Annotated in this window: 48 protein-coding genes and 1 pseudogene (1 of these 49 running past the window's edge); 7 read left to right on the top strand and 42 right to left on the bottom strand. The window is 41.7% G+C overall.

Translation table 11 applies throughout. The features are described from left to right. The 4 genes and pseudogenes from HCJ66_RS06940 to HCJ66_RS16420 form a co-directional block, all read right to left on the bottom strand. Window positions 1-187: hypothetical protein (locus tag HCJ66_RS06940; protein ID WP_222717430.1), on the bottom strand; the 187-nt coding region annotated here is incomplete at its 3' end. 67 nt (window positions 188-254) lie between these two features. Further along, window positions 255-347: pseudogene (locus HCJ66_RS16475) on the bottom strand (hypothetical protein); the annotation flags it as partial. Window positions 348-562: 215 nt separating this feature from the next. After that, the gene (locus HCJ66_RS06945; RefSeq protein ID WP_187132471.1) at window positions 563-916 is read right to left on the bottom strand and encodes an Imm3 family immunity protein; all 354 of its coding nucleotides are present in this window, start codon (window positions 914-916) and stop codon (window positions 563-565) included. A gap of 18 nt (window positions 917-934) precedes the next feature. Continuing rightward, complete coding sequence (locus HCJ66_RS16420; protein WP_343068970.1) at window positions 935-2,668, bottom strand: deaminase domain-containing protein; 1,734 nt, start codon at window positions 2,666-2,668, stop codon at window positions 935-937. Between the two features lie 339 nt (window positions 2,669-3,007). On the opposite strand from HCJ66_RS16420, the gene HCJ66_RS06955 reads away from it, so the two are divergent. Beyond that, window positions 3,008-4,063 carry a beta family protein gene (locus HCJ66_RS06955; RefSeq protein WP_187132472.1) on the top strand — a complete coding sequence of 352 codons (1,056 nt, stop codon included), beginning with the start codon at window positions 3,008-3,010 and terminating at the stop codon, window positions 4,061-4,063. Here HCJ66_RS06955 and HCJ66_RS06960 read toward each other — a convergent pair. The 4 genes from HCJ66_RS06960 to HCJ66_RS06975 all read right to left on the bottom strand — a co-directional run bounded on the left by HCJ66_RS06960 (window position 4,054) and on the right by HCJ66_RS06975 (window position 8,641). Beyond that, window positions 4,054-4,605, bottom strand: coding sequence for a sce7726 family protein (locus tag HCJ66_RS06960; protein WP_222717431.1), 552 nt, complete (start codon window positions 4,603-4,605; stop codon window positions 4,054-4,056). The genes HCJ66_RS06955 and HCJ66_RS06960 overlap by 10 nt on opposite strands. Window positions 4,606-4,822: 217 nt before the next feature. After that, window positions 4,823-5,707, bottom strand: coding sequence for a translation elongation factor Ts (gene tsf, locus HCJ66_RS06965; protein ID WP_036131086.1), 885 nt, complete (start codon window positions 5,705-5,707; stop codon window positions 4,823-4,825). A gap of 84 nt (window positions 5,708-5,791) precedes the next feature. Continuing rightward, window positions 5,792-6,577, bottom strand: a complete 786-nt coding sequence (gene rpsB / locus HCJ66_RS06970) for a 30S ribosomal protein S2 (protein WP_036093911.1) — start codon at window positions 6,575-6,577, stop codon at window positions 5,792-5,794. 201 nt (window positions 6,578-6,778) lie between these two features. Beyond that, window positions 6,779-8,641 (bottom strand): multicopper oxidase domain-containing protein, encoded by a 1,863-nt coding sequence (locus HCJ66_RS06975; RefSeq protein ID WP_187132474.1) that lies wholly within the window; start codon window positions 8,639-8,641, stop codon window positions 6,779-6,781. A gap of 385 nt (window positions 8,642-9,026) precedes the next feature. Here HCJ66_RS06975 and adhE point away from each other — a divergent pair, with 385 nt between their 5' ends. The 3 genes from adhE to HCJ66_RS06990 all read left to right on the top strand — a co-directional run bounded on the left by adhE (window position 9,027) and on the right by HCJ66_RS06990 (window position 12,902). Next, on the top strand, window positions 9,027-11,627 hold the full coding sequence (gene adhE, locus HCJ66_RS06980) for a bifunctional acetaldehyde-CoA/alcohol dehydrogenase (protein ID WP_187132475.1): 2,601 nt from the start codon (window positions 9,027-9,029) through the stop codon (window positions 11,625-11,627). Window positions 11,628-11,793: 166 nt separating this feature from the next. Then, a complete protein-coding gene (locus HCJ66_RS06985; protein WP_187132476.1) occupies window positions 11,794-12,390 on the top strand; it encodes a class I SAM-dependent methyltransferase in 597 nt (198 codons plus the stop codon). A 98-nt stretch (window positions 12,391-12,488) separates the two neighbouring features. After that, entirely contained in the window at window positions 12,489-12,902 is a 414-nt protein-coding gene (locus HCJ66_RS06990; RefSeq protein ID WP_187132477.1) for a VOC family protein, read from the top strand. A 62-nt stretch (window positions 12,903-12,964) separates the two neighbouring features. Here HCJ66_RS06990 and HCJ66_RS06995 read toward each other — a convergent pair whose 3' ends face one another. The 9 genes from HCJ66_RS06995 to HCJ66_RS07035 all read right to left on the bottom strand — a co-directional run bounded on the left by HCJ66_RS06995 (window position 12,965) and on the right by HCJ66_RS07035 (window position 26,646). Beyond that, on the bottom strand, window positions 12,965-13,534 hold the full coding sequence (locus HCJ66_RS06995) for a DNA-3-methyladenine glycosylase I (protein ID WP_187132478.1): 570 nt from the start codon (window positions 13,532-13,534) through the stop codon (window positions 12,965-12,967). An 18-nt stretch (window positions 13,535-13,552) separates the two neighbouring features. Then, entirely contained in the window at window positions 13,553-14,485 is a 933-nt protein-coding gene (locus HCJ66_RS07000; protein WP_187132479.1) for an aldo/keto reductase, read from the bottom strand. A 92-nt stretch (window positions 14,486-14,577) separates the two neighbouring features. Beyond that, the gene (gene acnA, locus HCJ66_RS07005) at window positions 14,578-17,286 is read right to left on the bottom strand and encodes an aconitate hydratase AcnA (protein WP_187132480.1); all 2,709 of its coding nucleotides are present in this window, start codon (window positions 17,284-17,286) and stop codon (window positions 14,578-14,580) included. Between the two features lie 171 nt (window positions 17,287-17,457). After that, window positions 17,458-18,099, bottom strand: a complete 642-nt coding sequence (locus HCJ66_RS07010; protein ID WP_246438597.1) for a lytic transglycosylase domain-containing protein — start codon at window positions 18,097-18,099, stop codon at window positions 17,458-17,460. 1 nt (window position 18,100) lies between these two features. After that, window positions 18,101-18,523, bottom strand: coding sequence for a general stress protein (locus HCJ66_RS07015; protein ID WP_187132481.1), 423 nt, complete (start codon window positions 18,521-18,523; stop codon window positions 18,101-18,103). Window positions 18,524-18,546: 23 nt separating this feature from the next. After that, complete coding sequence (locus HCJ66_RS07020; protein WP_187132566.1) at window positions 18,547-21,717, bottom strand: DEAD/DEAH box helicase; 3,171 nt, start codon at window positions 21,715-21,717, stop codon at window positions 18,547-18,549. Window positions 21,718-21,746: 29 nt separating this feature from the next. Continuing rightward, window positions 21,747-22,316, bottom strand: a complete 570-nt coding sequence (locus HCJ66_RS07025) for a GNAT family N-acetyltransferase (protein WP_187132482.1) — start codon at window positions 22,314-22,316, stop codon at window positions 21,747-21,749. 134 nt (window positions 22,317-22,450) lie between these two features. Then, window positions 22,451-25,522: an AAA family ATPase gene (locus HCJ66_RS07030; protein ID WP_187132483.1), complete on the bottom strand. Its 3,072-nt coding sequence runs from the start codon at window positions 25,520-25,522 to the stop codon at window positions 22,451-22,453. After that, window positions 25,519-26,646: an exonuclease SbcCD subunit D gene (locus tag HCJ66_RS07035; protein WP_187132484.1), complete on the bottom strand. Its 1,128-nt coding sequence runs from the start codon at window positions 26,644-26,646 to the stop codon at window positions 25,519-25,521. The genes HCJ66_RS07030 and HCJ66_RS07035 overlap by 4 nt, the downstream gene beginning before the upstream one ends. Before the next feature lie 150 nt (window positions 26,647-26,796). Between HCJ66_RS07035 and HCJ66_RS07040 the strand changes: the two genes are divergently transcribed. Next, on the top strand, window positions 26,797-27,405 hold the full coding sequence (locus HCJ66_RS07040) for a lysophospholipid acyltransferase family protein (RefSeq protein WP_187132485.1): 609 nt from the start codon (window positions 26,797-26,799) through the stop codon (window positions 27,403-27,405). Window positions 27,406-27,461: 56 nt separating this feature from the next. Here the strand turns inward: HCJ66_RS07040 and HCJ66_RS07045 are convergent, their stop codons facing one another. From HCJ66_RS07045 to yneA, 11 genes are all read right to left on the bottom strand, one after another. Then, window positions 27,462-28,040 carry a hypothetical protein gene (locus HCJ66_RS07045; protein WP_187132486.1) on the bottom strand — a complete coding sequence of 193 codons (579 nt, stop codon included), beginning with the start codon at window positions 28,038-28,040 and terminating at the stop codon, window positions 27,462-27,464. Between the two features lie 136 nt (window positions 28,041-28,176). Beyond that, window positions 28,177-28,683, bottom strand: a complete 507-nt coding sequence (locus HCJ66_RS07050) for a hypothetical protein (protein ID WP_187132487.1) — start codon at window positions 28,681-28,683, stop codon at window positions 28,177-28,179. A 116-nt stretch (window positions 28,684-28,799) separates the two neighbouring features. Next, window positions 28,800-29,276, bottom strand: a complete 477-nt coding sequence (locus HCJ66_RS07055; RefSeq protein WP_181676640.1) for a CcdC protein domain-containing protein — start codon at window positions 29,274-29,276, stop codon at window positions 28,800-28,802. A 76-nt stretch (window positions 29,277-29,352) separates the two neighbouring features. After that, a complete protein-coding gene (locus HCJ66_RS07060) occupies window positions 29,353-31,155 on the bottom strand; it encodes an ABC transporter ATP-binding protein (protein WP_187132488.1) in 1,803 nt (600 codons plus the stop codon). Then, window positions 31,142-32,908, bottom strand: a complete 1,767-nt coding sequence (locus HCJ66_RS07065; RefSeq protein ID WP_187132489.1) for an ABC transporter ATP-binding protein — start codon at window positions 32,906-32,908, stop codon at window positions 31,142-31,144. The genes HCJ66_RS07060 and HCJ66_RS07065 overlap by 14 nt, the downstream gene beginning before the upstream one ends. Before the next feature lie 340 nt (window positions 32,909-33,248). Next, complete coding sequence (locus HCJ66_RS07070) at window positions 33,249-34,430, bottom strand: amidohydrolase (protein WP_187132490.1); 1,182 nt, start codon at window positions 34,428-34,430, stop codon at window positions 33,249-33,251. A 256-nt stretch (window positions 34,431-34,686) separates the two neighbouring features. Further along, window positions 34,687-34,923 carry a YneF family protein gene (locus HCJ66_RS07075; protein ID WP_181676767.1) on the bottom strand — a complete coding sequence of 79 codons (237 nt, stop codon included), beginning with the start codon at window positions 34,921-34,923 and terminating at the stop codon, window positions 34,687-34,689. A 232-nt stretch (window positions 34,924-35,155) separates the two neighbouring features. Further along, the gene (gene tkt / locus HCJ66_RS07080) at window positions 35,156-37,150 is read right to left on the bottom strand and encodes a transketolase (protein WP_187132491.1); all 1,995 of its coding nucleotides are present in this window, start codon (window positions 37,148-37,150) and stop codon (window positions 35,156-35,158) included. A gap of 163 nt (window positions 37,151-37,313) precedes the next feature. Next, the gene (locus tag HCJ66_RS07085) at window positions 37,314-37,547 is read right to left on the bottom strand and encodes a DUF896 domain-containing protein (protein WP_181676645.1); all 234 of its coding nucleotides are present in this window, start codon (window positions 37,545-37,547) and stop codon (window positions 37,314-37,316) included. Between the two features lie 21 nt (window positions 37,548-37,568). Next, the gene (gene mscL, locus HCJ66_RS07090) at window positions 37,569-38,024 is read right to left on the bottom strand and encodes a large conductance mechanosensitive channel protein MscL (protein ID WP_187132492.1); all 456 of its coding nucleotides are present in this window, start codon (window positions 38,022-38,024) and stop codon (window positions 37,569-37,571) included. A 76-nt stretch (window positions 38,025-38,100) separates the two neighbouring features. Beyond that, window positions 38,101-38,430, bottom strand: a complete 330-nt coding sequence (gene yneA, locus HCJ66_RS07095; RefSeq protein ID WP_187132493.1) for a cell division suppressor protein YneA — start codon at window positions 38,428-38,430, stop codon at window positions 38,101-38,103. 160 nt (window positions 38,431-38,590) lie between these two features. On the opposite strand from yneA, the gene lexA reads away from it, so the two are divergent. Further along, entirely contained in the window at window positions 38,591-39,205 is a 615-nt protein-coding gene (gene lexA / locus HCJ66_RS07100) for a transcriptional repressor LexA (protein WP_181676768.1), read from the top strand. Between the two features lie 55 nt (window positions 39,206-39,260). On the opposite strand, the gene glnA is transcribed toward lexA, so the two are convergent. The 9 genes from glnA to HCJ66_RS07145 form a co-directional block, all read right to left on the bottom strand. Further along, window positions 39,261-40,595: a type I glutamate--ammonia ligase gene (glnA, locus tag HCJ66_RS07105; protein ID WP_187132494.1), complete on the bottom strand. Its 1,335-nt coding sequence runs from the start codon at window positions 40,593-40,595 to the stop codon at window positions 39,261-39,263. Between the two features lie 58 nt (window positions 40,596-40,653). Beyond that, window positions 40,654-41,022, bottom strand: a complete 369-nt coding sequence (locus HCJ66_RS07110) for a MerR family transcriptional regulator (protein ID WP_187132495.1) — start codon at window positions 41,020-41,022, stop codon at window positions 40,654-40,656. Between the two features lie 177 nt (window positions 41,023-41,199). Beyond that, window positions 41,200-42,495, bottom strand: coding sequence for a methionine gamma-lyase family protein (locus HCJ66_RS07115; protein WP_187132496.1), 1,296 nt, complete (start codon window positions 42,493-42,495; stop codon window positions 41,200-41,202). 2 nt (window positions 42,496-42,497) lie between these two features. Beyond that, entirely contained in the window at window positions 42,498-43,709 is a 1,212-nt protein-coding gene (gene hflX / locus HCJ66_RS07120; protein WP_246438599.1) for a GTPase HflX, read from the bottom strand. 146 nt (window positions 43,710-43,855) lie between these two features. After that, the gene (gene hfq / locus HCJ66_RS07125; RefSeq protein WP_036064844.1) at window positions 43,856-44,089 is read right to left on the bottom strand and encodes an RNA chaperone Hfq; all 234 of its coding nucleotides are present in this window, start codon (window positions 44,087-44,089) and stop codon (window positions 43,856-43,858) included. A 135-nt stretch (window positions 44,090-44,224) separates the two neighbouring features. Continuing rightward, window positions 44,225-45,151 (bottom strand): tRNA (adenosine(37)-N6)-dimethylallyltransferase MiaA, encoded by a 927-nt coding sequence (gene miaA, locus HCJ66_RS07130; RefSeq protein ID WP_187132497.1) that lies wholly within the window; start codon window positions 45,149-45,151, stop codon window positions 44,225-44,227. 138 nt (window positions 45,152-45,289) lie between these two features. Further along, window positions 45,290-45,718 (bottom strand): hypothetical protein, encoded by a 429-nt coding sequence (locus tag HCJ66_RS07135; protein ID WP_187132498.1) that lies wholly within the window; start codon window positions 45,716-45,718, stop codon window positions 45,290-45,292. Window positions 45,719-45,910: 192 nt separating this feature from the next. After that, window positions 45,911-47,581 carry a glycerol-3-phosphate dehydrogenase/oxidase gene (locus HCJ66_RS07140; protein ID WP_187132568.1) on the bottom strand — a complete coding sequence of 557 codons (1,671 nt, stop codon included), beginning with the start codon at window positions 47,579-47,581 and terminating at the stop codon, window positions 45,911-45,913. Between the two features lie 204 nt (window positions 47,582-47,785). Then, on the bottom strand, window positions 47,786-48,514 hold the full coding sequence (locus HCJ66_RS07145) for a glycerophosphodiester phosphodiesterase (RefSeq protein WP_187132499.1): 729 nt from the start codon (window positions 48,512-48,514) through the stop codon (window positions 47,786-47,788). A 257-nt stretch (window positions 48,515-48,771) separates the two neighbouring features. On the opposite strand from HCJ66_RS07145, the gene HCJ66_RS07150 reads away from it, so the two are divergent. Further along, complete coding sequence (locus HCJ66_RS07150; protein ID WP_187132500.1) at window positions 48,772-50,613, top strand: acyltransferase family protein; 1,842 nt, start codon at window positions 48,772-48,774, stop codon at window positions 50,611-50,613. 81 nt (window positions 50,614-50,694) lie between these two features. Here HCJ66_RS07150 and HCJ66_RS07155 read toward each other — a convergent pair whose 3' ends face one another. The 5 genes from HCJ66_RS07155 to HCJ66_RS07175 form a co-directional block, all read right to left on the bottom strand. After that, a complete protein-coding gene (locus HCJ66_RS07155; protein ID WP_187132501.1) occupies window positions 50,695-51,162 on the bottom strand; it encodes an S-ribosylhomocysteine lyase in 468 nt (155 codons plus the stop codon). A gap of 72 nt (window positions 51,163-51,234) precedes the next feature. After that, entirely contained in the window at window positions 51,235-53,685 is a 2,451-nt protein-coding gene (parC, locus tag HCJ66_RS07160) for a DNA topoisomerase IV subunit A (RefSeq protein ID WP_187132502.1), read from the bottom strand. Next, window positions 53,682-55,649 carry a DNA topoisomerase IV subunit B gene (parE, locus tag HCJ66_RS07165; RefSeq protein WP_187132503.1) on the bottom strand — a complete coding sequence of 656 codons (1,968 nt, stop codon included), beginning with the start codon at window positions 55,647-55,649 and terminating at the stop codon, window positions 53,682-53,684. The genes parC and parE overlap by 4 nt, the downstream gene beginning before the upstream one ends. Window positions 55,650-55,913: 264 nt before the next feature. Then, complete coding sequence (locus tag HCJ66_RS07170; protein ID WP_187132504.1) at window positions 55,914-56,333, bottom strand: CoA-binding protein; 420 nt, start codon at window positions 56,331-56,333, stop codon at window positions 55,914-55,916. A 66-nt stretch (window positions 56,334-56,399) separates the two neighbouring features. Continuing rightward, window positions 56,400-57,671, bottom strand: partial view of a purine/pyrimidine permease gene (locus HCJ66_RS07175; RefSeq protein WP_187132505.1) — the 3' portion only. It continues 27 nt past the right edge of the window; the window shows 1,272 of its 1,299 coding nt (coding positions 28-1,299); its start codon lies beyond the right edge, outside the window — the gene reads right to left on this strand; it ends in the stop codon at window positions 56,400-56,402.

A 57,671-nucleotide genomic window follows, 5' to 3' on the forward strand; every position in this document is an offset into this window, starting at 1 on the left:
CTGTAAAAGAAAACGAAATCACGCCATCACTGTCATCTTTTCGAATATCGTTTTGAATATCTTCGAAATTACTGTTTACTTTTTTCAATTGATCGATGACACCTTTTCCCCAAACGCCCAGACCGACAAGTGTTCCCAAGGCATTTTCGGATTTATCCCATTTACTTTCTTTATATTCCACATCCATCTTCCGCGCCACCTCCCTACTCCGGCAAGTCTAATTTCTCATAGAATTCTTGGCCTAACGACTCGTCTTGTTCTTTCATCGCATTGATGGTATAAGCGACCAAACCATGCGGGCCATGCGCTTTTTCATGCAAGTTCAGGTTGACAATATCGTCTTTCCCACAATAATGGCATTATATCCTCACTTAATCCTAAATAGAATGCTACTTGTTTATCAATTGAAATATTTTCTATAGAAATCAAAACTTCCCTCCTAATTTCTAAAGTGATTTTCCTTTGCATTTCAATCATAGCTAATCAAATTAAGATGCCTTAAAATATAGATTTAAATGCTTAATACCTTATAAATTTCACTCGAAAAAGAGGTCCCATTCTGCTATGCAACGGGGTTACTATCAATAGGTTTATTTTTCAACTCTGTAATCACTACTGCAATCCTACCTAATAGATTTTCTATTTCTTCACTAGATAATTCATTTTTCAAGTTATCTTTTTTAACTTCTGATAACCTGCTAGTTATACCTTTCATGTAACCTATATAAACCTTATCTTGGGATAATAATATCTCGCCAATTGCCACATCTGTAATAATATCCTCTATTATCCCCATGTCTGCATATTCATTAAAAGCACGAGCAACCGCAAATTTTTCTCCTCTCCCATTTGCTAAAAACTCAACATAAGATTCATTAATAGCCTCGAATAATTCTTCATAATCCCAATCTTTCATCTAAAAACCTCCTTAAAATTAAGGTATTAATCTTTCTCCGTTGCTATGAATGACTTCTACCGTAATATTTTTAAATTTAGCCGAAAACTCTGCAATAATTCGATTACAGCTAGAGCATGTATCTAGCTCTGTGAATAATTTTATCTTTCCAGAAGCATCAATATTATCTCCAAGCTTAGAAGCTATGTCATTTAAAATCTTATATTCAGTATCTGAATCACGCATGTAAGCTAATCCATCTTTTCCGACTGCTTCTGTTGCTTCAAACATTGGTTTACTTGGTTGTTGCGAAATATTTGGCACTCTTTCTTGAACAGTTGCGTTAGGCATATCTATACTACTATGAGCAAAAAAACTATCCTCTGTTATTCCTTCAATTTTTGCATCCGCGAAAGCCACATTTCCAGATTTTTTATACCTACTTGGTAAACTTCCCCTAAAATCACGAACACTGTCCACTATATGCGATTCTGTCGCTAAGTCTATTGTTCTGGTTGGAAATTTATCAATATTACCACTGCCCCCACTAACAAATTTACTCGCTATGCTCTCAAATCGTTTTGTATTTTCAGCTGCATTATGAACTATATGGAAACCGTCAGCAGAGTCTTGTAAAACTGCAATTCTTCTTGGATTAAGATTTCTAATTCCTGTCTCAACAGTATCCGCTAACTTTCCTGCGTTCACAGTTGCGTTTTTAATTTGTGTTTTGGCTGAACTTGCCACGTCCGTTATAACGCTAGGTATTTTCCGAATCCGCTCTGCACTCTCACGCAACGCTTGTTTCCCCATTGCGTCCAAATGCGACAATCCTTGCTGCGTGGTTTGTCTCAACGTCAACTTACTGCCAACTTGAGTGGCATCCAATGCCAATCCTCCAGCCTTCGTCGCCGTACTAAACGCACGGATTCCCTTCACGCCTGGAATGATATCCAACAACGCAAAGGCCCCACGTGTCGCGCGCTCGGTGCCGTCCATTTCGCGCCCAGTCATCCAGTCTTTTCCGGTCGCCGCACTGCTCATTTCCAGTGTACCATACGCAACGCCGAGTGCCAATCCTGCGGGTGGACACACAATGCTCACGCCAATGATGACGATGGCCGCGCCTATATCTCGCCATAATTCGAGATTCTGCTGGCCATCCCGAATCGAATCATACTCAAACGCGCGCGAACTCGATACTGCCGATTGATACTCCTCGTACGTAAATTCTTGGTCGGGATTTTGCTTACTATAGTCCGCAAACGATGCTTTCAAATTATCCGCAAAAAAGTTATCGCCTGTCATGATGTCGCTCAACTTGATCTTGTCTTTTGGCACAGTTGTCGTTGTTGCTCCGTAACCGCCATAATCATATCCGCCTGTACTAATTATCGTTGTCGCGCCAATCGTATTCTTCGTCTCATAATTATCAATCGACAAAGCTTCCATCTTTTCCACGAATTTATCCATATCTTTATAAAACGGTTCATCAATCACGCGCTCAACCATACTTCCCGCTTCACCCGCGTAATCATGCAGCACTTCAATTTTCTCAAACATTTTTTGATACTTGCTCTCCATATCTGTAAAAGAAAACGAAATCACGCCATCACTGTCATCTTTTCGAATATCGTTTTGAATATCTTCAAAATTACTGTTTACTTTTTTCAACTGATCGATGACACCTTTTCCCCATGCACCAAGTCCAATGACTGTTCCCAAAGCTTCTTTGGACTTATCCCATTCACTGTCTCTATATTTTACATCCACATATCTTGCCCCCCATGTTAGTATCTTCCACACTCAGTATAACAAACGTAGACTAAATAAAAAAGCCCTCAACATCAAATTAATCGTAATATGACTCCCTTAAAAAGTCATATTCCCTAAAATAAATAGTTAATCCATCGGTAAAATTTCACCTCAGATTCTTGGAATACTTTTTTGTCAGTTTCTAAAAAACATTTGTCCCAGTTATGCTATTTCCACATAATTGTACAATCTCGGAATAAATGGTAAAATAGAATTGAAAGCGCAACCAACAGTTGTCTAGGCTGTACATTGCAATAAAAAATTTATTACAATAAATAGAGAAAGAAGGAGTTTAATTTGACAATCTATTATCCTCTGCTAAAAAAAGGGAATTCGGAGGTTAAAGCCTTAGAAGAAGTATGGAAACACTCATCCCCAAAAAATTTAGTACCAATAATTGAATCCCAAAGAAAAAACAACCCTTCAAAATGGGAGAAAGATTTCAATACTTTAGGAAAATATATGAAATCTCGCTTTGGTGATCACATTTTCGCATATCAGTTCTCTACAACATTTGCAGATATTGATCCAGACGTAACTAAAAATTGGCAAGGAAAAAATTCTGAAAACATAGTAGAATTTATGCACACAAAATTAGCGGAGCATCATAACAACTTTTTTCCTTGTATAAGTTTCGATGAAAAAGACTGGATTATTGATACATTATCTAAATATGATCACACGCAGATTATTATTCGAATTGAACCATACAAATTTGATTCCGGTATTGATCAATTCATGTTCCAAGGTATACTAGAAAAATTCGAAAAAATTTTTCCACACTCAGAATTAATTTTTCTACTGGACTTTTATAATAAAATAATAGATTTGACCAGAATAAACAAACTAGTTGATTTTCTAACCCAAAATAATAAACAAGTAGTCTTTGGCGCGACTTCATGTCCTATGAATTCTGATGATGTTTCTTACAGCTCATTTTCAGTTGCAGCGATAAGAAATGATTTTAGTACTTTTCTAACACTCAAAAAATCTTATCCAAACTTAAATTTTAGTGACTATACTGTGAGACTAAAGCCAGAGCCGACAACCGAAGAAAAAAGGGAAATCAATATGAATAATACTTACTTGAAAATTTTTTATACTACTGAAAAAGACTATATGATTGGTAAATCTGGACTTTTGAAAAAGCAAAAATCCGATGCAGAACATATATCTATTAATGATATTTGTAATATGATAGTAGACTCTGAGCACTTCAAAGGAAAAGATTTTTCCTACGGTGACTTGAAAATTTTCGAGTGCGCTAATAATAATTTTGAAATTAATGATCATCAAGTCCCTATTAGGTTAGGTATAAATCATCATATTCACACCATATTGAATCAGCTGTAGTTACGTTTTCGTAAAGCATCATAAATATACTTTTTTATGATGCTTTTCCTTTTTTCCATCAATAAAATCTCAAAAATTTCTGTTTTTCTCATTTTTTTCATACTCTTAGGATAATCTAACAAATCTATTAAACCATGATACTCATCTTTCCACAATAAATTCAATAATGCTTCTTCATCCTGACAATTTCCTTTTCTACCCTTGCGTATTGTTCTTAATTCAGCACGATTTTTTTTTGTAATAATTATTCCCCACCAACTAGGGACCATCTCTCTTACTTCACTTAAATATTTTCTATCTGTCACAATTGTCATTCGTTCAAAAATTTTATTATAATAATCTATTTGTCTGGGCAGTCTTTTAAGAGTATCCGATTCACTTTTTAATTCATATCCGTGGAGGACACCATTAACAACTGCAATATCAATCCTTGAGGCACCATTAAATAACCCCATTTCGTTTATTATCTTAGTATCTTCAATTCCACTATATTCAACAGTTAGCTTGCGTAAAGTCAGTATTCTCAAATCTCTATCTTTCATTTTATACACATTAAACACCTCTATAATTATTCTACGAGTAGGTTATCAAATTTATTTATCAAATTCAATACATAAGTTGTTTAGTTAGTTTATAAAATTCTCTACGTGGAAATATCCCACGATCTGATGAACCTGTTGACATCTAAAAAAAGAAAAACCGCTATCCTCAACGAATAACGGTTCATCTAATATCACATAAAATCACCTAAAACGATGCTTATTTTTTCACTTGATTCATAACTTCCTCAACAAAGTTATCCTCTTTCTTCTCTAACCCTTCACCAACTTCAAAACGAACGAACGATTTAATCGTAGCGCCTTTTTCTTTAACGAATTGGCCTACAGTTACGTCCGGGTTTTTAACGAATGGTTGATCTTCTAGGCTAATTTCGCTAAGGTATTTCGTTAAGCGACCTTCGACCATTTTTTCAACGATATTGGCTGGTTTGCCTTCGTTAAGTGCTTGCTCTGTAAGGATTTTTCTTTCGTGTGCAATTTCGTCTTGAGAAACGTCATTACGTGAAATGTATTTAGGGTTGATTGCTGCAACGTGCATCGCAACGTCTTTTGCAATTGCGTCATCAGAAGTTCCTTCAAGAACCACTAATACACCAATACGTCCGCCCATGTGGATGTATTCGCCAAATGCATGATCTGCCACTTTTTCTTGAATTTCAAAACGACGAAGAGAGATTCTTTCACCGATTTTTTGGATTGCTTCGTTAATGTAATCTTGTAGGGATTGACCATTTGGCATTTCTGTTTTCAACGCGTCATCCAAGTTATCTGGACGAACAGTCAATAGTTGATTTGAAATGTCTTTTACTAATTGAATGAATTGATCATTTTTAGCTACGAAATCTGTTTCTGCATTGATTTCAAGTACTGCGGCATGTTTATCATTGCTGACAACGCTTGTCATACCTTCTGTAGCAATACGATCGGATTTCTTAGCAGCTTTCGCAATACCTTTTTCGCGTAGGTAGTCGATTGCTAAATCCATATCTCCGTCTACTTCTACTAATGCTTTTTTACAATCCATCATACCTGCACCAGTTTTTTCGCGTAGTTCTTTTACCATTTGAGCTGTAACGTTAGCCATTTACAATTCCTCCTAATATAAAAATCTTTGAAAAAAGGTGATAAGAGATTGCCACTTATCACCTTGTTAGTTTTAAATCATAACTTATGCTTCTGTAGTTGGTTCTTCAGCAACAGGAGCCGGAGCTGCTGCAACAGTTTCTTCAACAACTGGAGCTTTTACTTCTTCTACAGGAACTTCTTGCTCTTCACCTTGGTTTACTTCGATGATAGCGTCAGCCATTCTAGCAGTCAAAAGTTTAACCGCGCGGATAGCATCGTCATTTGCAGGAATTACGTAATCAATTTCATCTGGATCACAGTTTGTATCTACAATACCGATGATTGGGATGTGTAATTTACGAGCTTCTGCAACAGCAATACGTTCTTTACGAGGGTCAACGATGAACAAAGCATCTGGAAGACCTTTCATATCTTTAATACCGCCTAGGAATCTTTCTAATTTCTCTTGTTCTTTCTTAAGTAGAACAACTTCTTTTTTAGGAAGGACTTCGAAAGTACCGTCTTCTTCCATTTTTTCGATTTTCTTAAGATGTTTAATACGTTTTTGGATTGTTTCAAAGTTTGTCAATGTTCCACCTAACCAACGATGGTTAACGAAATATTGACCTGAACGAATCGCTTCATCACGTACTGAATCTTGCGCTTGTTTTTTAGTTCCTACAAAAAGGATTGTTCCACCATCAGCAGAGATTTCTTTCATGAAATTGAAAGCTTCGTCTACTTTCTTAACAGTTTTTTGTAAATCGATAATGTAGATACCGTTTCTTTCTGTGAAGATATATTTCTTCATTTTTGGGTTCCAGCGACGTGTTTGGTGGCCGAAATGTACCCCAGCTTCTAGCAATTGTTTCATTGAAATAACAGGCATGTTATTCCCTCCTATGGTTTTATTTTTTGCGGACTTTTCCGCCCTCCACATGAATCAACCAGACAAAGACTTGTAAACAAGCACCCTTTGCACTGTCCTCAATGTGTGTGTGATGTTTTAACACCGTTTATTATGATATCACAGAATACGGCCTATGACAAGTGATTTGCAGTGTTTCAGCTCATGATAAGTAATTAGCTTTCATTCATGGGTATGTTCAGAAAATGGTGTGTACACATTATCGTATTGCAAATGCATCATCATCCCATTGCTAGCATGATCAAGATTATGGCAATGATCCATCCAAATCCCAGGATTGTCCGCCTTAAACGCGATCTCATACGTTTCACCAGGCTTCACATTTAGCGTATCCGTCCACCAAGGACTTCCCGTTGTTTCAACGCCATTTCGTGTCAACACTAACATCTTGTGCCCGTGTAAATGCATGGGATGATGACTGTAACTACGATTGATAAAAGTCGTTTTTACAAGATCGTCCTCGCTGACCATCAACATCGGCGTATTGGGATACAACTCACCATTAATCGTCCACAAATGATGCACCATCCCATCAAAGAAAGCAAGTTTACTATCAAAAACCATTTCAAACTCCCGATCAAAACCAGCCGATAAATCTAGCTGACTCGCCTGCTGTTCCCCGTATTCCTCTGGCTTGAAAACCTCATCAGGAATCTCCGTTGATGCTTTTGTTGTCACCGTCGTGGCTTGGAAAACCCAACCACCGTTCTCATCTTTTGCATCAAACAAACGAACCGCATGATTTGGCATCGTAAAGGTTATATCCATGCGACCTCCAGCAGGAATTTGTAGATACGTCTTCTTCAAATCAGTAGGTTTATGAATCACATTACCATCTATCGCTGCCACTTGAAATACCGCACCATTCAAAATCAGTTTTTGCGGCTTATTATGTGCATTTCCAAGACGAATTCGTACATTGGTACCCGGATTGATTTTTTTCGGTAGCTCACCGTTACCAGAAAGCAGCACGCCTGACGCATCGATATATTTTGGCGCTACAAACCCCACAATCTCTAGCTCCTCTTTTTTCGGCGTCTTCGGTTCTACAACGAGCGAACCAAACAAACCATGACCCACCTGCTCCGACGACTGATTATGTGAGTGATACCAGAACGTTCCAGCCGTATCCGCCTTAAATCGATACGTATAACTCTCACCAACCGCGACAGCTTTTTGCGAAATATCCGGTACGCCATCCTCTGCAATCGGAACATCATAACCGTGCCAATGAATCGTGACTCCCTCTGCAATATTTTTATTGCTCAGCGTAACTTCCACAACATCGCCTTGTGTCACTCGGATCGCTGGGCCCGTCAATTTCCCATTAAAAAGCCACAACTCCTTCTTTGCCCCACCAGGAACTTCCATCTTCTTTTTGGACGCTGTAAAATAATAACGCTTCGTAACAGCCGCAGCATCAGGTCCCGTAAGTGTCGTCACGTCCACGGGCTGCCTCACGTGTGTCATTTTGCCGCCACCCCAGTCCATGCCCGCCTCGTGCCCATCCGCCTGCATCGCAGTAGCATTCCACACCAATGAGCCAAAAATAAAACCTACAATAACAAGAACGCTACCCGAAACAATCCACCGCATTCGAAAACGCCCACCAAGCCATCTATCCCAAACATACAATAGGAAGAAAATAAAAATTGGTAGTCCAAAACACTCGAAATATGTCCATCCATCCGGGAAAGCAGGTATTTGAAAAGCGATCATAAACACCGCAAACCAAGCCACAAAAATGGCATAACGTTTAACTAAGCGATTCCATAATTTTCGTTTCCGCAGTATCGCTAGCAAAAGGAACGGCGAAACAACCATCGGCATCAACATTCCAAAAATTTGTCGGATAAACTCCCACCCAATACTCAAACCAGCAATGACAGCAACTGCGAACCAAGCAAGCAGAAGTAGTGCATTTGCCATCATAAGCCAACGCCCGCCTCTAAAAGGAAGAATCGACCATGCAATCGCCATTCCCATTAAAATCAACACAGAACTTCCAAAAAACATCATATACATCGTTATGTACCCCCTTTTTCTATATATAATCTCACTCCTCACCAAGTATACTATAAAATGCACAATCTTTCTTAGGAAACTGAATCTATTTATAATAAACCGCTAAGAAACAAGCTACGGGAAACTCCCCTTTTTCTTAATCCACCTAATCAAAATGTAGTAGGAATCTTTTTTTAGCCATGTCTTTTTTACTATTTTCGAGGTCAAGTGAATGTTTTCACAAGAAACACTAGACAAAGAGTTTGTGAAGTGTTACACTTACTTTGTAAATAAGAAATCCAAGAAGATGACGGCGAGTCGACCGCCGCAATTTTTTTGAAATAACAGGGACGCTAAATGTCACTAGAGGACGTTTTTAGTCCCGATACTATTGGAGGGTTCACAAATGGCAATGAAAGAAAAAGCTGTTAATGAAGAATTAGAGGTTCAACAAGTAATTGATACACTAGCAAGTAATGGACAAAGCGCACTAAAAGCATTCGCCGATTTCGACCAAGAAAAAGTAGATCATATCGTTCACGCAATGGCTCTAGCGGGTCTTGACCAACATATGCCGCTTGCTAAACTAGCGATTGAAGAAACTGGTCGCGGAATCTATGAAGATAAATGTATTAAAAATATTTTTGCAACAGAATATATTTGGAATAGCATCAAAGCGGACAAAACAGTTGGTATTATCAATGAAGATAAGCAAACTGGTGTCGTTGAAATCGCAGAACCAGTCGGCGTTATTGCTGGGGTCACTCCTGTTACGAACCCAACATCGACAACACTTTTCAAAGCAATCATTGCCATCAAAACGCGTAACCCAATCATTTTTGCATTCCACCCAAGCGCTCAAAAATGTTCTTCTGAAGCCGCTCGTGTCGTATATGAAGCAGCAGTTGCAGCCGGTGCTCCAGAACATTGTATTCAATGGGTTGAGAAACCTTCACTAGAAGCGACAAAACAATTGATGAACCATAAAGATGTAGCGCTCGTGCTTGCTACAGGTGGTGCAGCAATGGTTAAATCAGCTTACTCTACTGGTAAACCTGCTCTTGGCGTTGGTCCTGGTAACGTTCCAGCGTACATCGACAAAACAGCGAAAATCAAACGCGCAGTGAACGACCTAATCCTATCTAAAACTTTCGATCACGGTATGATTTGTGCTTCTGAACAAGCTGTCATCGTCGACAAAGAAGTTGCCAAAGCTGTAAAAGACGAAATGGAAGCGAATAAATGCTATTTTGTTAAAGGCGCTGAGTTCAAAAAATTAGAAAGCTATGTGATCAATCCTGAAACACACGCGTTAAATCCAAATGTAGTAGGTAAATCCCCTGCTTGGATTGCAAACGAAGCTGGATTCAAAGTTCCAGAAGATACAAAAATGCTCGTAGCTGAAATTAAAGGTGTAGGCGACGATTACCCACTATCTCATGAAAAACTAAGCCCAGTCCTCGCTTTCATTGAAGCAAAAGACCAAGCACAAGCCTTTGATCGTTGTGAAGAAATGCTTGTATACGGTGGTTTAGGTCACTCAGCAGTTATTCATTCAACAGATCGCGAAGCACAACTAGCATTCGGTTTACGTATGAAAGCATGTCGTATCATTGTGAACGCACCATCTGCTCAAGGCGGAATCGGCGACCTTTACAATGGCTTCATCCCTTCCCTAACACTAGGTTGCGGATCTTACGGTAAAAACTCTGTATCACAAAACGTTAGCGCAACAAATCTTTTAAATGTGAAACGTATCGCAGAACGGAGAAATAATATGCAATGGTTCAAACTGCCACCAAAAGTATTCTTTGAAAAATATTCTACACAATATCTGCAAAAAATGCCGAACATCGAACGCGTGTTTATCGTAACTGACCCAGGAATGGTGCAATTCAAATATGTTGACGTTGTTATCGAACACTTGAAAAAACGTGGAAATGACGTATCGTATCAAGTATTTGCAGACGTAGAACCAGATCCATCTGACGTAACCGTTTATAAAGGTGCAGAATTAATGAAAGACTTCAAACCAGATTGCATTATCGCACTCGGTGGTGGTTCCGCAATGGATGCTGCCAAGGGTATGTGGTTATTCTATGAACACCCAGAAGCTTCATTCTTCGGTTTGAAACAAAAATTCTTAGATATTCGCAAACGTACATTCAAATATCCTAAACTTGGTGAAAAAGCGCAATTCGTTGCCATCCCTACTACATCTGGTACAGGATCTGAGGTTACTCCTTTTGCGGTTATTACAGATAAAGAAAACAACATTAAATACCCACTTGCAGATTACGAATTAACTCCAGACGTAGCAATTGTTGATGCGCAATATGTTATGACAGTTCCAGCTCACATTACAGCTGATACAGGTATGGACGTACTAACACATGCGATTGAGTCATACGTATCCGTAATGGCAAGCGATTATACACGCGGATTGTCTCTACGTGCCATCGAAATGGTATTCGAATCATTACGCGCTTCCGTTCTTGAAGGTGACGAAGATGCTCGTGAAAAAATGCATAACGCTTCCGCTATGGCTGGTATGGCATTTGCCAACGCTTTCCTAGGAATTAATCATAGTCTAGCACACAAAATCGGACCTGAATTCCACATCCCTCATGGTCGTGCGAACGCTATTCTTATGCCACACGTTATTCGTTACAATGCAACAAAACCCAGAAAACACGCATTGTTCCCAAGATATGAATCTTACCGCGCAGACCAAGATTACGCACAAATTGCTCGCGTACTAGGCCTTCCAGCTTCTACAACAGAAGAAGGCGTGAAATCACTAGTTGATGCCATCATCAGCCTTGGTAAAGATTGTGGAATCGACATGAGCTTGAAAGGTCAAAACGTTGACAAGAAAGCATTTGACGCAGTGGTTGATACACTTGCTGATCGCGCGTTCATGGATCAATGTACGACTGCTAACCCAGTTCAACCGCTCGTTTCTGAGTTGAAAGAAGTTTATATGAACGCTTATAAAGGTGTTTAAAATATAATACTTGAAAATAACAGCCCTTCCCTCGGGCTGTTATTTTTTATCGCCTCACATTAGTTCACATAATAATATTATTGTCATCTATATTTTTTTCATTGCGAAAAGAAATTGTTTCATTTATACTATTAGCTTATCATATAGCAGAGGATGCGATTAAATAATGGAAGAAAACGTTTTCGAAAAAATGGCCAGAAAATATGATAGTTCTGAGCGGATAGAACTTGCCAATATTATTGCGACAAAAATAAGCGAAGAACTGACGCAAGCAAAAGACAAAACCCTGATTGATTATGGTAGCGGCACTGGTTTGGTGGGCTTGCAATTGGCCGATCATGTTAAAAATACTATTCTGATAGACTCTTCCAATAGTATGGTTGAGATAATTAACGAAAAAGTAACAGAAAACAACATCCCAAACGTCCAGACTACCGTCGCTGATCTTACTAAAGACACAATTGATGTAAAAGCCGATATTATAATCGTTTCGCTTGTTCTCTTGCATATTCCGGACACAAAATTGATTCTAGAAAAACTCTATGCCACACTCCATGCTGGCGGCCAGTTAATTATTGTTGATTTCGATAAGAACCCAGCTATCAGCCATCCAAAAGTTCACAACGGTTTCATTGCTAGCGAACTAGAAACTCTCCTCATTGATGCAGGATTCCAATCGGTTAGTATTCAGCTATTTCATCACGGTGAAAAACTATTTATGAAGCAAGATGCAACTTTATTTATAGCTGTTAGTCAAAAATAAAATACGAAAAATGCATTTAGTAGATTTCTACTATGTTTTACCTTATACTACTCATATCACCGTAGCGTGATAAAAATATTCTTTCAGGAGGAATTTTTATGCCGAATACGATACCCTATTTACAGTTCAATGGTAATACGAGAGAAGCGTTAGATTTTTATGCCAAAGCTTTCGGTGCCACACCAAAAATGGTACAAACCTACAGCGAGATGGGTGATTCACGCGGAGACCAAGCGCTTGCTAAACGTATCGTACATGCACGCCTGGAAAAAGATAATATCGAGCTACTTTATTTCTCAGATTCCTATGTAGATGAGCCTCTAGTAATAGGAAACACACATTCCATTGCCTTCATGTTTGACGATGAAGCTGCATTAAAAACCACGTACGACATACTAAAGAATGGCGGGCAAGTATCCATCGAACTACAAGAAATGCCTTGGGGTGGCGTTTATGCAAAAGTAACAGATAAATTAGGCATTGAATGGCAACTTAACTGGCAAAAAAGCTAAATCAAAAGGCGTAAGTAGTCCTGGAATTCCAGGTTTACTTACGCCCTTTTGGATTCGTGTACTCAGTTACGATTCTCTGTATGATACGGGCAGGTGATAACATGATCATCTATCATCCCAATTGCCTGTAAGTATGAATATATAATAACTGGTCCAACGAAAATAAAACCACGCTTCTTCAAATCCTTGCTAATCCGCTCAGACAAGTCATTTTTTGCGGGCATTTGAGACATATCCGTCCAATGATTTATAATCGGCTTTCCGTCTGAATATCCCCAAATATAATTGGCAAAAGAACCAAATTCAGCTTGCACTTTCAGAAAAGCGATGGCATTTTTGCGGACGCCACCAATTTTAAGTTTATTTTTGACGATTGCTGCTGTTTCACGTATGTGCTCTAATTCCTCATCTGTCATCTGCGCGCATTTATCTGGGTCAAATTGATGAAAGGCTTCTTTATACGCTGGTCGTTTAGTCAAAATTAAGCGCCATGAGAGACCGGCTTGTGCGCCTTCTAAATTCAGCATTTCAAATAAATACTGCTCATCGTGACTCGGAACACCCCATTCCTTATCATGATACACTTGCTCAACCGTATCGTTCATTGCCCAACCACATCGTTCTTGCTGCATATGACATCCTTCTTCCTATTATTTAAATAAAGCTCGGACTTGTGCCACTTCTTCTGAGGTCAAGTCTGCCTGTAATGTCTTCCTATTAGCTAGTACTTGCTCAGGATTCTTTGCCCCTGGAATGACAACATCGATGCCATCAATACCAAGCGTTGTCGCTAAGACAATATTCGCGATGGAGACGCCGTGTTTATTAGCTAATTCTTGAAGGTTATTCACTTTCGCTATGTTGTCAAGGTAGGCTTGTCCTTGGAAATGCGGTCGATCTTTACGGAAATCTTGAGGCGGATTATCGGCTGTGAACTTCCCTGTTAATAAACCACTTGCGAGCGGTGTGTACGGTATGAAAGAAATTCCTTGTTCAAGGCAGTAAGGAATCATGTCCTCCTCTAACTCAGGATAAACGAGCGAATATTTGTCTTGCACGACATCCACATAGCCGTCTTTATTCGCTACTTTCAAAGCATCCATGCTAAAATTAGATACGCCAATTGCACGAATTTTCCCAGCTTCTTTTAGACGTTGTAATGCACCCATCGCCTCATCTGGCGGTGTCACACCATCAGGAAAATGGATATAGAATAAATCGATGTAGTCTGTTTGTAGACGCTTCAACGCAATGTCTACAGAATCTGTTAAGAACGCTGGTGAATTATCTAATTTAATCCCACTATCCGTCACGATATGTGCGGCTTTTGTTGCTAAAACCACATCCAAACGACGACCAGTCTCCGATAAAATCTCGCCAATCAGCTCTTCTGAGCGGCCTAAACCATACATAAATGCACTATCAAAAAAATCAACACCCGCGCCAAGTGCCGCCCGCAGCGTTTCACGGCTTACTTCTTCATCAATATTTTGAAATAGATTATGTGCGCCAATCGTATTCGCTCCAAAACCAATCGGTGTGACCCGAAGCTCCGTGCTACCAATCTCTATACGTTTCTCCATCTTCCAAAAACCTCCCTGATTTGTCGCTATACCTCATGATAACATAAAAAAACATCGAACGCACGTTCTAGCTCGATGTTTTTTCATTTCTTTTATTTCTTCAATTTTCCACGTAAAACCATTGGTAAAATACCGCCATGACGGTAATAATCAATTTCTACATCTGAGTCAAAGCGAACGAGCGCCTCAAATGTTTTGTGTGTGCCATCTTCTGCGACTGCTGTGACTGTCACAAAATCTCGCAGGGCAACTGTTTCATCAATCGCTACACTAATCGTTTCCCGACCAGTCAAGCCCAGTGAATCCGCGCTTTCGCCGTCTTTAAATTGCAATGGCAAGACTCCCATCATCGCTAGGTTTGAGCGGTGAATCCGTTCATAACTTTTCGCAATGACTGTTTTAATGCCGAGTAAATTCGTTCCTTTTGCAGCCCAGTCACGAGAAGATCCCATTCCGTAGTCATCGCCCGTCAAAACAACAAGTCCTGTTCCGGTTTCTTGATATTTCATCGATGCGTCATAGATAGGCATGATTTCTTCCGTTGGCCAGTATGTTGTATAACCGCCTTCTGTGCCTGGTGCTACTTGATTTCTAATGCGGATATTGGCGAAGGTTCCGCGCATCATCACGTCATGATGGCCACGACGCGAGCCGTAGGAGTTGAAATCGCGAATCGCTACACCATGCGCTTGCAAGTACTTCCCGGCCGGTGTATCTTTTCCAATCGCTCCAGCTGGTGAAATATGGTCCGTTGTAACTGAATCTCCGAACTTACCGATGACACGAAGTCCGTGAAGGGCTTCTACGGTGCCCGGTTCTGGCGATAAGTTCTCGAAAAATGGCGGGTTCGCAATATAAGTTGAATCTGTATCCCAATCGTAAAGTGCTTGTTCCGACGTCGCAATCGCATTCCATTCCTCATTTTGACTAAAAACATTGGCATATTCTTCGCGGAATAGCTCTGGCGTTACCGTTCTTTCCACGAGCGCCTTCACCTCTTCTTGCGCTGGCCAAATGTCGCTTAAGAAGACATCCTGACCGTGTTCTCCTTTTCCGATTGGTTCGTTTAGCATATCGATGTTCGTCGTTCCAGCGAGCGCGTATGCAACGACAAGCGGTGGTGAAGCTAAGAAGTTTGCTTTTACTAGAGCATGAATCCGTCCTTCAAAATTTCGATTTCCACTAAGCACAGCGGATACCAGCAAATCATTGTCTACAATCGCTTGTTCAATCTCGTCTTTTAGCGGTCCGGAGTTACCAATACATGTTGTACAGCCGTAACCAACAAGGTCAAATCCTAACTTCTCAAGGAATGGCAGTAATCCTGCATCTTCCAAATACCCCGTCACGACCTTCGAACCAGGTGCGAGCGATGTTTTCACGAATTTAGGCACTTCAAGACCTAATTCCACCGCTTTTTTCGCGAGCAGGCCAGCGCTTAACATCACGTATGGATTCGATGTATTCGTACAACTTGTAATTGCTGCAATCGCGACTGAACCCGTCTTCATTGTCGATTGATCGCCATTTCCAAACGTCACTTTCGCTTCTTTATGCAAATCTTTTTTCGACAAACCAAATCCTTGGTTGCCGTTTGGCGCGCTAATCGAGGCTTGGAAACTTTCTTTCATTTTCGATAACGGAATCAAGTCTTGTGGACGTTTTGGCCCTGCTAAGTTCGGTTCAATCAAGCTTAAATCGAGTTCTACGACGGACGTATAATTCGGTTCTACATTTTCTGGTGTGAAAAATAGCTCGTTATTTTGCAAATATTCCTTCACAAGCGCGACTTGTTTTTCTTCACGTCCTGTTAAACGCATGTACGTCAATGATTCCTCATCTACTGGGAAAAAGCCGCATGTCGCGCCGTATTCTGGTGCCATGTTCGCAATCGTCGCTCGGTCAGCGAGTGGTAATGTTGCCACGCCTTTACCGAAGAACTCGACGAACTTGCCGACAACTTTCTTTTCACGGAGTACTTGTGTTACTTTTAAAGCTAAATCGGTTGCTGTTGCGCCGTTTGGTAAGGCATTGATTAATTTAACGCCGATAACTTCCGGGATTGGGAAATACGATGGTTGGCCAAGCATTCCTGCCTCCGCCTCGATTCCGCCAACACCCCAGCCGAGTACGCCGATTCCATTGATCATCGTTGTATGCGAGTCGGTTCCGACCAAGCTGTCTGGAAACGCTGTATATTCATTCTCAGCCACTTGATTTGCGATTACAACGCTTGCCAAATACTCCAAATTTACTTGGTGGACGATTCCTGTTGCTGGTGGTACGGCGCGATAATTATCAAACGATTTCTGCGCCCAGTTTAAGAATTGGTAACGCTCCATATTACGCTCAAACTCGAGCTTCATGTTGACTTCTAGTGCTTCTGGATTCGCGTAACTATCTACTTGCACCGAGTGATCGACAACAAGATCGACAGGAATTTCAGGATTAATGTCTTCTGGATTCCCGCCCAAATCTGCCATCGCTTTACGTAGTGACGCCAAGTCAACAACTGCTGGTACACCCGTGAAATCTTGTAAAATAACACGCGCTGGTTTGAACGGAACTTCTCCGTCATTCTTTTTCGTCGCATCCCAGTGCGCTAAATCTTCAATATGTTTATCCGTGATGATCCGTCCATCCGCTTGACGCAATACCGATTCAAGTAGTACGCGGATCGAGTAAGGCAGTTTTTTAATGGATGTTTGACCATCCGCCTCAAGCGTTTTTAATTGATAATAATGATACGTGTCGTCGCCAATTTGAAACGACTGCTTTGCTTTCTCATTCCAATTTTTCATAAGTTTTTGCCTCCCATTGTGATACCCTTCGCTCTCGTTGCAATCTTCTACTCTTCTATTGTACGAAAAAAAGCATGATAAGTAAACTAAGATAAATCGATACTTTTCAATAAGTAAAAATTATCAGCGAGGCCACCTCAAAAAAGCCGGACATAATCGCCCGACTTCTTCTCACTTCGAAGCTATATCTTTGTTCCACGCTTTCTTAAACTGATCGCGGTAGAACATAATATCTCGCACATAAATATCGCTATGATTATACTTAAAAACAGCTTGCTTCTCTTTGCCAACTTTTGCACCATTGTCTGCTAAAAAGTTAGCGGTAGAGAAAACGGCATCCTCCAAATTCCATGGATCTGCTTTACCATCGTGATTCGCGTCCACGCCGTAACCGCCATACGCCTTAATCACGCTCGGGTCCACCAAATCATCGTCCGAAAAATCGCCGACGCCACCCGTTGCTGGACAACCTTCTGCACTCCATCCCACAAACGTACATGGCATAAATTGCATTGGGCCAATCGCACCAACTCCTGAAATCATCGGCTCTACCGTTGAAAACTTAGTCTCCACGCGATGCACAGCGGCAAGTAAGAACCAGTCAATGCCATATTCTTTCGCCGCCGCTTGATAAATCGAAACAAATTGTTCAGGAATATCCTGCGTGTAAGGTTTTGGCTTCTCCTCTGCCCGAAATTGCATCAAGACAACGAGCGCCAAACCTAACACGAATACTGCTAAAATCGCCAAAAACATGCTGCGTCTCTGTTTGACTTTACGTAGTTGCGCCTTTGTCGGCTTTTTCTTCGCCAATTTATCTCGCCAAAATCAGGATTTGACCACTGTGAAGCGCACGAACGAATTCATCAATTTGAGCATCGTTCAAGTCAAAATCTGTTAGCAAACGTTTTACTGATTTGTCACTCGTATTTGAAAACCATTTTGCAAAAGGACCAGCAGCATAAAGTGCACCGTATTTTGGATTATACACTTGCGGAATCATCAATCCACCGCTAAGTGACTGCAAAATGCCAGAGATAACGCCAAACGCCTCTTCATTCACTGGGTGCTCTTCCTCCACGTCCGTCAACTCAATAATCTCTTTTACTTCGTCCTCTTGATCAGATTTCGCTAGAATCGAGATATTCTCTTTTTTGTAGCCCCGTGCTTCCAGTTCCGTGATTTTATCCACGCCTTCTTTATCATTTCCTACGATAAAAACTTCCCAATTATCCATAAACACTCGCGTCCCTTCTATAATCAACTCAATGTCAAAATTTCTTTTATCTCATCTGTTGTTAAACGATGGAGCATCTGTTCCCCAGGCTGGATTAGCGCATCCATCAATGCCTGTTTTTGCTTCTGTAAATTATAGATTTTCTCTTCAATCGTGCCTTTTGTAATCATCCGAATCACTTGCACCACGTTTTTCTGCCCGATTCGGTGCGCTCGGCTCGCAGCTTGTTCTTCCACCGCGGGATTCCACCATAAATCATACAAAATAACTGTATCGGCGCCAGTCAAATTCAGCCCCGTTCCACCAGCTTTCAGTGAAATGAAGAATAAATCAGCATCTCCCGCATTAAAGGAGTTCACCAAATCCATCCGGCTCTTCGAAGGCGTGCCACCATCCATATAAAAATAGCGATAGCCAGCTTCCTCAGCCTGCGCTTTCATGATTTGTAACATCGATGTGAACTGCGAGAAAATCAAGATTCGCTTGCCACTTTCACGTGCTGTTTGTATTGTATCAAACAATTGCATCAGTTTACCAGAACCACCATCATAATTTTCAACAAAAAGCGCTGGATCACAACAAATTTGGCGTAATCGCGTTAAACCTGCTAACAATTTAATCCGGTCTTCTTGCTCATTACCATCTTTTGCGGCCAATTCTTGTTGTATTTTCTCCAAGTAAGCGAGATAGACGGTTTTTTGCGCTTCTGTTAACTCAGAATAAAGATTTGTCTCGATTTTATCCGGCAATTCCTTGACAACATCCCGTTTGAGACGGCGCATCAAGAACGGACGAATCATCTGAGCCACACGTTCATGCGGTAATTCTTTAAATTTACGTAGCGATGGGAAAAAGCCCGGCATAATCGTCTGAAACATTGTCCATAACTCATCGATGCTATTTTCCAACGGCGTTCCACTAAGCGCAAAAACATTCGTCGTTTTGAGCGCGCGCACAGCTTGTGAAGCCTTCGTATTGTAGTTCTTGATCGCTTGCGCTTCATCCAAAATAATCGTTTGGAAGCGTGTCGTTAAGAATTCCTGCTCATCTTGACGCAAGGACGGGTACGATATCAAATAGACGTTCCCTGGCTCGATTTTTTGAATCAGCTCCAAGCGCATTTGTGAAGCCCCGTGAATGACCGTCACCGGAATATCAGGCGCAAACTTTTCGAATTCGCTTGACCAGTTATACAAAAGAGAAGCTGGTGTCACGATTAAAACAGGTTTCATGTCAGGATTTTCTTCAATTGTCGAGGCAATATACGTAATCGCTTGTAATGTTTTTCCGAGCCCCATATCATCCGCTAAAACACCACCTAAATGATATTTTCCAAGCGATTTCATCCATTCAAAACCAGTCACCTGATACTCCCGAAGTTCCGCATTCAAATTCGCTGGTAACGGATAAGTTGTATCCTCCTGATTCACAATTTCATGCAATAAATCGCGGAACGTTCGGCTGAACTTATTATGTTCATTTTGCGCACTGCCCATCGCCTCATAGATTTGCATCCCACGATAAAGCGGCACCGCCATCTGCTTTCCGACTTCTTTTTTGCGGACATCTAAAATATCAAAAATCGCTTCCATTTGCTGATAACTCTCATCTTCAAGCGATAAGAAACGCCCACTGTTCAAGCGATGATACTTCCGTTTTCCCCGCAAAGATTGCAGTACTTCTTGAATCTCATCCTCATCGATACCTTGAAAATCAAAGGCAACCGACAAATAATCATTATCATGCGACACATCGACGGTTGTCGTTGGCTTCACATGTTCTTCCACCATTTCTTCCAAACCATCTTCTAAATAAATCGCCACGTCCGTCGCCAAACTCGGAACAACCCGATAATAAAACTCGTAAAGACTCGCCTCATCCGAATTAACTACCATTTGCGTTTCCGAGAAATGAACAGGAGCTGCCTCAATACGGTGCATAATTTTTGCTTCCGTTTCCATATCTCGAATCATAATGCGCCCGTCCGGCTCCACGCTTTCCGTTAAAGCAAACGGATCAAAAACCTGCGAACCATAGTGATATTCCAGTTTTAGCACATGTTCGTTGTTTTTTTGCGAGATCCACATCTTCGAAACAAGCGGTTGCTGGATAACCCGATCCTCAATCGACGGATCAATCTGAACGTGACCACTTTTTTGAAGCGACGGCAGGACGTAAGACATCACTTCACTGAGTTGCGATTCCGAAAACTGCACCACCTCATTTTCCGTCACACTATGAAAATGAATAAGCGGCGTTAATTGCTCCCAAACCGCATCACTTGGTCGATAAAACACACCGTTTAAAAACAACAACTGATAGCTTTCCAAGTAACTCGCTTGCTGCAATTCCTCCATCACAAGCTGGTACATGTCACCCTTGTCATTTTTACGAAACACGAACGAAAATGGCAATGTCCCTTTTTTAAACATCAAACCGCTATATTTAATATCATCATGAATGCAAATCGTATTCTGCCCCATCAAGTCAGCCAGAATTGTTTCCGCTAAACTCGGTGGAATAATCAGCACCTTTTCCTCCGCATACGACTTGTTCCAATAAAAGCTATCCGTATCATACATTTTCGCAATTTCATTGATTTTCGTCAGCTCATTGAAAACCGCGATATCACGCTCACCAAAATAATATTCATTCGGATCAAAACTGAAATTCTTCGTGAAAAAGTAGCTCGTATGTTGTTTAATCGCTTGTAAAAAGTCCCCGATATTCTTTACGACATACGTACGATCCTGCCCAACTTTCAAATCAAGCGTCAACATATTTTTATCACGATTTTCCTGCATACGTAAAATATATTCCACCTTTAATGGCGTTTTGGCCGTCGTATCGAACGTATCAAATTGACGATCCATATTTTCTTGGAACAAGGAAAGTAGCGTCGTCGCCTCTTGAGCCAGGATACGTTGCTTGAAATTAGCCTTCTCCATTTTTGTCTGACGCGCCTCGTGTTCCAGCTCAACCGCATAAATATGCGAACAAACACTATTCTCTTGGAAGTAAATACAATCACATTGATAGTTCCCACTCGACACATGCTTCACTTCATACGAAACCCGATCATCTACAACGACAGAATGGAACATATTCGCATAACTCGTCTTTTCTTCAAAAACAGTGATTGCCCCATCTTCCAGTAATTCGCGCCCCTTTTTCTTAACCGAAACAGGAATCATTGTGTTTTTTGGATCTGTTAACAATTCACTCAACTCCTGACATTTTGGGTCATGTGATAATAATCATGACCAGATAAAACCAAATCATACTCCGATTCATAACCTAATTTTTTATATAAATTTAGCGCGCCTGCATTTGCTTTTTCCACGTTTAGTGCGATAATTTCACAATTTTTAGCCACAGCCAATTCCTTAAATGCATGCAGTAACTCTTTTCCAATTCCTTGCCCGCGATAAGCCGAGTCCACCACAAGTGAATCCAAGTAATACTCGCCCATCCACGTTTCCTGCTCCGTGAACAACGGGATTTTATTGACAATACCAAACATATCTTGGATGCCCTCCCACTCGTCGTCCATGTTTTCCGCGTGCTCCCCATGATAGCTCACAAGGATTCCCGCCACTTTGCCATCGATTTCTTTGACCATCACATTCTCTTTACTGAACCGATAATCTGAACGTAAAAAGCTCGCTTCAACCATCTCAAGCATCATTTCCTTACTAACACCCGCTAAAAACGGCAACTCCATATCCTCTAAAATTATATAAATAAGTGGTGCGACTTGTTCCGCATCTTCCGCTTTCGCTTGTCGTATCATCACAATTCCTCCATTCATTTCATCAGGAAAAAATGTTCCCTTTTTCATCCAACACTTCATTATATCGAAAAAAGCCTAATGTTTCAAACTAGGGAGCTAAAGTCATGCTAAGTTTGCGCCTCCAGATCACTTCTTTATAGTCCTTGCGCAAAAAATTTCGTCGTACTTCCGTGATTTGTCGCCGTTACTTCTAGCCGCGAAGGAATCCGCTCTTTCAGTTCAGGCACATGTGAAATAATACCGACAAGTCGTCCTGATTCCTGCGTTTCGAGCAAACATTCCACCGCCATTTCTAGCGATTCCGGGTCGAGCGTGCCAAATCCCTCATCGATAAACATCGTCTCCAGAGAAATCCCGCCTGACATTTCCTGCACAACTTCCGCAAGAGCTAGCGCCAAAGACAAAGATGTTTTGAAACTTTCTCCACCAGATAATGTTTTGACATGCCGTTCCAGACCTGTATATTCATCGTAAACCTCAAGCTCCAAACCACTTTGCACGTTTCCTTTAGACTTTTCCTTTTTGCGGTTCAATTGAAACCTACCATTCGTCATTTTTTTCAACCGCCCGTTTGCCCGAAGTAAAATCGTATCTAAGAATGTCGCTAAAACGAAGCGCTCGAACGTTAAGCGACGGTCGTTTTTGCCACGTGCCATATCCGCCAAATAGCCAATATCCGCGTATGCTTTTTCCGCCTCACTCGTCTCTTTCACATGTTTCATAAATTGCTCCGAAAGCTCCGAAACCTTACGAACAACGTCTTTCTGTGCCATCCACTGTTCCGTCTTTTCCTGATACGCACGTTTCGACTCATCATCCAATCGCTGTAATTCTTTCAAATCCGGTTGTGCCACGCCTGCAAGCCTTGCCTCCGCCTCTTTTAAGCGCTCTGATACAAAATGATACTGTTGCTCAAAATCACGAATAAAGCGCTCCTTCTCCTCTAAAACTTCTGGACTCAAAATAGCTCGTTGATAAGAAGCGTAATCCGCGAAACCATTCGTTGCCATGATATCTTTAAAAATCGTGCGTTGCGCCGCCAAAGCCTCACTCGCTTTCAAAGCCGCTTTCTCTGCCATCTCACTAGCCGAAACTGCCCTGAATTGTCCTTCCTTCGCCGTATTATACACCGATTCTGCGTGTCCTTTTTTCGTTTCAAAATCAGTGATATTCACCGTCAACACCTTTTGCTGTTCATAAAAACCAGCCGGATTTTGAAACTCTTCTGGTACGTCTTCTAAAAGTAAAGCGTACGTAGTCTCGGACGTATCCACTTTTTTACGGACTTCTTCATAAACCGCTTGTTGTTGCGCCTTTTCCTCCGCAAGCTTAGCCAAGTCCTGTTTATTCCTTTCTACCAGTTCTTCCACCTGTTGTTCTTCCGTCAGAAAAACATCGATTCCCGCAAGTTCCTGTTCTTTTTTCACAAGCTCCTCGGCACACAGCATTTGTCTATCCCTCAAAACGTGCAAAGATTCCTCAGAAGCAAATACGATCTGTTCGATCTGCCATTTTTTCTGCTCCACTTGCACACCTAGCGCTTTTGCCGTTTCCTGCTTTGCATCTCGCCCTTCCCTCGCCACGTCTACCTCTGCTTTTGTCATCCCAGCTGTTTGTAACGCTACATTCGGATGTTCCAGAGAGCCGCAAACCGGGCATGCATCGCCATCCACGAGCGATAACGCCAATGTTGCTGCCTGCTCATGTTGCCACAATGCATCTAATTCTGCGTACTTCAATTCAGCGTCGTGAAGCTGTTTTTCCGCCTGATTCCATTCTCCCTCTAATAAAACAAGTTCCGATTGCCATTTATTTTTCTGTTCCCATTTTTCAATTTCAGTCACTACGAACAGATTCTCTTGCCGTAGCTCTGTTAGATGTTGTTTCATTTCCGCAGATTTTAGTCGCGCATCCTGCACAAGCTGCACCCGTTTGACTAACTGCTCCGATTGCACTAAAAGTCCTTTTTCCTGCAAAATTAGCCGATCTAATTTCTGCTCTAATTCCTGCTTATGCCTACTTTCCTGCGCTAATTCCTGTTGTAGCTCCATCGCTCGTGTCACTTTCGTCTCCATCGATTGAAGCGATTCGCGTTTTTTGACCCACGTGACATACTCTGTTTCCATTTCCTTTACCTTTTCTGCTTCCAAAACAGCTTTTTCTAGCGCCATTTCCCGTTTTTGCAGGACTTCCAATGCTTGTTGATCTTCCAATTTCGCCTCATCCAATTGCTGCTTCAATCGTAAACATAGCGCATCTTGATCAATAATCGCACCCGCTTTTCGCGCCAAATCCACCGCGGCCTGCGCATCGTTTCGCTGACCATTTTGCCCATCCAATTCCGCTTTTTCCGCCCGTAATTTTGCTAATTGTGCCCATTCCGCGATTTTTTCCTCGGCCAATGTCACATTCCTTGCCGTGATTTCAGCTTTTCCTTTCGCCAAATCCATCTGTTCCTGCAGTTCGACCATCGTTTCCCGTTCCGCAACGAGACGCTCGGCAAACATCAACTCAATATCCCGCGCCGCTTTCCCAGCAAGTGCTTCCGCGTCAAAAGCCTCCTGCGTAATACTCGCCACTTTTTCCCGTAACAATCGCACCCGCTGCTCCTGTTCCTTCTGCTGATTCCACAACTGGTTTTCAATAAGTTGATAAAAATGCGTATGCGCCAATCGCTGTAAAATCGCTTCCTTCTCCTTGCTTTCCGCTACAAGCAATTCCCTGAACTCACCCTGCGGAATCATCAAAATTTGTCGAAACTGGTCCACATTCAACTGGATAATCTCTTCCATCTTCGCGCCAACATCCCGAACTGAACTCGCGAGTAAACGTTCCTCGTCCCCGTCCAATTCATAGAGTTCCGCCTTCGCAGTCACCGTCGTCATCCCTTCACCGCGCTGCTTAGGAACATCCTGTTGCGGCACTCGACGGACCAAATAACGCACATCCCGAAGTAAAAATTCAAGCGACACTTCCGTCAGATCCTCCGCTTTCGCAAAATGACTCCGCAATGAAAAACCTTCCCGATCATTCGTGTTCGCCTTCCCAAAAATCGCAAAACTGATCGCATCAAAAATCGTCGACTTCCCAGCCCCCGTTTTCCCAGAAATCACAAAAATCCGCTCCTGACCAAGCTCCGTAAAATCAATCGTTTCAGCCTTCGCGTAAGCACCAAAAGCCTGCATCGTAAGTTTCAAAGGTCTCATTGATCCACACTTCCCTTCACGCTATCCATCAATTCTCGCATAATTTCCGCCTGCTGATTCGACATTTCCTTTCCACTCACATGTTCAAAAAACTGAGCAAACAACTCCAAATCATCTTTTTTAATCACATCTTCAAATCGCTCAAACTGGCTATCCGTCAATTTTTCCTGCACCCGCTCTAAATGCAACACATTCGGATAAAACGCCCGCAGTTGCCCAATCGGATCAATCAGCGCACCCTCATCCAACAAATTAATCTGCAAAAAGTCCTCATTCCCAGGCACTACAGAACTTACCAAATCCGCCAAATATCCTTCGATAATCCGCAAATCATGCAATGGCTCCAAATAACACTCTCGCACTTCTTGAAGCTTCTTCCCATCCATCGTCACAATCCGAACACTCTTCTTATCCTTCGCTTCCGAAAAAGAATATTTCAGCGGTGATCCAGCATAAAAAATACTCGGATGATGAATCGCGTGCGGATGGTGCAAATGCCCAAGCGCCACATAATCAAAGCCATCAAAACAATTCGTCGACACCCGGTCCACATTTCCAATCGCCAATTGCCGCTCCGAATCACTCGGAAGTCCACCTGCAACAAAGGCGTGCCCGACCAAAATCTGCGCCTTATCCGCATCCCAAACCGTTCTAATTTTTGCCGTAATCGCCTGCATCGCATCCTCAAACGACCGCACCGACTTATCCTCAAAAGCTGCACGAACCTGCGCCGGCTCATGATATGGAACCAACCAAACCTGCGCCCCGTCCCACTCAATCGGCGTCAAATCAGCACCTAACGTCCCTTGAATATGTAGTCCACTCTTCTCATACCAAACCGACCCAAAGTTCACCCGTTCCGCACTATCATGATTTCCGCTAATCGCAAAAACCGGCTTCCCAAGCGTCACATTTAGCTCCATCAACGCATCATTAAGCAGCGTCACCGCATCCGCAGGCGGCACCGAGCGATCATACAAATCCCCAGCTATCACAACACCGTCCACCTGTTCCTCCTCCGCAATCCGCGCAATCTGCTCTAAAATATACCGCTGTTCCGCAAGCATAGACACACCGTTCACAATTTTTCCTAAATGCCAATCCGCCGTATGTAAAAATTTCATCCTAACACCTCATCATTCTATTTTCATCATTACATCCAGTATACTATATTTTCGAAAAAAACAAGAACAGCACGTAAGCACTAGACGTTTCCGCAACTTTTCAGTATACTAAAAACAAGACTAAAAAAAGAATTATAGGAGTGAACCAACTTGTTCTACACTTTTGCGAGAAATTTCGTCCAGGTGATCCTCACGATAATCGGCGGACGTTTCAAGGTACAGAATAAAGACAAGATTCCAGAAGCGCCATTCGTTGTCGTTTCGACACACACATCATGGATGGAAATTCTCTACCTTGGATTTGCCATCAAACCACTTCAAATTCACTATATGGCAAAACAAGAACTATTCAAAACGAAGACACTGAACTGGTTAATGCGCCATCTCAACGCTTTCCCAGTAAATCGTGAAAATCCTGGCCCAAGCGCGATCAAGCTACCCATTCGCCTATTAAAAGACGGCAAAGTAGTTGGTATCTTCCCAAGCGGTACTAGAAAATCGGCGGGTCTCCATCTAAAACGCGGCGCTGTAACCGTAGCACTAAAAGGGAAAGTTCCTATTTTGCCCGCCGTGTATGACGGACCAAAAACAGTCGGCGAACTTTTCAAACGAAAAAAAGTCATCATCCGATTTGGTGATCCAATTCCATTCAATGACAAAGACATCGATCAAAAAGAACTACTAGAAATTAAGTCCGAAGAAGTTTTGCAGACATTTGAACGTTTACAAGCAGAGATAGACGCAACAAAAAAGAAATAACAAAAAAGCCTTGATTTCCTCTTAATTGTTAGAGGAGTCAAGGCTTTATTTCTGTCTTAACCAGTAATATCATTGACGATATTAGAACCAGCTAGACCGATATTTTTTAACGCTCCTGAAAGTTTATCAGAGGCTTTTTGCATCGCTTCATCTGCTTTTTCAGCTGCTTTTGTATCACCTGGGTTTGCTTTTATAGCTGCCGCTTTTTCCGCAAATGCATCACTTAAGCTTTGAATCGATGTTTTAAATTCATCTGTGCGTTCCCCAAGATTAGGAACTTTCACATTCGCCAATGCCTCAGAAACATTTTCCGCTGATGTACTAGCCTTCGCTGCCAACGCGTCTAACGCCTCACCCTTAGATGGCACGTCACTCGTAATATCCGCTATATAAGCGTCGTAATCGGCATCTTTCTCATTTACCTTATCAACCACACCTGTATAAAAATTCATTGCTTTCGTGTGCAATTTTTGTTTCGCTGAGTCCACTTTAGTGCCTGCTTTCTCTTTGGCCTCATCCACTTTAGACGACACCTTATCCTTTGCCGCATCCTTCTTCTCGTCGCTCACATTACCGCAAGCTGCTAAACTAAATACCATTGTTGCTGCTAACGTCCCTACTATCCACTTTTTCAATATAAACCCTCCTTTTGATATTGCAAGTTAACTACCTGATGATGTGTCCTCCTTCATTATAACTGGATTCTCGCTAAGTCACAAATATAAACAAAAACGTTGCAGAAATAGTTCCACAACGCTTTTTGACATTACATTAAGCTGCAGTATCATTCATAATGTTAGACGGAGCTAATCCCGCTTCTTCCAATGCTTTCCCTAGCTCATCAGAAGCTTTTTGCATAGCCTCATCTGCTGATTTTGTATCAATTGGAGACGCTTTTAAACCATTAGCCTCTGCTTTGTAAGCTTCACTTAAATCTGTTACAGCATTTTTAAATAGCGGTGTCGTATTCCCTAAGTTCGGCACCTTTACATCCGCCAAAACCTGTGATACTTTGTCTGCTGAAGCGCTAGCTGCCGTTGCCAAAGTTGTTAATTCAGCACCAGTTGGAGGTGTATCACTACCAATCGCCGCTTGATATGCGTCATAATCCGCATCATTATCATTAATTTTTGCAACTAAATCCATATAAAAACTCATAGAATCTGCGCTAACGTCCTCTTTTTTCTGTTCTTGTTCCGCCTTGTTATCGCCGTTCCCACAAGCCGCTAAGCCAAAAACAAGTGCAAGGGAAAATAAAGCTACTAACCATTTCTTCAAATGAAAAACCTCCTCTTTTATACATGTTGCTCTTTTCACGCAACCTTACTCATTATATCGATGTTCCTGTCATAATTCAATCGTTTTCATGGGAAATATTCTCCCAAATTGTAACATCATGTTTCTTCCGTTTGTTCCAGCTTCCCAGCGACATTTTTATATTGAAAATACATCGCAATTCGCCAAGGAACAATCATTGCAAACGCTAAAATCCAAAACATTCCCGATAACTCGCCGACATCGACTGAGCCACTAATCCAATATTTAATACCAAGTCGAATTAATAGCAAACTCAGCAAGATAACAGGGAATGATTTCGTCCGCTTAATAAAAACATACTTGTGCTTAATTTCAAATCGCGTCGTCCAAATTAAAATGAGCGAGAAAACTAATCCCATCAATACCGCCTCTAAAATTCCAGCTGGCGAAACTCGGAAATATGGAATCACAAACATAAGCGCTCCCGTACTCATCATAATTGGCGGAATAATAATTTTTTTCACAGTCGCCGGCTCTTTCGACGCCTTCATTCGAATCAAGATAACCCCGACACCAAAAACAAGCGTGATGATAATTGATACTATAAATGACACGTTTTTTTCCTCCTAATCGGCACTATTTACTTGCCTCATTATAAACTTTTTTAGAAGAAAAACAACCTTTATGCCCTTATGAACCCAGCTCCTCTAAATCCATGCCACTGTTTTGCAGCTGATACATCGAATGATACACGCCACCATGCGCAAGCAACTCTTCATGCGTCCCACGTTCAATAATACTACCCTTTCGAAGCACTAAAATAAGATCCGCATCTTTTATCGTCGAAAGCCTATGCGCAATCGCAATCGTCGTTCTACCTTGCCTCATATTTCGCAAGCCCGTCTGGATCAAACTCTCCGTCTCCGTATCAATATTCGCCGTCGCCTCATCCAAAACAAGAATTTGCGGATTCGTCACGACCGTCCTAGCAAATGAAATCAACTGCCGCTGCCCACTTGAAAACGAAGCACCACGTTCAATTACCTGATGATCATACGTATCCGCCAACGTATTAATAAATCGATCCGCCTGAACAAATTGCGCCGCCTCTAGAATTTCCCGATCCGTAATCAACTTATTATGCAGCCGAATGTTATCCTTAATCGTGCCATAAAACATAAAGCTATCCTGTAAAACAAGCCCCGTCTTCGCACGCAATTCCTCCATCGGGTACCGCTTAATCGACTTCCCATCAATCAAAATTTCACCGTGCTCAAACTCATAAAAACGCATCATTAAATTGATAATCGAACTTTTCCCACTACCAGTATGACCGACAAGCGCAACCGTTTGCCCCGATTCAGCAGTAAAACTAATATCCTTCAAAACGTCCTTTTTCCCATCATACGAAAACGTGACATTCTTAAACTCAATCTTCGCTTTTCCGATAGCTAAACCATCTTCGGCATCTTGTTCCGGCGCCAAATCCGTGCCATCCATAATTCGGAACACACGCGAAGCCGCCGTAATCGCCTCTTGATACATCGCCAAACGCTCCATAATGTTATAAATCGCCTCTAAAAACCGGTCAAAATAGGTGATAAAAGCATAAATTGTCCCAATCGCGACCGGCCCAGAAAACGACTGAATCCCGAAAAAACTAAGAATCAACACGACCGCTAGCGAATAAATCAAATCAATCGCCGGACCAAGAAGTAATGCGTTAAATTTTATATTTTTCATACCAACATCATAATAGTCTTTGTTAATCTCTTCAAATTCACCGATTAAACGCTTCTCCTGATTAAACTGCTGCACAATCGACATACCCGAAATAGACTCCGCAATCTTCGCATTTAATTGACTCAATTTTTCCCGACGCGCTCTGTAAAACTGCGAGCTATACTTCCGGTACACAATAATAATCAACATCGTCAGCGGAAAAACGAGCAAGCTATACGCCGCCAACTTGGCATCCATGATAAACATCGCCGTATAAATCCCGATCAGCATAAATACGCTTTGAATCGCCGTTCCTAACACATTAATAAACATATCTTTAATCGCTTCCGTATCATTCGTTACACGCGAAACCAAGCTTCCCGCAGGCGTCTGATCAAAATAACGCATCCCCATATTTTGCAACTTACTAAAGATGTCCACCCGAATCCGCTGCACAATCCGCAAAGCAATTTTTTGAAATAAAACTAGCTGAAAATACCAAACTACAGATCGACCGAGCGACAAACCCATGTACCCCGATGCCAACAAAAGAATCGGTCCAGCCACGAAATGAAGCGGCGTCAAGTAATCATCCAAAAATATTTTAATCAAGATTGGCAAAAATACATCCGCCACCGTAACCAGCATAACTAGAAAAATTGTTAAAACAAGCGCAGGGACATGATACTTCGTGTAGCTAAATAAGCGTTTCAAAACCGCGCGATGTTCTTTCCCACTCATCGTCAACATTTCCTCATTATTCGGCTCCATTCGTATCACCCCCGCCCTCAATAAGTTCCTCTAATTGCTGATTTCGGAACATTTCTGCGTACCAACCGCCTGAAGCCACTAGCTCTGCATGCGTACCACGCTCCACAATTCTACCCTTATCAATCACAATAATAATATTCGCATGCTCCACTGAGCTAAGCCGATGCGCACTAATAATCGTCGTTTTATCCGCACGATTTGCTTTAAGATTTTGCAAAATGAGCTCTTCCGTCTTCGCATCCACAGCCGAAAGCGCATCATCCAAAATAAGCAACTCTGGATTCATAATCAGCGCCCTTGCAATTGCTAACCGCTGCTTCTGACCTCCAGAAAGCGATACACCACGCTCACCCACGACGGTATCATATCCATCCGTGAACTCCGTAATATCCTCATGCACCGAGACCATCTCCGCAATACGCTCCACGTCGGCCTGCGACAATTTTGGATTGCCAAAACGAATATTTTCCCGAACCGTCGTCGAAAACAAGAACTGATCCTGCGGCACATAACCAATCGCACGACGCAATCCCCGTACCGTATAACGCTGAATCGCCTCCCCGTCAAATTTAATCGAGCCCTTGTAATCATCATATTCCCGCATCAACAATTTCAAAAGCGTCGTCTTTCCAGAACCCGTTCGGCCAACAATACCAAGCGTTCCACCCGATTTCAACTGAAAAACGATATCTTGCAAAACCGGCGCCGACTCATCAGGATACGTAAATGCCTCTAACCCAAAATCAATATCCCCACGCGGCAACTCATCGATCGCACTGAAATCATCCTTCACATCCTCAGGCTCACTTAGCAACGTATTCAATCGATCATACGACGCATTCCCGCGCTGAATCACATTAAACAAAAATCCAAACGCCAACATCGGCCAAATCAACAAGAACAAATAGTTCGTAAACGCGATTACCTGACCAATCGTAAGCGTCCCTTCCATCACAAATTTCGCACCAAAACCGAGCGATAGAACAAACGAAACACTAACAATAATCGAAATCATCGGATCAAACATCGCATCCAATTTCGCGACCTTCACATTAACACCAACAACTTCCTCCGTTTGCTGCCTAAAATCTGCAATATCCTCCTGCTCCTGCCCAAATGTTTTCGTAACCTTAATCCCAGACAAACTCTCCTGCGTTTTATCATTCAACTTCGAAAACTCCGCTTGTGCACTATGAAAACGATCATGTAATTTCCGGCCAAGTACTGAACTTCCCCACACCATAAACGGCATCGGCAAAAGCGCAATCAACGTCAAGCGCCAATCAATCGTAATCGCCATTGTTGCAATAACCGTGCTCCCCGTCAAAATCGAATCACACAACGTCAAAACACCGAAGCCCGCCACCTGCTGAATAGCCGAAATATCATTCGTCGCATGCGCCATCAAATCCCCTGTCCGATAACGCTGAAAAAAGAACGGCGACATTTTCGATAAATGCTCAAATAATCGTAAGCGCAATTGACGCTGCAACTTATTATCCGATCCAAAAATCATCATCCGCCAAAAATAACGCCCCACATACGCGACAACCGCAGCTCCGAGCAAAACACCCATCCACATGTATAAATGATTCTTTGTAAGCGTATCCTTACTAATCGCATCCACCGTCACACCAAGTATTTTCGGAGGCACCAGTTGGAGTAACGTTATCATAAAAAGCAATGAAACCCCGATAATATATGATTTCCGCTGCTCTTTAAAAAACCATCCCAACTCCTTATAAATCTTCATTCCCAACCTCTTTTCCCTCAAAAGCCATTTTATTCCTTGTTTTGGACATAAAAAAATAACGGACATATCTTGCTCTGCCCATTACTGTTTGGAAATATATATCGAATTTACGCCATAAAAGTACACATACCAGCGCTCAAATAAGCCTGTACCTCTTCCTCGATATAACGGACGCCGAATTTAGGCTATCTCCTACAATAATGGTTAAATTATCAAATCCAATTATCTTTTTCATTGTCCTTACCTCCTCTCAAGTTTGTTTACAGGAACTAGTGTAACCGATTTCTTTAAAAGATTCAAGTATATTTATAATTTTTTTATTTAACAGACAAAGAACCCCTTATTCAGGATTCTCTGTCAAATACGTGTAGGCATACTGAGCGTAAAGCTCTGCGCCATAAACCAACGCATCCTCATCCACATTAAATCGGCCATGATGGTGCGCCCATTCCGTGTCCTTTTCCGGATTTCCAGCTCCAACAAGCGCAAAACAACCGGGAGCCTCTTGCAAATAATAACTAAAATCTTCCCCCGCCGTCGTTGGTCGATCAGAATAAAGCACGTCCTCACCAAAACTGCTCACAACAACATCCTGCGCTAACTTGGCGCTCCTTTCCTCATTTATCACCGCATGCGTCCCATAACGATAATCCACTTCCGCCGTCGCCCCGTACGTAGCTGCAACCTGTGTCGCATAACGCCTAATCGCCACTTCCATTTTTTCACGAACCCGTGGATGAAACGACCGAACCGTTCCCTCCAAAACCGCATTTTCCGCGATTACATTGTAGCGCGTTCCAGCCTCCATGCGCCCTATCGTAAAAACAGCCGGCTCAAGCGGATCGGTTTCCCGTGACACAATCGCTTGTACACCCATCACAAAAGCCGCAGCAACAACTGTCGCATCAATACAAGCATCAGGCATCGCCCCATGTCCCCCGCGTCCCGTAAATCTAATTTTAACCACATCCGCAGACGCAAAAACAGGCCCAGCATTACAAGAAATAGCATGTGTCGGCATTTGCGACCAAATATGAATCCCAAATACATTATCCACACCCTGCATCGCACCTTGCTGAATCATCGCCTCTGCACCTTCCGTAATCTCCTCCGCAGGTTGAAAAATAAAGCGCACCGTCCCAGTCAACTCATCCTGAACCGCAACAAGTGCTTCCGCCGCGCAAAGCAACATCGCCGTATGCGCATCGTGCCCACACGCATGCATTTTTCCGATATTTCCCGACTTGTAAGACAACGCCTCACTCAATTCCGTCACAGGCAATGCATCCATATCTGCACGAAGCGCCACCGTTTTTCCGTTCCTATTCCCGACCAGTTCCGCCACGACCCCTGTCGGCTCCATTCGCCGATACGCAATCCCCATCCGCTCAAGCTCCGTTACAACCCGATTTGTCGTCCGAATCTCCTGCCACGACAACTCCGGATTCCTATGTAAATCCCTCCGAAAAGCAATCATATTCGCTTCATTTCTCTTAACCTCAGCCTTTATCTTGTCGCTCATTCCAACGCCTCCAAATCCATTTTAAGCACCATCTCGCCCGCATGAACCTATTCTACCACTCCAACACCGCTTTTACTTGCGACACGCTCATAAAACCCGAAATATTCTGCAAATACAAATTAAAACTAAAAAACACCTCTCAAAATCACGTCTCAAACGTAATCCCAAAAAGTGTTTCAAGTATAGCAACAAATAAGCTGTCTAAAATCAGTACATCAGACTATCAATTCCGTCATTCCATACTCGCTTCTAAACCTTATTTTTTCTTCTTCGTTTTTACTTCTTTTTCTTGCTGTTTACCCATTGCGTTCATCATTTGGTTAATTTTCTTCTGTGATGGTTTCATTCCCATTTGGGCCATCATCATTTGTAACATTTGCTCATTGATTGGCGGGTTTTTCTTCAGATACGTCATCATGTATCTTCTTGCGATGAAAAATCCTAATGCCAAACCAGCAATTAAGCAAAGTATGCCGATAAGTATATACCACAACATATTCTCTTTCTCCTCCTCGAAACAATATATCCCTTTTATTGTACTTGATTTATCAGGTCAAAACAATAGTTTTTCGATATTCTATAGCAATAAAAGTTCACTATCATTAAAAAATCACAACTGCCTCATTATACCATCAACACAGCGCATACACAACATATTATCATAAAAAGAAGTGCAAAACGATTTAGCCAAAAGCTCGCCTCATCTTGCACTCCCAATCTATAATTTACAGAGATTTCACCGTATTAACGACATTCTCCACAGTAAAGCCATAGTTTTTAATAATCGTATCGCCTGGTGCCGAAGCGCCAAACTTATCAATTCCGATTGTCTTACCATCTAATCCAACGTAACGTTCCCAACCAAGCGTTGAGCCCATTTCGATAGATACACGTTTACGAACCGCATTTGGTAGAACACTCTCTTTATACTCCGCCGATTGCTGATCAAACAAATCAAATGATGGGATACTAACAACAGATGCATCAATACCATCTTTGGCAAGTTCTGTTTGTGCTTGTACAGCTAAGTTAACTTCTGATCCAGTTGCTAAAAGAAGTACATCAGCAACGTCTTTCTTCGCTGGAGATAATACGTAAGCTCCCTTAGCTACACCTTCTTCCGCTAATTTAGCAGAGTTCGGTAATGTTGGTAAGTTTTGACGCGTAAGCACAAGAGCCGTTGGACGATTGGTTGAGCGAATCGCGATTTTCCATGCCGCAACAACTTCATTACCATCTGCTGGACGAAGTAATGTCAAACCAGGCATAGCACGAAGAGAAGCAACTTGTTCTACAGGTTCATGCGTCGGGCCGTCTTCTCCTACCGCAATACTGTCATGCGTTAACACATAGTTAACTGGTAAGTGCTGAATCGCAGACAAGCGAATCGCCGCGCGTAGATAATCAGAGAATACGAAGAATGTACCTCCATAAACTTTAAGCCCAGAATGTAGCGCCATACCGTTCAGTGCAGCACCCATGGCAAACTCACGTACACCAAACCAAATATTACGATCAGCCGGTGTCGCTTTCGTAAACTCACCGTCTGTTGCGATATTTGTATTATTGGAGCCAGCTAAATCAGCAGACCCACCAAACAATTGCGGTAACTTAGCCGCTAAGGCATTGATTACCTCACCACTCGATGCACGGCTAGCAAGCGATTTATCCTCACCATATACAGGCAAATCTTTATCCCAGCCCTCTGGAAGCTTCTCATCCAAGCTAAGCTCCAGTTGTGCAGCAAGTTCAGGAAATTTTTCTTTATACGAAGTAAACATCTTATTCCATGCCTCTTCTTCCTCAGCACCACGTTTTGCAATCGTCTCTTTAAAACGATTATACACTTCGCTTGGAACGTAGAAATCTTGCTCGTAATCCCAGCCATATACCGCCTTAGCAGCTTTGACGCCATCCGCCCCCAGTGGAGCACCATGTACCTTGCTCGTTCCTTCATTAGGAGCACCAAAACCAATAACTGTTTTCACTTCAATCATTGTTGGTTGCGACGTGTTTTGTTTCGCTTTCTCGATAGCTGCTAAAATTTCAGTGGTATCATTGCCATCTTTAACAAGCAAATGTTCCCAACCATAAGATTCAAATCGCTGTTTCACGCTCTCAGAAAAAGATTTATCTAAATCGCCATCTAGCGAAATATCATTAGAATCATATAAAAGTACCAAACGGCCCAGTTGCTGATGTCCAGCAAGTGAAGCAGCTTCTGATGCAACACCTTCCATCAAATCGCCATCACCACATAATGCATATGTATAGTGATCCACAACAGGAAATCCGTCTTTGTTGTACATTGCTTCTAAATGTCTTTCTGCCATCGCCATACCAACAGCCATCGCGATACCTTGTCCAAGCGGACCAGTCGTCGCATCGACACCATCCGTATGATGAACCTCTGGATGCCCCGGTGTTTTGCTATCCCATTGACGGAATTGCTTCAAATCCTCTAATCCTAATTTATAACCACTAAGGTGTAGCAGGCTGTAAAGTAACATAGAACCATGTCCTGCAGAAAGAACAAAGCGGTCACGGTTAAACCAATGTGAATTAGCTGGATTTGCTTTCAGTACTTTAGACCATAATGCGTATGCCATTGGAGCTGCCCCCATTGGTAATCCTGGGTGCCCAGAATTGGCTTTCTGAATTGCGTCGATCGATAATGTTCGAATAGTATTAATTGCTAATTGATCCGTTTTATCAAACAAATGAAACATCCTCTCTTGTTTTAGTCACTACTCTCTATAATAATCCTTTCTAGGCTTTTTCACAACTAAAAAATATCTAATTGTTCACAAATGCATTAAAATGATTGATAATGTTCGATTAAATAGAGAGAAATGGAGAAATCTATCGATTCCCCCAGTTTTTTCAAAGTTTATTTCGTTCGTCGCGTTTTCGTTTTATCTTCTCAGGCGTTACATCATCACCGTTTGGATCAATGAACGTCGTATGCTCAATCGTATCACGGACTTGATTTCGAAATGATTTAATATACTCTTCTCGCAGTGCCTCTTGTTCTAATTTCTCATCCACGGTCATTGTACCTGCTTTTTTCTTATGCGACAATTCATTAATTCGATCTATCTTCGCCTTCTCTAACATTATTGACCTCCTCGTATTCTGTTATACTGATAATCCTGCTTCCTCATCTTGAGCTAAATCCGATGTACATTGCGGGCATTTACTGGCCTTCTCTGGTATAGAAGACAAGCAATAAGGACATTCTTTAGTCGCAGGCTTTTTCGGCTCCAATGGTATATATTTGGTTACCACTTTAATAATTAGAAAAACCGAGAAAGCAACAATGAGAAAACTAATGACATTATTGATAAACAAACCATAGTTTATTGTCGGCGCACCCGCCGCTTGAGCAGCTTTTAGCGTATCGTAATGTGTCCCATTTAGGCTGATGAATAGATTCTTAAAATCCACATTGCCTATTAACAGACCCAATGGAGGCATGATAATATCATTTACAAGTGAGTTCACAATACTTGTAAATGCAGCGCCAATGACAATCCCAATCGCCATACCAAGTGCGTTCCCTTTCGAAATAAATGCTTTAAAATCTTTAAACATCGAAAAACCTCTTTTCGTTCATTATCAATGCCTATTCTACATGAAAATAAGAGGTTTTTAAAGCATTGTGTTCTATTTACTCATTTGCTAATTGAATGGATCTATCTACATCTGCATTCCCTTTCTTAACTGGTATCGTAATTGTCTCACCAGCCGTCAACTTACCATTAATTATCTGGTTCTCTTTCTCCACCCACGCCACAAACTCTTGTTTGCTCATTTTATAATTGCCTGCGTACTCATCTGCCAAACTCCAAATAGAGTCTCCACTGGCAATGCTAACCTCATTGTATTCAGAAGTCGCCTGATTCACTGTAACCACCATTAACACTAGACCTAAAACAAAACACGTAATAATAAATATAATTGCAATATAATACCGATCCCAAATAGATTTTAAAGTCATCTTTATCCCTCCAAAAGAATATACGTTCGCTTTTTACCTATTATAGAACATTCGTTCTGTTATGTCAATAAAAAAACGAACAATTGTTTGCATATCCAAAAAATCTTTGATATACTGGGATTAATAAAGAAGTAATGAAAGAGTGAGCGGGGTGAAACAAATGAAATTATCAAAACGACAACAAGATATTTATGACTTTATCAAGTCTGAAGTAAAAGACAAGGGTTATCCGCCATCCGTGCGTGAAATCGGTGAAGCAGTTGGTTTAGCCTCTAGCTCCACAGTACACGGTCACTTAGCACGACTTGAAGGAAAAGGACTCATTCGCCGGGATCCAACAAAACCTAGAGCTATTGAAATCCTATCTTTAGAAGACGATATTGCAACTCCAAACGTTATTAATATTCCTATTATCGGTAAAGTCACGGCAGGTATACCTATTACCGCTGTTGAAAATATCGATGAATACTTCCCCTTGCCTGAGTATATGGCAAATGGTGAAACAGAGATATTCATGTTAGAAATCGATGGCGAGAGTATGATTAACGCAGGTATTCTTAACGGTGATAAAGTAATTGTAAGACAGCAGAATTCCGCTAATAATGGCGAAATCGTTGTGGCAATGACTGATGACAATGAAGCTACTTGCAAAAGGTTCTTCAGAGAATCCAGTCATTTCCGTCTACAACCAGAGAATGATGCTTTAGAGCCAATCCTTTTAAGAAATGTTACCATCCTAGGAAAAGTTATCGGCTTATACCGCGATATTCGCTAAACTCAAAAAAAGTTGGTCACACCATTATTGTGTGACCAACTTTTTTGTACCGTTATTAGTATATTTCCATGTATTGATCGCGTTCCCATTGGTGTACTGCTGTTCTAAACATGTCACATTCAATTGTTTTAGCTTCTACAAAATGTTCCAGAATGTGTTCCCCCAAGCCATCAACAATAATATCATCGTTGGCAAGCTCTTTCAAAGCTAATGCTAGGCTTTCTGGAAGGTCGAAAATACCGTGCGCATGACGCTCTTCTTCATTCATACCATAAATATTACGATCTACAGGTTTTGGCGGGGTAAGCTCGTTCTTGATACCATCTAAACCGGCACGAAGTAGTACAGCCATTGCTAGATATGGATTGGCTGCTGGATCGACACTACGAAGCTCTAGACGCGTACTTAATCCACGAGAACTAGGAACACGAACAAGTGGGCTACGATTTTTACCCGACCAAGCGATATAACATGGTGCCTCGTATCCAGGAACTAGGCGTTTATAAGAATTGACAGTTGGATTAGTTACTGCCGTGTAGCCTTTCGCGTGTTTTAGCATCCCTGCTAAAAAATGATACGCCGTTTGACTTAATTGCTCCTCGCCATCTGCATCAAAGAACGCGTTTCCGTCTTCATTGAACAATGACATGTTGAAATGCATTCCTGATCCATTCACACCGAACAATGGTTTTGGCATGAATGTCGCGTGTAAACCATGCTTACGAGCGATTGTTTTTACGACTAATTTGAATGTTTGGATATTATCACATGCTGTAATCGCATCCTCATATTTGAAATCGATTTCGTGTTGCCCTGGCGCTACTTCGTGATGGCTTGCTTCAATTTCAAAACCCATTTCTTCTAATTCTAATACAATATCACGGCGACAATTTTCACCTAAATCAGTTGGTGCTAAATCAAAATATCCAGCATTATCATTCAATTCAAGCGTTGGTTTCCCTTTCTCATCTAGTTTGAAAAGGAAAAATTCGGGTTCTGGTCCTAAGTTAAAATCTGTAAATCCTAAGTCATGCATTTCGGCTAATACACGTTTTAAGTTAGCACGAGGATCCCCCGCAAAAATTGTTCCATCTGGATTGTAAATATCACAAATCAACCGCGCTACTTTCCCTTTTTCTGCTGTCCAAGGGAATACAACCCATGTAGCAAGGTCTGGGAATAAGTACATGTCAGACTCTTCAATACGTACAAAACCTTCAATAGAGGAGCCATCAAACATCATTTTGTTATCCAATGCTTTGCCTAATTGACTTACCGGAATTTCCACGTTCTTAATGATTCCTAGGATATCCGTGAATTGCAAGCGGATGAATTTCACATTTTGTTCGTCTGCGAAGCGAAAAATGTCTTCTTTAGTATACGATGTCATAATTAAATCCTCCCAATAATTGATATTATATAAACTTTTTAAAAGTAAATACCTTATGTCAAAATCTCGGTAATTGTTGTTTCCCAGAGGCATCTTGTTTCACGAATCGACCAGCTTGTTGCATCTCTTTTCGCAAAATCTTACGTACGTCTTCATCAGTGAGTGGCATTTTCTGCTCATCCTGCTGCATTTGGTACATTTTTTTAATTCCCGCAATATTCAGACCATCATTCAAATAATCTTTAATCTCAAGCAGTACATCGATATCCTGTAGCGAATACAGGCGGTGATTCCCTTGATTTCTGGCTGGATGTATTAAGCCCTGATCCTCATAGTAACGAATTTGTCGTGCGGTTAGATCTGTGAGTTTCATGACAGGACCTATCGGGAAAAGAGGCATCGATCTTCTAATTTCTTTTTCACTCACGACATTTTACCCCTTTCAAAACACTATATTTTTCATATGTTAGTTGCATTATAATGTATGTTATATCATTTGTCAAATTTATGTTAGATAATATAACATGTCCGTTAACCCTTGTATACCAACAGTTAAGACGTAATATAAAAAAACAGCGAAAAATATTTTCACTGTTTTTTGAATTTATTTACATCTCCATGTTATTTGTGATAGCGCTAGGAGTCCCTGCTCTATTAGCCGATTCGTCGCTACTAAAACTGCTAACTTCACATGCTCATATGTAAGGCCTCCCTGTACATACAGTTGATAAGGCTCTCTTATTGGGCCATCTGCCGTTAATTCCAAACTCGCCCCTTGAATAAAAGTTCCTGCTGCCATGATAACGTCATTTTCATAGCCTGGCATATAAGCGCCCTCCGGAACAACATGTGCGTTAATTGGTGAAGTCGCTTGAATCGCCTGTGCAAAAGCTACCATTTTTTCACGATTATAAAAAGAGACACTTTGAATCAAATCTGTCCGTGGCGCATCCCAAGTTGGATCTGTTTCAATCTGAAAGGCACTCAAGATTCCCGCAGTAAAACGAGCACCCTTCACAGCTTGCGAAACAACGTGCGGCGCCAAGAAAAAGCCTTGATACATCTCAAGAAGACTGTATAAAGACGCTCCAGCCTCTGCACCAATTCCTGGAGTTGTCAGACGATAGGCACACAATTCGACTAGCTCCGCCTTGCCCGCAATATAACCACCTGTCTTAGCCAATCCACCACCTGGGTTTTTAATCAAAGAGCCCGCAATTAAATCCGCACCAACTTCAATCGGTTCTAAAACTTCCACAAATTCGCCATAACAATTATCTACAAAAACAACGACATCCGACTTTACCTCACGAACAAACGCAATCATCTCTTTTATTTTTGCAATCGAAAAAGATGGCCTATCCGCATATCCTCGCGAACGCTGAATCCCAATCATTTTGGTTGTCGGCTTTATTTTCGAGCGCACTAGTTCAAAATCAACGGAACCATCCGCTTTTAATGGAACCATGTCATACCCAATCTGATACTCCTTTAACGAACCTTTGCCAGTACCCCGAATACCGACAATCTCTTCTAACGTGTCATACGGTGCGCCTGTTATATATAACAAATCATCCCCAGGACGCAATACACCAAATAAAGCCGTCGAAATCGCGTGTGTTCCTGAAATAATCTGCGGGCGAACAAGTGCCGCCTCTGCTCTAAAAACATCTGCATACACTCGCTCTAGCGTGTCGCGACCATCATCATCATAGCCATATCCAGTCGATGGCGTGAAATGAAAATCACTCACTCTATTTTTCTGAAAAGCCTGCATGACCTTCCACTGATTTTCTTCCGCAATCAACTCTGTTTCGCGTTGTAAAGGGCGCAACTCATCCTCCACAACATGCGCTAACTGACGCAATTCATCTGGTATTTGTTTAAAAAATGATGTCATTTCTACTTATCCTTTCGTGCTTGATAGCCTTTTAATTGATAACTTTCCGTTTCCTCATCAAACATCTCTTCAATAATAACCGTTTCTTGCTTATATTTATGTAACATTCGCCCGTCACTTGCAGGAACATGAACCACATAAGGCTGCCACAATTGCTTAATTTCCCACAACATTTTTTCCATCAAAAAGTATTGTGAAGATTCTTCTAGCGCACTCACTTCAACATAGTTCGGCTGCGTCGGGATGAAATAAGGCAACTGCTGATCCTTCTTATTGTACACCGTCAAAATCGGAATATGTTGCATTTCCAAGTCCTCAAGCAGTGTCAATACCGTTTTTTCATGCTGAACATAATCCGGATTCGAGCAATCAACCACATGCAAAAGCACATCCACATTCGCCGTCTCTTCAAGCGTAGAACGAAAAGCCGCTACAACCGTCGTCGGCAAATCTTGAATAAATCCAACCGTATCCGTCAAAAGCGCCGTGTATCCTTGTGAAAAAGCCAACTTTCGCGTCGTCGGATCCAATGTCGCAAAAAGCTGATCCTCCTCCAACGTTTTCGCATCACTCAATCGGTTAAATAATGTCGATTTACCAGCATTCGTATAGCCAATCAAGCCAAATCTAAAAATAGCCTGATCATTCCGTCTAGCCGTCATCCGTTCGCGATGTTTTACGACAATATCCAGTTGCTTTTTAATATCAACCATCTTTTGCCGGATATGGCGTCGATCCATCTCCAATTTCGTTTCCCCAGGTCCACGCGTTCCAATTCCGCCACCAAGACGCGACAAAGAAACCCCTTGACCACTCAATCTAGGCAACAAATATTGATATTGCGCCAATGCCACCTGCAACTTCCCTTCTCGAGTCTTCGCACGCATCGCAAAAATATCCAGAATCAACTGCGTCCGATCAAGAATTCGCGCATCAACAATCTTGGAGATATTCCGTACTTGCGTCGCACTAAGCTCACTATTGAAAAGCACCACATCGACTTCCATCTCCGCGACAAAAGCTGCAATCTCTTCTATTTTCCCAGAACCAACAAATGTAGCTGGATGCACCCGCTCACGTTTTTGCGTCACTTCTCCAACGACCTCTGCTTGCGCCGTTTTCGCCAAACTACCCAATTCCAGCATTGAATAGTAAAAGTGTTCCTCCGTCTGTTTCGGCAATTCACAGCCGACCAATATCGCTCTTTCCACCATTATCCGCACTCCTATCATTTCCTCCATTCATCGTAGCACAAAAAGCAGCACAAAGAAAGATGGAAACACATATAAAAACCGAATGCTCGCACCAGTAAAAACTGACACAAAACATCCGGCTTATGTTCTTTTAAAAGTCAATTAGCCTATTCATCATCCGATTTCAAGGCTACATTTTTTTGTGGAGAGAATGTTGAAATCGCATGTTTAAATACAAGTTGTTGTTTGCCATCTACATCTAGCAAAACCGTGAAATTATCGAAACTAATAACCCGGCCGCGCAACTGGAACCCATTTGTTAAGAATACCGTCGCCAAAATTTTCTCTTTCCGCAATTGATTTAAATAATGATCCTGTAACCCTTGCCCACCTTGTTTCATATTGAATCGCTCCTATTCTCTATCTTTTTCAGTTATCTCCATTCTATACGAAATGTACAAAAACTACAAATGACACTTCTAAGAAAAGAAGACTGTTTTTTCTATGCTAGTTTCAAATACCCTTTTTAACGGAGATTAAAACACGCGATTAGTTGCTAAAAATTGCGTTATTTCACTGGTTATAGCACCATTGCCACCCGTTTCATTTGTATCAAACCACGAAACATCCATACGATTGCGAAACCATGTCAGTTGCCGCTTAGCAAAACGTCTAGAATTACGTTTAAGTAGCTCCACAGAATCATCCAACGACATTTCGCCATCAAAATATGTAAACAATTCTTTATAGCCAATCCCACGCACCGCTGGAACATCACGTAACCCAGTATCATAGAGCCTCCGCGCCTCTTCCAATAATCCTTGCTCCATCATCATGTCCACACGCAAATTAATCCGTTCATAAAGATCTGCACGATTACGATCTAAGCCAATTAACAATGGATTGAACTCTTTTGATTGCTGTTCTTGATTCTGCAACTCAGAGAATTTCTTACCAGACAAATGATACACTTCTAGCGCCCGAATAATACGTCGCGGATTGTTCGCATGCAATTTGGTCGCACTTTCAGGATCCACCTCGCGCAACATCTCTAAAAGCATCTCGCTCGACATTCCAGATAAGAAATCGCGATAAGCCGCATCACTAGCCACCTCCGAAAAAGTATAGTCAAATAGAACCGACTGTACATAAAGACCTGTTCCACCAACTAGAAACGGCACTTTACCAGCTTGCCAAATTTGACGAATGAGCCGATGTGTCTCCTGTTTAAATTCCGACACATCATAAGGTTCCTCCGGTTCACGAATATCAATCAAATAATGGGGAATCCCAGCCATCTCCTCCTCCGTTACTTTTGCAGTACCGATATCCAATCCGCGATAGACTTGCATCGAATCACCGCTAATAATTTCTCCACCAAATTTCTGCGCCATTTCAATACTAAGCGCCGTCTTCCCAACCGCAGTCGGTCCAACAATGACAATAACGGGAATTTTGCTCAAAAATCCTCCCCCCTCACGTTTCCATTGTACCACCTAACCACTACAACGGTCACTATAAAAAAGCAAACAAAAACACCGACCATCAACGCGACCGGTGCCTCTACCAGAAAAAGAGCGCTCCATCAAGTAAAAATGCAGTTATTTAACTACTTGATTCAACATGTACCCATCGATGAACTTCTCTATAGAAAGAGATTCATATTTCCGGAGTTTTAGCAATTCTTCAAAAAAATCTTTCTCTTCGCAAGTGAAAGTTCGCTTCATGTAATGAATAATAAGAAATTCATTCATCGCTTGATAAAAACTCATATGATTTTTAAGGCCATCTCTAAAATCCGTCTGCATGTCATACCTGTCCTCGCCCATATTCTTTGCATTGGAAGGAACACTAGCTTCATCCATCAAAGCATGCCTAAGGAGAGCGACCGTTTCTTTACGATGCGCTTCTATGTAACCAGGCGTAAACTTTCTCGCTTGATATTCCTCCGAATTCACATAATAAGCGCTAATCCAATAATCAGTAGCCTCTTCTGCATGTTCACCTAAAAAGCGCATAGCTATTGACATATAAATATCCCCCTTTGAATGCCCAAACTACCTTGACCTTTCGTGATAGTAAGGTAACATAGAATAAATCACATCTCTATTCTACTACTTCTAAATCGCTAATCAAATAAAAATAGTCCTTTTAGATTCATTTATAACAAAAAGCCCCCGAAGAATAGTCCGAGAGGCTTAATGAAATACAGTAAATTGAATTTAATGCCAGTCTGCAGGCTCACGTGCATCATCAATCTGTGTTTGCAATTCGGCTACTAGCTGTTCCTTCGTTTGCGCATCCCATTGGAATAAATTGTTCATATCCTCTATGACTTCTTCCTTCCATTCCAACAAGTACGGCATATCAAACAACAAGTAACCAGTACGGCGCAATAAGAAATCGACAGGATGAATCACAGCTTCTTGATAAATCGCATAGTGAAGTTGTGCGTACAAGCTGTTTGGCAATGACGATGTCCCGTTTTCCTTATGTTCCTGAGCATAGGTAAATACATGATCGATATTCGACCCGTAACGTTTCGCTAATTCACGACCTTCTTCAAGCGACCAACCAAAGCGATTATTACCTTCCTTTGCCTTCTTCTCGATGAATGCATCAATATTTTTCGACCCACCAACATCTCCACCTGAAATTGGCAAATGATGCGTTTGGACCGTTTTGAATTTCTTACCTGTTTCTTTTGCGAGAGCTTTAGAAACTTCATCTAGCAGCTTCTCAGCCATTTTGCGGTAACCAGTCAATTTTCCACCAGCCATCGTAATCAGGCCACTTTCAGAGAACCATACCTCGTCTTTACGCGAAATCTCAGACGGATCCTTGCCTTCTTCATAAATAAGCGGACGAACACCAGCCCAGCTCGATTCAATATCATTTTCGCTAATATGAACATCAGGGAACATATAATTAATCGCTTTAATCACGTACTTATGATCCTCTTCATTCGCTTTTGGATTGATCACCATTTCTTCATATACCGTATCTGTCGTTCCTACGTATACTTTCTTTTCACGAGGAATAGCAAAAACCATCCGACCATCTGGCGTATCAAAATAAACAGCCTGCTCCATCGGGAATTTCGTTTTATCGATAACAAGATGGATGCCTTTCGTCAGGCGAAGATGTTTATTATTGACTGCATAATCCATCTTACGCACTTTGTCAACCCATGGCCCTGCTGCATTAATCACACGATGCCCTTTAATGTCGAATACTTTTCCAGTAATACGATCACGTGCCACAACACCAACCACATGTTTTTTTGCGTCATATAGAAAATTCTCCGCCTTCGTATAATTGATGACTTTCGCGCCCAGCTCCACAGCTTTTTTCATTACCTCAATAGTTAAACGAGCATCATCTGTACGGTATTCCACATAGTAACCCGAACCCTTCAACCCTTCCTTCTTCACAAATGGGTTCTTAGCCAATGTTTCTTTTGCTGATAAAATTTTGCGTCGTTCGTCCTTTTTTACTCCCGCCAAATAATCATACAAGCGAATGCCAAACGAAGCGCTCAATTTACCCATGTTTCCACCTTTATGAAACGGTAACATCATCCATTCAGGCGTCGTCACATGCGGACCATTTTCATACACAATCGCACGTTCTTTCCCTAGATCAGCTACCTCTTTAATTTCAAATTGTTGCAAATAACGCAAGCCACCGTGAACCAGTTTAGTTGAACGGCTAGAAGTTCCCGCTGCAAAATCTTGCATTTCAATTAACGCCACACTCATCCCACGCGAAACGGCATCAAGCGCAATCCCTGCACCTGTAATCCCACCGCCTACAATAACTAAATCGAATTCTTCCTCCGCCATCTTCGTTTGAATCGTTTCTCTGTCAAAAGCTGAAAATAATTGTACCATCATTTTTCCCCCTCTAGGACTTGTTTACAGTCTATCCATCATCATCTGTTTTCCACGTTTTGTCGAGTTTGAAACCGCTACACAAAAAAAGAGAGACTACAAAACAAGCGATTGCGCTCGCCATTTGTAGTCTCTCCGTATCTCAGACAATAATTAATATTAACTTACCTCTAATTATAGTACAGCTGTTCCCTAAAAGTAAAGCTATTTGTTTCGCTTTCTTCGTATCTCTACAGCCTTTTCTGGAAAATCCGTCATAAACCCTCGAACATTTTCATCAAAAAGCGTCTCCATCTGACTTACTTTGTTAGCCGTCCAGCAACGCGTTGCCACATTTCCAAGCATATCATGATTCCGAATCGTATACGGCGGATTAATACTATCCAGTTGTAAACTTGCTACCTGCGCTACCGCTTCTTCCACATCCAACTTCGTAATCGCCGAGAGTTTAATCGTATCATCCAGCGCCCTCAATCGCGCTAATGTATCTAAATTAAAAGAACAAAATAAAAAAGCAAGTCGTCCAGCTCTCCTATTGCAAAGCTCCAGTACTTTCTCCTCTATTCCAGGATAATCATACGCATCCGTTTTTAATTCAATATTTAGAATCAATGGATACCTTCCTAATACAACGAGAACTTCCTCCAATGTAGGAATCTTTGTTTTTTTAAACAACGCCCGAAAACGTTTCTTATATCCTTGGTGCGCATCCAACTTTTGGAGCTCCTTCAACGTAAAATCCTTTACTAATCCCGAGCCATTTGTCGTCCGATTTACCGTTTCATCATGAATCACGACAGGAACGCCATCTTTTGTTAATTGTACATCTAATTCAATGCCATCAGCCCCAGCCTTCACCGCTGCAAAAAAGGCTGGTATCGTATTTTCAGGATGCAATCCCTTACTCCCACGATGAGCAAATATTTCCGTCAAATTCCTCACCTCAATCATGTGACATATTGTTCTTTTTATTATACATAAATAAGACAATTGTCTCAAATTTAATAAATTCCTGTTTTTTTGTTACCTATCGAATTACAGCACTAGAAACATGTGTTATGATAGGTCAGTAGAGAATAACCGAAGTCAGCAAAACCGAATTAATAACAAACTTTTGTTCCTACTACTCATATTAGCAATTAAAATTAGGAAACTTTCTTTCCTTATGATTTGCAGTTAGGAGAGATTACATGGAGAGATCCGCTCGATATAAAAGAAAATATGTACCTAGTATCGATGGGCTTCGAGCACTGGCAGTTATAGCTGTCATCGCCTATCACCTCAGTTTTGGATGGGCTTCCGGTGGTTTCTTGGGAGTTGACATCTTTTTTGTTTTATCGGGCTACTTAATCACCAATATTTTACTATCCGAATGGGAAAAGAATGAAAGCCTTGATTTGAAGAAATTTTGGATTGGTCGTTTCAGACGACTTATTCCTGCCGTATACTTAATGATTGTTGTCGTTGTCGTATTTGCCGTGATTTTCAACCGTCCGCTTCTGGCGACATTACGAGGAGACGCCACAGCTTCGTTTCTTTACATGAGCAATTGGTGGTTCATTTTCCATAACGTATCCTACTTTGATTCTTTTGGAACGGCATCCCCTATCAAAAATTTGTGGTCTTTAGCTATTGAAGAGCAGTTCTACATTATCTGGCCACTGTTTTTATACGGCGCCTTAAAGTTCATCAAGAAACCAGCCATTATTTTGCGCATTATTGTGATTGCAGCGATGCTTTCCGCTATTTTAATGGCTATCTTGTACTCACCAGATGGCGATCCAAGTCGTGTTTATTACGGCACAGACACACGCGCATTTGGTTTGTTACTCGGCGGAGCATTGGCTTTTGTTTGGCCATTTACACGCTTGTCGCCTCACATTCCAAAGCCTGCAAAATTTGCTGTCAATCTGGCTGGAACAATCAGCGTTTCCATCTTCTTGATTTGCATCGTAACAGTAAACGAGTATGATTCCTTTTTATACCGAGGAGGCATGTTTTTAATTGCCATTAACGCGATTATCATGATTGCTACTATCGCGCACCCAGCCTCATATCTCAGCAAATTATTTAGTTTTAAACCACTACGCTGGATTGGGATGCGATCCTACGGTATTTATTTGTGGCACTATCCCATTATCACCTTGACAACACCAATCACCGAAGTCGGGACGCCCAATTTAGTACGAGCTACCCTTCAAGTTGTAGCAACACTTCTTATCGCGGAACTTTCCTATCGCTTTGTAGAAACCCCGATTCGAAAGAAAGGTTTCATCGCGTACATCAAGTCGTTCCATTTCAAAGGTTTACTGCATTGGCGCGGCTATCCAATCGGAAAATGGGCTTTTATCAGTAGCCTCGTTCTCATTCTTGGATTCTTCGCACTCGGCATGAGTAATCTAATTCCAGTGAAAACAAACGCAGAAGGCACACAGAAAACACATGTAAAAATTGTCGCAGATGCGAAAGCACCACAAAAAGAAGCACCTAAATCTGATACACCAACCAAGTCGACACCAGCACCTAAAAAGAATGCTGCGAAAACACCGGTCACCCCTGACAAAATTAGCTACACACAAACAGTAGCGATTGGCGATTCACTCATGATTGACATTCAGCCAGTACTCGAGAAGTCCGTTCCAAATATTACAATTGACGGACTGGTAGGTCGCCAAATGGCTGATGCTATCAACACCGCTACACAATATAATAAATATAACACCAAAGGGAGTGCCGTAATTCTCGAACTCGGTACAAATGGTCCTTTTGCCCTCAAAAAAATGGAGCAACTTGTTCAAATGTTCGATCAAGCTAGTATTTATCTTGTGAATACACGCGTCCCTCGTCAATGGGAATCCGAAGTAAATGAATCTATAGACAAAATTGACGCAGAGTATGATAATGTCACACGCGTGGATTGGTACAGCTTAGCCGTTGATCATCCAGAATACTTTGGTCGTGATGGCGTTCATTTAACGAAAAAAGGTGTATCCGCTTATGTTGGTTTATTGACAAATAAAATGGTCCATTAAAAAATCCATCGAATTCAGCTCACACTGAATTCGATGGATTTTTGCTATTTCGTAAATGTGGCGATTACACGCTTTTACAGATTATTCTCCAAAAACGTGTGGCCATTCTTGTTTTTTGTCCAAGAAATTTTTAGCTAATTCCTTTGCACCCTCTAAGCTATGACTAGCAGCCCAGCCACATTGTACTTCATTACAAGCCGGAACTTCTGCAGCATTTAATACATCAATCAATGTTTTTTCAAGAATAGAGAGCACGTCATCATAGTCGTCATGATTGATAACGGATAAATAAAAACCAGTTTGACATCCCATTGGACTAATATCTACAATTTTATCGAAATGATTACGCGACAATTCTGCCATCAGATGTTCCAATGAATGAAGCGCAGGCATTTCCATATGCTCTTTATTAGGTTGCATAAAACGAATATCGTACTTATAAATCTCGTCTCCGTGCTCCCCCACTTTTTGGCCAGCAAGCCTTACATATGGTGCCTTTACCAGCGTATGATCTAAGTTAAAACTCTCTACGTTCATTTTTTCAGACATTCCAATCCATCCCCTCTAAAAAAATATTCCTAGGCTAGCGTAATCTTGCTTACCTAGGAATCATCACACAAATTATTCTACCGTATTTTCAGTAATCGTTGCAAGTCCCAGCCACGTTTCAACTGGCCCACCTTCCAATTGCTCATCCATAATGAACGACCCATTCGAATAACGATCCGTCACACGTAAGTTGGAAATATCAAGATTCACGACAACTTCTTTATCTGTCGCAACATGAATAATGTCCTTGCTATCCGCTAAATCTAAACTGATAAAACGATGCGGACTATTTTTCAGTTCACGGAGCATAAGCAGCCCTCGTTTTGCTCTGGAAATCGGCTCAAACTCTGATAGTTTCATTCGTTTAGCCGAGCCACGCTGCGTAAGCAATACCAGATCACGTTTTTCGCTTGGAACAATCACTTTGGCACCGACAATAAAATCATCCGCTTTCAGATTCATCGCTTTGACACCAGCTGTTCTAGCACCAGAAAGCGGCACTTCACTAATCGAATAACGTAGACCATACCCATTATGACTCGCTAAGAATACATCTTCATTTCCAATAACCGTCTCCACAGAAATCAAGCTGTCATCACCCTTTAGGTTAATGGCCATCAATGTCTTAGAATAACGCTGCGGTTTGTAGTTCAATACCGCCGATGCTTTAATCATGCCATTTTTCGTAACGAATAGGAAATAATCCGTTTCCCTGAACGTTTTCATCGGAATGGCTGCAACCACTTCTTCTTCAGAGGACGTATCTGAAACAAGGTGACTCACATGTTCACCCAAGTTCTTCCACTTAATGTCCGGCAATTCATGGACAGGACGATAAATGTAGTTCCCCTTACTTGTGAAAAGTAACAGCGAATCCATCGTATTCATCGTCTGAATAAAGATAGCATGATCCGTTTCTTTCATCGATAAATCTTCCCCATTAGACGCGGCGTATGAACGCATACCCGTACGTTTCACATAGCCTTCTTTCGTAACAGAAACAACGACATCCTCACTTGCAACAAGAACCTCTGTATCAATTTTAATTTCAGAAATTTCATTTTCGATAACCGTCAAACGCGGTGTTTTATATTTTTTCTTGATTTCGTTTAGTTCTTCTTTTAAGCACGCAATCAAGTTATTCTCATCACCTAGAATCGCTTCTAATGCTGAAATTTGTTTCGCTAGCTCATCCGCTTCCTGTTGAAGTTGCGTAATATCTGTGTTTGTTAAACGATAAAGTTGTAGTGAAACAATAGCTTCTGCTTGTTTTTCACTAAAATCATATGTCGTTTGCAAATTTAACTTCGCATCACGTTTATCTTTAGAAGCACGAATCATCTGAATCACTTCATCTAAAATCGATAGGGCCTTCATGAGACCATCAATAATATGCTGGCGCGCCTTCGCACGTCTAATATCATATTCCGAACGCTTCGTGATAATCTCTTTTTGGTGCGCAATGTAGGCGTCAATCATCGAAATAACACCCATCAATTGCGGACGTTTATTAAAAATCGCCACCATATTGAAATTATATGAAATTTGCAAATCCGTATTTTTGAAAAGGTAATTCAGTACGCCGTCTGCATTCGCGTCTTTTTTCAATTCAATCACAATGCGGAGTCCAGTCCGATCCGTCTCATCACGAACCTCTGAAATACCCTCGATTTTCTTATCAATTCGTAGATCATCCATCCGCTTGACAAGTGTCGCTTTGTTAATTTCATATGGAATTTCGGTAATCACGATTTGTTGACGGCCACCACGCATATCCTCAATAACCGTCTTTGAACGCACAACCACACGTCCTTTTCCAGTTTCATAGGCTTTACGAATCCCATCAATACCTTGAATAATCCCACCAGTCGGGAAATCCGGGCCTTTAATCAGCTTCATAATATCGGCTGTCGTGCAATCCGGTTTATCCAAACGCTTAATGACGCCCTCAATCACTTCCGTCAAATTATGCGGTGGAATATCCGTTGCATACCCCGCTGAAATCCCAGTTGAGCCATTGACAAGCAAATTCGGAAAACGACTCGGTAATACCGTCGGCTCACTCGTTGTATCATCAAAGTTTGACACAAAATCAACGGTCTCTTTATCCAAATCACGTAATAACTCCGACGAAATTTTCGATGTCCGTGCCTCCGTATAACGCATCGCAGCAGGCGGATCACCGTCGACACTACCGTTATTTCCGTGCATTTCAATCAAGGTATTACGAACTTTCCAATCCTGGCTCATCCGAACCATCGCCTCATACACTGACGAATCACCATGCGGGTGGTAGTTACCGATAACATTACCGACTGTTTTCGCTGATTTACGGAATCCTTTTTCCGCCGTATTGCCCTCGACATGCATCGCAAACAAAATCCGACGTTGTACAGGTTTCAAGCCATCACGCGCATCCGGTAACGCCCGTTCTTGAATAATATATTTACTATAACGACCAAATCGGTCTCCTAAAACTTCTTCCAAGGCTAAGTCTTGAATTTTTTCATCTGGAGTACTCACTCGCCTGCCTCCTCAATAATCATGTTCTCGTTTTCTAGAATACTCTGATCTTCTTCCAGCGAGAATTCCACGTTTTTCTCAATCCAGTCACGTCTTGGCTCTACTTTATCGCCCATTAGTGTCGCCACACGACGCTCAGCGCGAGCGATATCATCAATGCGTACACGAATCAGCGTTCGCGACTCTGGATTCATCGTCGTATCCCACAACTGATCAGCATTCATCTCGCCAAGCCCTTTGTAGCGCTGAATAATGTAGCCTTTGCCAATTTTTTGAATCGCTGCATCTAGTTCCTCATCGGTCCATGCATACGCCATTACTTCTTTTTTACCAACACCCTTACTAACCTTGTAAAGCGGTGGTAGCGCGATATAAACCTTACCAGCTTCCACTAATGGACGCATATATCGATAAAAGAACGTCAGAAGCAACACTTGAATATGCGCACCATCCGTATCCGCATCGGTCATAATCACGACTTTATCATAATTACAATCCTCCACCTCAAATTCAGCACCTACACCAGCGCCGACCGTGTGGATAATCGTACTAATTTCTTCGTTTTTCATAATGTCGACGAGTTTCGCTTTCTCAGTGTTAATAACTTTACCACGAAGCGGCAAAATAGCTTGGAAACGGCGATCACGCCCTTGTTTAGCCGAACCACCCGCCGAGTCTCCTTCGACAAGATATAATTCATTTCTTTCCGGGTTTCGCGATTGCGCTGGCGTCAATTTGCCAGAAAGCGATGTTTCCGAACGTTTACGCTTTTTGCCGTTTCGCGTTTCTTCACGCGCCTTACGTGCTGCCTCACGCGCCTCACGCGCCTTCACAGCCTTCTTCACAAGCAAAGCACTCACTTCTGGGTTCTCCGCTAAATAATAGCCCAAATGTTCCGCTACAACAGCATCCACCGCAGGCCTAGCTTCTTGCGTCCCGAGTTTTTCCTTCGTTTGACCTTCAAATTGCAATAAGTTTTCCGGAATCCGAATCGAAAGTACTGCCGAAAGACCTTCACGAATATCGCTACCCTCCAGGTTCTTCTCTTTCTCCTTCAACATCCCGACGCGGCGAGCATACTCATTAAACACACGCGTCATCGCAGCCTTCATACCAGCTTCATGCGCGCCCGCACCCTTTGTCCGCACGTTATTAACAAAACTCAAGATGTTCTCTGCATATCCATCGTTAAATTGGAACGCCATCGCGATCTCAATCGTATTGCTATCCCCTTCAAACGACACAACCGGATGCAACACATCTTTGCCTTCGTTGATGTATTCCACAAAGTTTTTCACGCCATCTTCAAAATGGAATTTCTCTTCCATCCCGATGCGTTCGTCCACAAGCTCAATCTCCATCCCTTTCAAAAGGAATGCCGATTCACGCAAACGCTCCGATAACGTTTCATAATTATAAGAAGTCATAGGAAAAATCGTTTTATCAGGTTTAAAACGAATCGTTGTGCCTCTTTTATTTGTTTTGCCTAGCTTGCGTAACGTTCCTACTGGTTTTCCACCATTTTCAAAATCCATTTCATAGGTGAAACCGTCGCGATAAATCGTTACTTTTAGCGTCTCTGACAAAGCATTGACAACCGAAGAACCTACACCGTGCAAGCCCCCACTCGTTTTGTAACCACCTTGACCAAACTTACCACCAGCATGAAGCACCGTTAGAATAACTTCAACAGTTGGCTTTCCTGTTTTATGCATTCCGACCGGCATACCACGCCCCTCATCCGAAACGCTGACACTTTCATCTGCATGTAAAACTACTTTTATTTTATGACCATATCCAGCCAATGCCTCATCGACGGAATTATCCACAATTTCATAGACCAAGTGATGCAATCCACGTGTATCTGTCGAACCGATATACATCGCCGGGCGCTTACGTACCGCCTCAAGTCCTTCCAACACCTGAATCGAATCATCATTATACTCATTTTTTGAACGACTCATTTTATTTTGCTCCTTCCGATTTTGCTTATATACCTTGCTGTTTACCCATTTCTACCTGTTATCCAAACATATGTTGGCAACAACTACTTTAACAGAATAGCACTTCCGCCCCAAAAAATAAAGCCCTGATTCTCTCTGTGGGCAAGGACTTAGACTTCAGTAGTTTAAGATTTAGATTGGATTGGCTATAGAGCTATGTATTTTTTGCAAGTCAAAAGCCCCTTTACAGAGGCTTTCTTTGTTGTTTATCTCTCTAGTCTAACATTATCCTTTGCCAGAAAGCAAATACTCCACCATAATGCAGCGGTCCATGATGACTGTGTGGTCTTTTTCTATTAGGAAATCGTAGGCTTCTTCGTTTGCAACGCCTGATTGTGCCCAGAATACATCTGCGTCGATTTGGTCGAATTCTTTTGCCAACTCTGGTAAGAATTCAGATCTCCGGAAAATATCAACAATATCGATATGGCCTTCAATTTCTGCTAAACTAGCCACGGCTTTTTCGCCAAGTACTTCGTCTACACGAGGGTTAACAGGTATAATCGTGTAACCTTCTTGCTGCATTCGTTCTGATATCTGATAGGATGTGCGCTCTGGGTTGTCACTAAGACCGACTACCGCGATTCGCTTAGCTTTGTTCAAAATTTGGTGAATTTCCGACCTTTCAGGATTCAAAATTGCCATCTAAATCCCCTCCTATACGTCCATCATAGCGGATTAGGAGGCGAAATAGCAAGCATGAACGGTATTTTATTTTTTTCTAAAGGAAAGTCCTTTTTCTCGGAATAAGAAAAACTGTTCTAATAGTATGGCAAAAACACTTCCAACAATAAGTCCGTTATTCAACACAGCGATGACTGCAGCTGGTAATCCTTTTGTAGCGGAAGGGGATAGGAACATAACGCCCACACCAATCATCATGGATATACCAATAACAAGATAGGCATTTTCTTCGCCAGTCTTAATTTTTTTAAGTTCTTTCAAAGCCATGACAACCATATTAGAGAAAATCACAAATGTCACTGCATAGCCTACTGGTGCTGGCAACGCACTCATGATGTTCATAATCGGTGGGAATAACGTAATCCCGATGACTAGTAAACACCCTATCAAAAATGGTTTAATCGATTTTTGACCCGTTTGTGTGACGAATCCCGCCGCTCCCGAAATAGGAACGGAACCAATGGCTGAAAAACCACCACCTAGTAACTGATTAACACCAGAAATCAGCCCGCCACGCTTGTATCTTTTCGGATCACTAGGTTTATCACCAGCTACAATTCCCTCCATCAGACGCACAGAGGCAACTAAATTGGTGATTAATAGCAATGTGATGAAAATCGCCGTTGTAATCACGCCAGAATCAAATGTTGGCATGCCAAACGCAAATAGCTTCGGTAAATCAAACCAAGAATGTGCCTCACCAACGCTCGGCGCTTTCCCAGCGATTAAGAATAATCCCCAACCAAGAACTAAACTAAATATCACGGAATATTGGCGAATCCACATAACTTTCGATCGTCCGAATGCAAAAGCTGCGATGACCACTATCAAGCTTAAAAGCGCCATCCAAGGATCCATAATCGGGTGATCTGCTGAGATTCCGAACATCCCTTTTATAAAGGAGCCACTCAGTTGCAATACCAGTAACATCAAGTAAACAAAGGTCACTGTCGGCGTGAATAATTTCGCTAACACTCCGATAAATCCGCTTGCAGCTAAGACGATAAAAAACACTCCACTTACAAGTAACCCACCCGATAAAGCTTGTAATGCCTCAATATTAGACGTGTATAAAACACCGATAAATCCCGCATAAATCGTGAATACGCTCCACCATAATCCCGCAGGACCTTCATGAATCGGTAACCGGTGCCCAAACAAACCTTGTAACAGCCCTGCTACACCTAAAACAAATATCGTTCGTTGCATAAAGCCCGCCGTTTCCACAGGACTTAATTTGTATAAATCAGCAATCGCAATTGGCGCCACGATCGCAGCTGCAATCATAAAAATCATCCA

Origin of the sequence: Paenilisteria portnoyi (assembly GCF_014322795.1) — a bacterium.
GTDB lineage: Bacteria > Bacillota > Bacilli > Lactobacillales > Listeriaceae > Listeria_A > Listeria_A portnoyi.

Excerpts from the sequence above, each read along its gene's own strand:
- HCJ66_RS06945 (WP_187132471.1), bottom strand. The coding sequence starts at position 916 with ATGAAAGATTGGGATTATGAAGAATTATTCGAGGCTATTAATGAATCT.
- HCJ66_RS06960 (WP_222717431.1), bottom strand. The coding sequence starts at position 4,605 with ATGAAAGATAGAGATTTGAGAATACTGACTTTACGCAAGCTAACTGTT.
- tsf (WP_036131086.1), bottom strand. The coding sequence starts at position 5,707 with ATGGCTAACGTTACAGCTCAAATGGTAAAAGAACTACGCGAAAAAACT.
- rpsB (WP_036093911.1), bottom strand. The coding sequence starts at position 6,577 with ATGCCTGTTATTTCAATGAAACAATTGCTAGAAGCTGGGGTACATTTC.
- HCJ66_RS06975 (WP_187132474.1), bottom strand. The coding sequence starts at position 8,641 with ATGTATATGATGTTTTTTGGAAGTTCTGTGTTGATTTTAATGGGAATG.
- adhE (WP_187132475.1), top strand. The coding sequence starts at position 9,027 with ATGGCAATGAAAGAAAAAGCTGTTAATGAAGAATTAGAGGTTCAACAA.
- HCJ66_RS06985 (WP_187132476.1), top strand. The coding sequence starts at position 11,794 with ATGGAAGAAAACGTTTTCGAAAAAATGGCCAGAAAATATGATAGTTCT.
- HCJ66_RS06990 (WP_187132477.1), top strand. The coding sequence starts at position 12,489 with ATGCCGAATACGATACCCTATTTACAGTTCAATGGTAATACGAGAGAA.
- HCJ66_RS06995 (WP_187132478.1), bottom strand. The coding sequence starts at position 13,534 with ATGCAGCAAGAACGATGTGGTTGGGCAATGAACGATACGGTTGAGCAA.
- HCJ66_RS07000 (WP_187132479.1), bottom strand. The coding sequence starts at position 14,485 with ATGGAGAAACGTATAGAGATTGGTAGCACGGAGCTTCGGGTCACACCG.
- acnA (WP_187132480.1), bottom strand. The coding sequence starts at position 17,286 with ATGAAAAATTGGAATGAGAAAGCAAAGCAGTCGTTTCAAATTGGCGAC.
- HCJ66_RS07015 (WP_187132481.1), bottom strand. The coding sequence starts at position 18,523 with ATGGATAATTGGGAAGTTTTTATCGTAGGAAATGATAAAGAAGGCGTG.
- HCJ66_RS07020 (WP_187132566.1), bottom strand. The coding sequence starts at position 21,717 with ATGATTCCTGTTTCGGTTAAGAAAAAGGGGCGCGAATTACTGGAAGAT.
- HCJ66_RS07025 (WP_187132482.1), bottom strand. The coding sequence starts at position 22,316 with ATGATACGACAAGCGAAAGCGGAAGATGCGGAACAAGTCGCACCACTT.
- HCJ66_RS07030 (WP_187132483.1), bottom strand. The coding sequence starts at position 25,522 with ATGAGACCTTTGAAACTTACGATGCAGGCTTTTGGTGCTTACGCGAAG.
- HCJ66_RS07035 (WP_187132484.1), bottom strand. The coding sequence starts at position 26,646 with ATGAAATTTTTACATACGGCGGATTGGCATTTAGGAAAAATTGTGAAC.
- HCJ66_RS07060 (WP_187132488.1), bottom strand. The coding sequence starts at position 31,155 with ATGGAGCCGAATAATGAGGAAATGTTGACGATGAGTGGGAAAGAACAT.
- HCJ66_RS07065 (WP_187132489.1), bottom strand. The coding sequence starts at position 32,908 with ATGAAGATTTATAAGGAGTTGGGATGGTTTTTTAAAGAGCAGCGGAAA.
- HCJ66_RS07070 (WP_187132490.1), bottom strand. The coding sequence starts at position 34,430 with ATGAGCGACAAGATAAAGGCTGAGGTTAAGAGAAATGAAGCGAATATG.
- HCJ66_RS07085 (WP_181676645.1), bottom strand. The coding sequence starts at position 37,547 with ATGTTAGAGAAGGCGAAGATAGATCGAATTAATGAATTGTCGCATAAG.
- mscL (WP_187132492.1), bottom strand. The coding sequence starts at position 38,024 with ATGTTTAAAGATTTTAAAGCATTTATTTCGAAAGGGAACGCACTTGGT.
- yneA (WP_187132493.1), bottom strand. The coding sequence starts at position 38,430 with ATGACTTTAAAATCTATTTGGGATCGGTATTATATTGCAATTATATTT.
- lexA (WP_181676768.1), top strand. The coding sequence starts at position 38,591 with ATGAAATTATCAAAACGACAACAAGATATTTATGACTTTATCAAGTCT.
- glnA (WP_187132494.1), bottom strand. The coding sequence starts at position 40,595 with ATGACATCGTATACTAAAGAAGACATTTTTCGCTTCGCAGACGAACAA.
- HCJ66_RS07115 (WP_187132496.1), bottom strand. The coding sequence starts at position 42,495 with ATGACATCATTTTTTAAACAAATACCAGATGAATTGCGTCAGTTAGCG.
- hflX (WP_246438599.1), bottom strand. The coding sequence starts at position 43,709 with ATGGTGGAAAGAGCGATATTGGTCGGCTGTGAATTGCCGAAACAGACG.
- hfq (WP_036064844.1), bottom strand. The coding sequence starts at position 44,089 with ATGAAACAAGGTGGGCAAGGGTTACAGGATCATTATTTAAATCAATTG.
- HCJ66_RS07135 (WP_187132498.1), bottom strand. The coding sequence starts at position 45,718 with ATGTCAATAGCTATGCGCTTTTTAGGTGAACATGCAGAAGAGGCTACT.
- HCJ66_RS07140 (WP_187132568.1), bottom strand. The coding sequence starts at position 47,581 with ATGGTACAATTATTTTCAGCTTTTGACAGAGAAACGATTCAAACGAAG.
- HCJ66_RS07150 (WP_187132500.1), top strand. The coding sequence starts at position 48,772 with ATGGAGAGATCCGCTCGATATAAAAGAAAATATGTACCTAGTATCGAT.
- HCJ66_RS07155 (WP_187132501.1), bottom strand. The coding sequence starts at position 51,162 with ATGTCTGAAAAAATGAACGTAGAGAGTTTTAACTTAGATCATACGCTG.
- parE (WP_187132503.1), bottom strand. The coding sequence starts at position 55,649 with ATGAGTCGTTCAAAAAATGAGTATAATGATGATTCGATTCAGGTGTTG.
- HCJ66_RS07170 (WP_187132504.1), bottom strand. The coding sequence starts at position 56,333 with ATGGCAATTTTGAATCCTGAAAGGTCGGAAATTCACCAAATTTTGAAC.